Origin of the sequence: Flavobacterium succinicans LMG 10402 (assembly GCF_000611675.1) — a bacterium.
In the GTDB taxonomy this organism is placed as follows: domain Bacteria; phylum Bacteroidota; class Bacteroidia; order Flavobacteriales; family Flavobacteriaceae; genus Flavobacterium; species Flavobacterium succinicans.
The window spans coordinates 288,357-346,027 of the sequence record NZ_JATV01000004.1 but is presented as its reverse complement, the minus strand read 5'-3'; the positions used below and the strand labels follow the sequence as shown (position 1 = coordinate 346,027).

At 37.1% G+C, this 57,671-nt stretch carries 54 protein-coding genes (1 of these 54 only partly in view); 13 read left to right on the top strand and 41 right to left on the bottom strand.

Going from position 1 to position 57,671, the window contains the following annotated elements:
- Positions 1-168: 168 nt before the first annotated feature.
- The 3 genes from AO58_RS0105455 to AO58_RS0105445 form a co-directional block, all read right to left on the bottom strand.
- Positions 169-1,317 carry an ATP-binding protein gene (locus AO58_RS0105455; RefSeq protein WP_024980736.1) on the bottom strand — a complete coding sequence of 383 codons (1,149 nt, stop codon included), beginning with the start codon at positions 1,315-1,317 and terminating at the stop codon, positions 169-171.
- Positions 1,318-1,763: 446 nt separating this feature from the next.
- The gene (locus tag AO58_RS0105450) at positions 1,764-2,858 is read right to left on the bottom strand and encodes an HmuY family protein (RefSeq protein WP_024980735.1); all 1,095 of its coding nucleotides are present in this window, start codon (positions 2,856-2,858) and stop codon (positions 1,764-1,766) included.
- Between the two features lie 16 nt (positions 2,859-2,874).
- Positions 2,875-4,992 carry a TonB-dependent receptor plug domain-containing protein gene (locus AO58_RS0105445; protein ID WP_024980734.1) on the bottom strand — a complete coding sequence of 706 codons (2,118 nt, stop codon included), beginning with the start codon at positions 4,990-4,992 and terminating at the stop codon, positions 2,875-2,877.
- Between the two features lie 112 nt (positions 4,993-5,104).
- Between AO58_RS0105445 and AO58_RS0105440 the strand changes: the two genes are divergently transcribed.
- Together AO58_RS0105440 and AO58_RS0105435 are read left to right on the top strand one after the other, a co-directional pair.
- Complete coding sequence (locus tag AO58_RS0105440; RefSeq protein WP_024980733.1) at positions 5,105-6,019, top strand: DUF6607 family protein; 915 nt, start codon at positions 5,105-5,107, stop codon at positions 6,017-6,019.
- 12 nt (positions 6,020-6,031) lie between these two features.
- Positions 6,032-6,376, top strand: a complete 345-nt coding sequence (locus AO58_RS0105435) for a DUF6686 family protein (protein WP_024980732.1) — start codon at positions 6,032-6,034, stop codon at positions 6,374-6,376.
- A 57-nt stretch (positions 6,377-6,433) separates the two neighbouring features.
- On the opposite strand, the gene AO58_RS0105430 is transcribed toward AO58_RS0105435, so the two are convergent.
- The 9 genes from AO58_RS0105430 to AO58_RS16965 form a co-directional block, all read right to left on the bottom strand.
- Positions 6,434-6,934 (bottom strand): GNAT family N-acetyltransferase, encoded by a 501-nt coding sequence (locus AO58_RS0105430; RefSeq protein WP_024980731.1) that lies wholly within the window; start codon positions 6,932-6,934, stop codon positions 6,434-6,436.
- A 606-nt stretch (positions 6,935-7,540) separates the two neighbouring features.
- Positions 7,541-7,945 carry a hypothetical protein gene (locus AO58_RS17965; RefSeq protein ID WP_139225521.1) on the bottom strand — a complete coding sequence of 135 codons (405 nt, stop codon included), beginning with the start codon at positions 7,943-7,945 and terminating at the stop codon, positions 7,541-7,543.
- Positions 7,946-7,963: 18 nt separating this feature from the next.
- Positions 7,964-8,986: a hypothetical protein gene (locus AO58_RS0105415; RefSeq protein ID WP_024980729.1), complete on the bottom strand. Its 1,023-nt coding sequence runs from the start codon at positions 8,984-8,986 to the stop codon at positions 7,964-7,966.
- 223 nt (positions 8,987-9,209) lie between these two features.
- Positions 9,210-10,046, bottom strand: a complete 837-nt coding sequence (locus AO58_RS0105410; protein WP_024980728.1) for a hypothetical protein — start codon at positions 10,044-10,046, stop codon at positions 9,210-9,212.
- Positions 10,047-10,481: 435 nt separating this feature from the next.
- Complete coding sequence (locus AO58_RS0105405; protein WP_024980727.1) at positions 10,482-12,740, bottom strand: TonB-dependent receptor; 2,259 nt, start codon at positions 12,738-12,740, stop codon at positions 10,482-10,484.
- 140 nt (positions 12,741-12,880) lie between these two features.
- Complete coding sequence (locus tag AO58_RS0105400) at positions 12,881-14,092, bottom strand: hypothetical protein (RefSeq protein WP_024980726.1); 1,212 nt, start codon at positions 14,090-14,092, stop codon at positions 12,881-12,883.
- A 33-nt stretch (positions 14,093-14,125) separates the two neighbouring features.
- Positions 14,126-14,713 carry a hypothetical protein gene (locus AO58_RS0105395; protein ID WP_024980725.1) on the bottom strand — a complete coding sequence of 196 codons (588 nt, stop codon included), beginning with the start codon at positions 14,711-14,713 and terminating at the stop codon, positions 14,126-14,128.
- Positions 14,714-15,961, bottom strand: a complete 1,248-nt coding sequence (locus tag AO58_RS0105390) for a GTP-binding protein (protein WP_024980724.1) — start codon at positions 15,959-15,961, stop codon at positions 14,714-14,716. It abuts the gene before it with no gap.
- Between the two features lie 199 nt (positions 15,962-16,160).
- Positions 16,161-16,379, bottom strand: a complete 219-nt coding sequence (locus AO58_RS16965; RefSeq protein ID WP_244530670.1) for a 6-pyruvoyl trahydropterin synthase family protein — start codon at positions 16,377-16,379, stop codon at positions 16,161-16,163.
- A gap of 310 nt (positions 16,380-16,689) precedes the next feature.
- Between AO58_RS16965 and AO58_RS0105380 the strand changes: the two genes are divergently transcribed.
- A complete protein-coding gene (locus AO58_RS0105380; protein ID WP_081764646.1) occupies positions 16,690-17,742 on the top strand; it encodes a DUF1852 domain-containing protein in 1,053 nt (350 codons plus the stop codon).
- Between the two features lie 32 nt (positions 17,743-17,774).
- Positions 17,775-18,806 (top strand): methionine synthase, encoded by a 1,032-nt coding sequence (locus AO58_RS0105375; RefSeq protein ID WP_024980722.1) that lies wholly within the window; start codon positions 17,775-17,777, stop codon positions 18,804-18,806.
- A 105-nt stretch (positions 18,807-18,911) separates the two neighbouring features.
- Here AO58_RS0105375 and AO58_RS0105370 read toward each other — a convergent pair whose 3' ends face one another.
- Positions 18,912-19,904: a bile acid:sodium symporter family protein gene (locus AO58_RS0105370; RefSeq protein ID WP_024980721.1), complete on the bottom strand. Its 993-nt coding sequence runs from the start codon at positions 19,902-19,904 to the stop codon at positions 18,912-18,914.
- Between the two features lie 167 nt (positions 19,905-20,071).
- Here AO58_RS0105370 and AO58_RS0105365 point away from each other — a divergent pair, with 167 nt between their 5' ends.
- On the top strand, positions 20,072-20,524 hold the full coding sequence (locus AO58_RS0105365) for an Lrp/AsnC family transcriptional regulator (protein WP_024980720.1): 453 nt from the start codon (positions 20,072-20,074) through the stop codon (positions 20,522-20,524).
- A 251-nt stretch (positions 20,525-20,775) separates the two neighbouring features.
- Here the strand turns inward: AO58_RS0105365 and AO58_RS0105360 are convergent, their stop codons facing one another.
- On the bottom strand, positions 20,776-21,249 hold the full coding sequence (locus AO58_RS0105360; RefSeq protein ID WP_024980719.1) for a hypothetical protein: 474 nt from the start codon (positions 21,247-21,249) through the stop codon (positions 20,776-20,778).
- A gap of 83 nt (positions 21,250-21,332) precedes the next feature.
- Entirely contained in the window at positions 21,333-21,683 is a 351-nt protein-coding gene (locus AO58_RS0105355; protein WP_024980718.1) for a MerC domain-containing protein, read from the bottom strand.
- Positions 21,684-21,761: 78 nt separating this feature from the next.
- On the opposite strand from AO58_RS0105355, the gene AO58_RS0105350 reads away from it, so the two are divergent.
- From AO58_RS0105350 to AO58_RS0105340, 3 genes are all read left to right on the top strand, one after another.
- A complete protein-coding gene (locus AO58_RS0105350) occupies positions 21,762-22,151 on the top strand; it encodes a Fur family transcriptional regulator (protein WP_024980717.1) in 390 nt (129 codons plus the stop codon).
- A gap of 83 nt (positions 22,152-22,234) precedes the next feature.
- The gene (locus AO58_RS0105345; RefSeq protein WP_024980716.1) at positions 22,235-24,115 is read left to right on the top strand and encodes an Nramp family divalent metal transporter; all 1,881 of its coding nucleotides are present in this window, start codon (positions 22,235-22,237) and stop codon (positions 24,113-24,115) included.
- A 63-nt stretch (positions 24,116-24,178) separates the two neighbouring features.
- On the top strand, positions 24,179-24,832 hold the full coding sequence (locus AO58_RS0105340) for a metal-dependent transcriptional regulator (RefSeq protein WP_024980715.1): 654 nt from the start codon (positions 24,179-24,181) through the stop codon (positions 24,830-24,832).
- Here the strand turns inward: AO58_RS0105340 and AO58_RS17730 are convergent.
- The 4 genes from AO58_RS17730 to AO58_RS0105320 form a co-directional block, all read right to left on the bottom strand.
- Entirely contained in the window at positions 24,829-24,951 is a 123-nt protein-coding gene (locus tag AO58_RS17730; protein WP_074917517.1) for a FeoB-associated Cys-rich membrane protein, read from the bottom strand. The two genes, AO58_RS0105340 and AO58_RS17730, sit on opposite strands and share 4 nt — an antisense overlap.
- 7 nt (positions 24,952-24,958) lie before the next feature.
- A complete protein-coding gene (feoB, locus tag AO58_RS0105330) occupies positions 24,959-27,061 on the bottom strand; it encodes a ferrous iron transport protein B (RefSeq protein WP_024980714.1) in 2,103 nt (700 codons plus the stop codon).
- Between the two features lie 5 nt (positions 27,062-27,066).
- Positions 27,067-27,297, bottom strand: coding sequence for a FeoA family protein (locus AO58_RS0105325; RefSeq protein ID WP_024980713.1), 231 nt, complete (start codon positions 27,295-27,297; stop codon positions 27,067-27,069).
- Between the two features lie 465 nt (positions 27,298-27,762).
- Positions 27,763-28,428 (bottom strand): SCO family protein, encoded by a 666-nt coding sequence (locus tag AO58_RS0105320; protein ID WP_024980712.1) that lies wholly within the window; start codon positions 28,426-28,428, stop codon positions 27,763-27,765.
- A gap of 474 nt (positions 28,429-28,902) precedes the next feature.
- On the opposite strand from AO58_RS0105320, the gene AO58_RS0105315 reads away from it, so the two are divergent.
- From AO58_RS0105315 to AO58_RS0105305, 3 genes are all read left to right on the top strand, one after another.
- The gene (locus AO58_RS0105315) at positions 28,903-30,966 is read left to right on the top strand and encodes a M13 family metallopeptidase (RefSeq protein WP_024980711.1); all 2,064 of its coding nucleotides are present in this window, start codon (positions 28,903-28,905) and stop codon (positions 30,964-30,966) included.
- A 308-nt stretch (positions 30,967-31,274) separates the two neighbouring features.
- The gene (locus AO58_RS0105310) at positions 31,275-31,586 is read left to right on the top strand and encodes a DUF202 domain-containing protein (RefSeq protein WP_024980710.1); all 312 of its coding nucleotides are present in this window, start codon (positions 31,275-31,277) and stop codon (positions 31,584-31,586) included.
- Between the two features lie 309 nt (positions 31,587-31,895).
- Positions 31,896-32,537: a hypothetical protein gene (locus AO58_RS0105305; RefSeq protein ID WP_139225520.1), complete on the top strand. Its 642-nt coding sequence runs from the start codon at positions 31,896-31,898 to the stop codon at positions 32,535-32,537.
- A 165-nt stretch (positions 32,538-32,702) separates the two neighbouring features.
- Here AO58_RS0105305 and AO58_RS0105300 read toward each other — a convergent pair whose 3' ends face one another.
- The 18 genes from AO58_RS0105300 to AO58_RS0105215 all read right to left on the bottom strand — a co-directional run bounded on the left by AO58_RS0105300 (position 32,703) and on the right by AO58_RS0105215 (position 53,658).
- Positions 32,703-34,247, bottom strand: coding sequence for a hypothetical protein (locus AO58_RS0105300; protein WP_024980708.1), 1,545 nt, complete (start codon positions 34,245-34,247; stop codon positions 32,703-32,705).
- Positions 34,248-34,557: 310 nt separating this feature from the next.
- Positions 34,558-35,295, bottom strand: coding sequence for a hypothetical protein (locus AO58_RS0105295; protein WP_024980707.1), 738 nt, complete (start codon positions 35,293-35,295; stop codon positions 34,558-34,560).
- A 193-nt stretch (positions 35,296-35,488) separates the two neighbouring features.
- Positions 35,489-35,794 (bottom strand): YbjQ family protein, encoded by a 306-nt coding sequence (locus tag AO58_RS0105290; RefSeq protein ID WP_024980706.1) that lies wholly within the window; start codon positions 35,792-35,794, stop codon positions 35,489-35,491.
- 203 nt (positions 35,795-35,997) lie between these two features.
- Positions 35,998-36,510: a hypothetical protein gene (locus AO58_RS0105285; protein WP_024980705.1), complete on the bottom strand. Its 513-nt coding sequence runs from the start codon at positions 36,508-36,510 to the stop codon at positions 35,998-36,000.
- Between the two features lie 467 nt (positions 36,511-36,977).
- Positions 36,978-38,924, bottom strand: a complete 1,947-nt coding sequence (locus AO58_RS0105280; RefSeq protein WP_024980704.1) for a S9 family peptidase — start codon at positions 38,922-38,924, stop codon at positions 36,978-36,980.
- Between the two features lie 6 nt (positions 38,925-38,930).
- Entirely contained in the window at positions 38,931-39,872 is a 942-nt protein-coding gene (locus AO58_RS0105275; RefSeq protein WP_024980703.1) for a DMT family transporter, read from the bottom strand.
- 4 nt (positions 39,873-39,876) lie between these two features.
- The gene (locus AO58_RS0105270) at positions 39,877-40,677 is read right to left on the bottom strand and encodes an SDR family oxidoreductase (protein ID WP_024980702.1); all 801 of its coding nucleotides are present in this window, start codon (positions 40,675-40,677) and stop codon (positions 39,877-39,879) included.
- Positions 40,678-40,724: 47 nt separating this feature from the next.
- Positions 40,725-42,539, bottom strand: a complete 1,815-nt coding sequence (locus tag AO58_RS0105265; protein ID WP_024980701.1) for an amidohydrolase — start codon at positions 42,537-42,539, stop codon at positions 40,725-40,727.
- A gap of 168 nt (positions 42,540-42,707) precedes the next feature.
- A complete protein-coding gene (locus tag AO58_RS0105260; protein WP_024980700.1) occupies positions 42,708-43,961 on the bottom strand; it encodes a BamA/TamA family outer membrane protein in 1,254 nt (417 codons plus the stop codon).
- Positions 43,962-44,038: 77 nt separating this feature from the next.
- The gene (locus AO58_RS16960) at positions 44,039-44,527 is read right to left on the bottom strand and encodes a hypothetical protein (protein ID WP_024980699.1); all 489 of its coding nucleotides are present in this window, start codon (positions 44,525-44,527) and stop codon (positions 44,039-44,041) included.
- Positions 44,528-44,616: 89 nt separating this feature from the next.
- Positions 44,617-46,353 carry an amidohydrolase gene (locus AO58_RS0105250; protein WP_035717385.1) on the bottom strand — a complete coding sequence of 579 codons (1,737 nt, stop codon included), beginning with the start codon at positions 46,351-46,353 and terminating at the stop codon, positions 44,617-44,619.
- Positions 46,354-46,391: 38 nt separating this feature from the next.
- Positions 46,392-47,141 carry a transporter gene (locus AO58_RS0105240; RefSeq protein ID WP_051536611.1) on the bottom strand — a complete coding sequence of 250 codons (750 nt, stop codon included), beginning with the start codon at positions 47,139-47,141 and terminating at the stop codon, positions 46,392-46,394.
- Between the two features lie 360 nt (positions 47,142-47,501).
- Positions 47,502-49,886 (bottom strand): M28 family peptidase, encoded by a 2,385-nt coding sequence (locus tag AO58_RS0105235; protein ID WP_024980696.1) that lies wholly within the window; start codon positions 49,884-49,886, stop codon positions 47,502-47,504.
- A gap of 20 nt (positions 49,887-49,906) precedes the next feature.
- Positions 49,907-50,254, bottom strand: coding sequence for a hypothetical protein (locus AO58_RS0105230; RefSeq protein ID WP_024980695.1), 348 nt, complete (start codon positions 50,252-50,254; stop codon positions 49,907-49,909).
- 347 nt (positions 50,255-50,601) lie between these two features.
- On the bottom strand, positions 50,602-50,766 hold the full coding sequence (locus AO58_RS17960) for a hypothetical protein (protein ID WP_155959409.1): 165 nt from the start codon (positions 50,764-50,766) through the stop codon (positions 50,602-50,604).
- A gap of 168 nt (positions 50,767-50,934) precedes the next feature.
- Positions 50,935-52,473, bottom strand: a complete 1,539-nt coding sequence (locus AO58_RS0105225) for a carbon-nitrogen hydrolase family protein (protein ID WP_024980694.1) — start codon at positions 52,471-52,473, stop codon at positions 50,935-50,937.
- Positions 52,474-52,572: 99 nt separating this feature from the next.
- Positions 52,573-53,028: a hypothetical protein gene (locus AO58_RS0105220; protein WP_024980693.1), complete on the bottom strand. Its 456-nt coding sequence runs from the start codon at positions 53,026-53,028 to the stop codon at positions 52,573-52,575.
- A gap of 117 nt (positions 53,029-53,145) precedes the next feature.
- Positions 53,146-53,658, bottom strand: a complete 513-nt coding sequence (locus AO58_RS0105215; RefSeq protein WP_024980692.1) for a hypothetical protein — start codon at positions 53,656-53,658, stop codon at positions 53,146-53,148.
- A gap of 212 nt (positions 53,659-53,870) precedes the next feature.
- Here AO58_RS0105215 and AO58_RS0105210 point away from each other — a divergent pair, with 212 nt between their 5' ends.
- Together AO58_RS0105210 and AO58_RS0105205 are read left to right on the top strand one after the other, a co-directional pair.
- Positions 53,871-54,203, top strand: coding sequence for a single-stranded DNA-binding protein (locus tag AO58_RS0105210; protein ID WP_024980691.1), 333 nt, complete (start codon positions 53,871-53,873; stop codon positions 54,201-54,203).
- An 11-nt stretch (positions 54,204-54,214) separates the two neighbouring features.
- Positions 54,215-54,670 (top strand): HRDC domain-containing protein, encoded by a 456-nt coding sequence (locus AO58_RS0105205; protein ID WP_024980690.1) that lies wholly within the window; start codon positions 54,215-54,217, stop codon positions 54,668-54,670.
- A 641-nt stretch (positions 54,671-55,311) separates the two neighbouring features.
- Here AO58_RS0105205 and AO58_RS0105195 read toward each other — a convergent pair.
- From AO58_RS0105195 to dinB, 4 genes are all read right to left on the bottom strand, one after another.
- Entirely contained in the window at positions 55,312-56,211 is a 900-nt protein-coding gene (locus AO58_RS0105195) for a histone deacetylase family protein (RefSeq protein WP_024980688.1), read from the bottom strand.
- Positions 56,212-56,253: 42 nt separating this feature from the next.
- Positions 56,254-56,448, bottom strand: a complete 195-nt coding sequence (locus tag AO58_RS0105190; protein ID WP_024980687.1) for a hypothetical protein — start codon at positions 56,446-56,448, stop codon at positions 56,254-56,256.
- Between the two features lie 76 nt (positions 56,449-56,524).
- Entirely contained in the window at positions 56,525-57,040 is a 516-nt protein-coding gene (locus AO58_RS0105185; RefSeq protein WP_024980686.1) for a PAS domain-containing protein, read from the bottom strand.
- Between the two features lie 90 nt (positions 57,041-57,130).
- A protein-coding gene (gene dinB / locus AO58_RS0105180) for a DNA polymerase IV (RefSeq protein WP_024980685.1) crosses the window boundary here: on the bottom strand, positions 57,131-57,671 show its 3' end. The gene runs 542 nt beyond the window's last position; the window shows 541 of its 1,083 coding nt (coding positions 543-1,083); the start codon falls outside the window, past its right edge — the gene reads right to left on this strand; its stop codon occupies positions 57,131-57,133.

Sequence of the window (57,671 nt, the reverse complement as noted above, 5' to 3'; positions counted from 1 at the left end):
ATGAGTTAATTTTTTTTTAAGTTACCCTCTAGCGTACTTCTACTACAGCGGGTTTCGGGATAAAGTATGATTTATTTTTCGATTATTACTAAACTGCCAAATACAAACCAATTTTCCCATTAAGCTAATTGCCCAAATCCGTTGTAGCGTGTGTTGGCAGTAGTATTTTTATTTTTTTAAATGCAATTCTCTTTTAAAAATTGTCTTATGATTTTTACTGTCATTTATTGTGTCAGTTAATATTTTAATTGCTTCTTTCGAGAAAACGACTTTTCTCTTATCTTTTATTGTGTCAATATTTTCAATCCAAATAAATTCGGAATATTTTTCATTAAGAATATCTTCTTTTGGATTTTCAACACTAAAATTATCAGTATTTGTCCATTCCAAATATCTTAACGCTAACTTTAAAAGTGGATTTGAAAAGTTGTATTTGGCTTCTTTCCTAATTTCTGTATCTAACGTTGATAGACTAATGTAATCTTTATGACTTAAGGTTTTAATTTCTCCAATTATTCTATAAAGAGGTTTGCCTTCAGTATCAGATATTTTTCCTATTTCACCTGCTGATATTGCATTTAATATAACATTGAATGCGCCCGTTTCAGATTTATCAATATCAATTTCGCTACTTGATAAGTTTTTTTCCTTTTGATTATATCCATAAAGTTTATTGGTCTTTGGATTTATCATCAAAATTTCTTTAGGATTTATATCAAAAATTTCAGGTAGTAATTTTGACCATATTTCCATAAACTCCTTGTTCTTTTCATTTGCTTTGATTTGCAAAAAACGATTTAATTTTTGAGAATTTTCGTTTGCTATTTCGTTTTTACCTGGAATTCTATGTATTATATCTCCTTTCTTTATTTTATAATTTGGAAAGTCATTTAGAGGAATTGTTACATCATTATTTTTCTCGATAAGTAAATAATAAAATTTTCTTGAAGCAATGCGAAATTCTTGTGTATCGATACTAATATTACATTTGGTAATCGAATCGATTTTTTGATTTACTTTATTCAAGTCAATTTTTTTCAATAAGTCAATATCTTTTTCTGCTAAACCTGTGTCATCAATTTTACCAGTCAATTTATCCTCGGTAAAGCCAATTAGTATTATACCTCCTTTATTATTTGTAAACGACAGAATATCTTTTGCAAAGTTTCTTAAGAAAATTTCAATTGAGTCAGTTTGACCAAAATGATTTAGTTCTTTTTTGTAGTCAATAAAATCGTTTTCTTTTTTATAAATACCCAAATTTTTGATGTCATCAATAATGAGATTTACTTGAGAATTTAATAGGTTTAAAGTCATTTATGTGGTTTTTCGGTCAATATTACTGCCAACTAGTAGATAGGCCTGACAAGAGTCAGACTTTACTTTCCCAAATATATACAATTTTCATTACAAACCTTTTCCTAGTTTATGGTTTTGTTGTCATTATCTTGTCGTTTTGGATGGCTGAGGAATTATTGGGAAGTCATTCGACAAAAACACACCCCCAGCCCCTCTCAAGAGGGGAGCAGCGCCCATAAAATTTGGAATTTTCCCTTCGACTGTGCTCAGGGTGACACTTTTGGAATTTGGTATTTAAAAATTGAAATTCTCTAATGCTAACGTTCTAATCCTTGATGAGAGCGGAAATCCTTTGGCTCGGGAGGACTTATCCAAAACACAAAAGGCTGCCGAAGCAACCTTTTGACTAACAACTACACAATAAAAAAAACGTAACTACAATTTTAGACACTTATAGCTTGTGTTTACTCTAATTTTTTAAATTCAAAAGTGGGATTACCACGAACACCCGCCTCATTGCTTATGGATAGAAAACGTATTTTGTAATAAGTACCAGCGGCATCTTTCACTACATAAAAACGATCGGTTCTTACACTTGGCAATGATGTTGGCCCACCACCACTTCTCCAGTTGGCTCCAATACTTCTTTGATCGGTTTTGGAAGGTTTAAAATTAGCATCCACTACTTTTGCACGCGTAAAATCCGCATAAGTACCACCATCGGCCACTAGCACTTGGTAAGCTTGCGTACCTGCCATTCTATTGGTTACAATAAAATCAGAATAGCCATAGGTTACCTCTCCCGCTCCTGTGGGCAAATAGTTGGTGAAAGGGGTGAAATTCAAATCCCATTTGGTTTTTTGAGGCTCTACAGTCACCGTTTTTCCTTCTTTTAAACTAAAGAAAGCGAAATTAACCGTGTCGTCTTTGGCAATGGTTTTTTCTGTAAATGTTGAAGCGTTTAAATCTGCATATTGAATTTTGTAGCCGTTTCCATTTCTCAGAATTCTGATTTTTTTCCAGCCTCTCGCTTCGCCATCCAAACTTACAGATCCAACAGCAGGCGCAGTTGTAGCGATCGCAAATCCTAGATTGACCAAATAGACTTTATTATCCGCATCTGTGGCTGAAATTTCGGCAATAGCCGTACCCAATCCCGCTCCCGCTCCTTCCAAAACACCGGTTGGGTTGTCTACAAAACCATTACTCGCCAAAACAGTACCGCCACCAACAGCTACCGCCGCATCCATCGTTTGAGGCAAAGTAATATCGTTAGTTTCTAATTTTTTGACCGCCATTTTGACCGCGCCATTCAATACTACACGGAAAGAAGTTCCAGAGTAAAATCCAAAATCCCAAGAGCTTCTATTGATAGCTTCGGCTTTATTGGCGCTCAAATCCACATATACTTGATTGGGTTGATGATGTCCGCCCACGGCAGGCTGCATGACTGCACCTAAAGAAGGGATTTCTGGTGTTGGAACAGGAGCCACGTCATCGCTTGAGCAAGACGATAAGGCTAAAAGAGCAAATGATACGATAAGCAATTGTTTTTTCATGGTACTTTGAATTATATTAAAGATTAAGGTTATAGGTTACTTTTAGAAAAAAAGAGCGGCCATAAGCCAGCATGATCTGATTGGAAGCGGCATGGCCTGTACCATCAGCAGTTCGCGTTTGATTGATATTGGTAATATTCAAAATGTTTCTGGCTCCGAAGGTCGTCTCAAGGGTAGCATTGAAAAATTTCCTTTGAACGGTGGCGTCCAACCAATGACTTTCGCCAATGTCTGAAATAACATATTCTGAGGAAGTTGCTATAAACTGTTGGGTTTTGCCATTGTATTTGTAATACGCCGAAAAAACCGTTTGCCATTGCGGAAGGGTATAAGAAAGACTGGTGTTCCAACTAAAAGAATACAAAAAGCGATCATCCGCACGAAACGCATTATTATCCAATTGTTGATCAATCCCTACTAAAGCCGCTCCAAAAGTCCCTACAAAATTGTTGCTTTTGAATTGATTGGTTGTGGCTACATTCCACATTTTATAGGTGTTAATGTTGATGTATTCGTATTCTGGATTTCCAGTTGTGGGGTTGTATTGTGCCAAAGCCATATCGATTCTATCTTTCACCTGAAGAAAACTCCCTGTCAAAGTACTCGCCAACTGAGCCGTGTTGTGAATGGTGAAGTTTTTCTTCCAACTCATTTCAAACGAAGTACTCGTTTCGGGAATTAAGTTTTCATTCCCCGTAAAATGATGTCCGTCAAATATTTGTTTCACATAAAGTTCTTCAAACGATGGTGTTCGGAAAGATTGACCTACCGATGCACGCCATTCTACCTCATTTTTCAACAAATATCGCACACCCAAGGAAGCGGCATATTGGTTCTCAAAAAGAGATTGTATAGAATATCGAAATCCGGGACGAAGGGAAAAACTAGGCGTACATTTGAGTTCCGAACCCACAAAAAAGTCATAGTTATTCAATCGTTTTGAAATCGGAACCAGTAGATTATTACTTTCTTGAATCAATGCAAAACCTAAATTTTGCGAAATTTCATACCCTAATTGAAGGTCTAGTTTTTGACTTTTAAAAAAATTACTCCACGTTCCGGTTGAATAAAGTACTTCTGTAGCTTGGTCTTTTTGAGAGGTTACGCCTTGTTCGGTTAGATTGTACAACAAATAGCGGAAGCTTTCTACATCACGCTGTTGTTTTTGATAAGAAAGCGAAACGGTATAATTCATTCTATCCGCTCCATTTCCTGAAACTGATAAATGATGAAAGTTGCGATGGGTCAAAAAACGTTGGTCCAAAGCATAGCGATAGGCGCCCAATTCTGGGTTATAGGCCGATTGAACCGAGGAGTTATAAAAATCGATTTGTTCGTTTAGGAATTGGAATTTATAAAAAAACCGAAATTGATTTTTTTGATAGCCCAAGGTAGTCGAAGTGGTCAGTTGTTCTTTTGGCAGCCAACGATAACCGCGAGTGCCATCGTTTTCAAAATAAAACTTTCCTTTTTTATCATTCAAAAAACCCTGAAAATCATTGCGATTGATGGCCGCATTAAAAAACCATCCTCCTTTTGGCGCGAATGAAAAAGATAATCCCTGAATGTGTCGGCCTTTATCCATCCACGCATATTCGTTTTGTACCGTTTCTTCTTGCAGTGTGGCTCTCAAATTCCATTTGGTTTTAGCCGCTTTTTTAGTGATAATATTCAATACGCCACTCACCGCATTGGCGCCATGTGTTACGCCCATGGATCCTTCAATAATCTCAATTTGTTGCACATCATCGAGGTTAATTTGAGATAAATCCGCATTGTTACCCAACCCGGATTCACCGACCAAAGGAATATTGTCTACCAAAATTTTAAAATATTGTCCATCTAAACCAAATAGCGAAACCGTAGAACGTCCATCAGTCCCACTAGGTCTTAATGTAATGTTTAAATATTGGTTCAAGACATCTGCCAAAGTATTTGCAGCTAAGTTTTGAATGTCTTTAGCACTAATAACCCGTACATTGAAAACCGATTTTTTTAAAGATTGCGGTTCCATTTGCCCCGTAACCACTATTTCTTGCAAAGCATTTACTTGCAATGAATCGCTTGGTTTTTGCTGCGCAGATGCAACATAAAGCGCTGTTAAAAGGACAAGTAGCGTCAGATGGTTTTTCATTATTTAGAATAGTTCTTAATTATTTTGAGGCAAATATATAATTATTTTTATTTATTCTAAATAAATATTATAGATTTGCGGTAATTAATTTTTAACCTTTTTTAATACAAAAATGAAAACAAAATCAATTCTAGCTTGGAGTGTATTGGCACTTACCGTAAACCTCAGCTTTGGACAAACCGCCAAACAAAAAGAAGACATCAAAGCCATACAATCGATGTGTGGATGTTATGAAGTACAATTTAATTTTACCGAAACTTTCGAGTATCCCAAAGACACGACCACTTACAAACCCTCTAAAACCAAACATGAAACAGCTTTGGAATGGGTAGAATTAGTAGAAAACACGCCCAACAAATTGGTGTTGCAACACCTGTTAATTACAGGCGATAAAGAAGAAGATATCGTAAAACACTGGAGACAAGATTGGCTGTATGAAAACACCGATTTATTGACTTTTGATAAAGAATTAACTTGGAAATACAAAAAACTGACTCCCGCTGCTGTCAAAGGACAGTGGACTCAAAAAGTATATCAAGTAGATGATAGTCCGCGTTATGAAGGTACCGCAAGTTGGGCCACAGTAGACGGAATTACTTCTTGGAAAAACGTGACCGATGCCCCGTTGCCAAGACGCGAACATACGATTCGTAACGATTACAATGTTTTAAAAAGAAGAAACATTCACGAAATAACAGCTAAAGGATGGATTCACGAACAAGACAACGACAAAGTGATCCGTACCGATGGTGCTGCTGATGTACTTTTGGCACAAGAAAAAGGAATGGATATTTATACCAAAGTGCCTAACGAAAGATGCCAGTTGGCTCAAAAGTATTGGACCAAAAACAAAGGATTATGGGAAAAAGTTCGCAATGAATGGGCTAAAGTATATGGCAAAAACAAAGACCTTACTTTAGAAAAAAAGGTGAATAAAAAATCATTATTTAGTGTGTTATTCGACTTAAAACCCGATGCTACACAAGAAGAAATCTCAAAAATCATTACCGCCTTTGTAAAATCTTAATTCTGGAAGCGTATGTGCACTCTACAAATTTTGAATAGAACCAACAACGGATTGCTGTTTTTTTGTCAACACAGCGCGTTGTATAATTTGTCATTTAATAATTTAACCTTCAATTTTGATACGACCGAATTTGATCGTTTTAGGGTGTACCTCAACTCCATCGACAGTGATTATTGGGAAAAAGAATATGAAAACTCGATTTATGAAAAGAAAATTCCGATTCCAACCTTGCAAAACAACTTCATTATTTTGCTCAATCGCTATGAATTAGAAGAACTCAAAATTTTAGTCGATTTTAGCCATCGGGCTCGTTTGTTAGCTCCTGAGGAAATCAACTATAAAATGATTTATAATTAAAACCAAAAAGTCCAGCAACAACAGATGATTGCTGGACTTTCTATATCTAGTTTTACGCTATTTCAATAACTTCTCAAAGGCCTTTCTAGGAGCGCCACGAACCACAATTTCGCCACAATAGGTGTAACCTAATTTTTTGAGAATTTTCAACATCGGAAAGTTATCGAAATTAGTATCTACTTTAATGCTAAACACATTTTTCGAGATACTCAACGCTTCAATTTTCTCAAATAAAAGCGTGGCAATTCCTTTTCCTTTGTACTCAGGTGCTGTGGCTACACGATGCACAACCACATAATCCGAATGACTCAACCACTCGCCTTGCAGGTCGTTGTAGGTCGGTTCCTCGCCAAAAATGATGGCCGCATAAGCCACAACCACCTCATTTTCGACTAATACATAGGAGTATCCTTTCGCAAAATCATCGACCACCGTTTTCGAATTCGGATAACCATCTTGCCATTGTGTGCTACCGTCTTCTTTGCGTTGTGCAATCGCCGCTTGTAAAATATCCCAAACCGCCTCTAAATCTGCGAAACTAGCTGTTTTTAAAATCATACCTTACTCATTTGAGCCGTAAAAATAACTTTTATCCCGAAAAAACGAATGCTTTTTTGCATTAGTTTCAGGAGCACCACCAACGTGCTCACCACACGAGTTGTCCTGCTGTACGCTGTATCTTACTTGGCGAACCCCGCCAAGCAAGGATGCCGCTCCCATCAGGGCTAAACAAGAACATTTAGTTTTCAGATCATAAAAAAAAATTGTGGTTAAGTGATTGCTCGAAAATCAATTGCCTCTCGCTTTAGCGAGGGAATACAATTATGAAGATGCAGAGGCTTTAGCCAAAACTACTATAGATTTTGGCTAAAGCCTAATGTGAAACTCATTGTAAAGAATGTGCTAAAGCCCATTCCAATTGAATTTTTACAAAGAAATAGTTTGCTTCACCTACTATCTCAGCAATAAAGTAATGATTTTTTAATTGATTGCACGAAAATCAATTGCCTCTCGCTTTAGCGAGAGGATACAATTATGAAGATGTAGAGGCTTTAGCCGAAACTAACATTAATTTTTGCTAAATCCCCAAACTGAACTAACATTTGCGAATGGGCTAAAGCCCATTCGTATTGAATTATTTGAAAAACAGGAATCGAACAAGATTTATAAATCCTTAACTCCAACTTGCTTCATTATTTTGCGCGATTCTTTAAATTCTTGTGTTGTTTTCACCTCAACCAAATCGCGTTTTTTTCCATTATTTAGTACAATGGCCAAGCGTTTTTTTCCAAAAAAGGAATATTCCTTTAGCCCTTTGATTGCACTCACTGGAATTTTTTCTGAAGTCGTATTCTTCACTGTCAAATTATACAGTACCACAATCGACACCAACCCCAGAAAAGGCCAAACCAATTGCATAAAACCGATACTGTTTATACTAAAAGTCGAAACATTTAGAACCGCGTTGAGTAAATTCAAAATCATCAAAAGTTTCAGTAAAAAATGGTGATTTTTCAATCCATCTTGAATAACTAGGGTTTGCTCTTGAGTGTTGTAGTGTAATCTCATTGTTGTTGTGGTTAGTATTTATTTTGTTGTCCATTTTACAAACTCGTTCATTACTTCTTTCCAATGCTCTTTGTCGTAATTGGTCGTTCCGTCTTCATTAACTTCAAAAAAGTTATGTTCTAAATTTGGGTATCTTTTGTAAGTCAGGTTTGTTTTTGAATGTTGGATGTAAAACAAAGGTACTAAATCACATAATTCAGCTCCACCATCATTAGTGCCATAAGCCAAATACGTCGGTATTTTAATTTGTAACCAATCATTAATGAATGGTTTTGAAAAGGATTTCCAAGCTAACAAATAGGGGTCTTTATTTACTTTATTGGAATCGTAAGAATCTCTAAGCATTTGATAGGTACTTTCTGTTCTTTCATCAGCTTCGACCCAAGTCATTTCTTTTTTATCCACCTTTTTTCGATACTCTCTAATTCTTTGGTCAATTCTTCCAAATGGGTTTGCTCCAAACAAGCCTAGATGGGTAACCGTTTTAGTATTCAATGTCAATGCTGTAGCCACTTTTGAACCTTGAGAATGTCCCGCAACTATTAATTTTGAATTATCTACCCATTTCTTTTTCTTTAAAAACTTCAATACTAGCTTTGCTCTTTTCTCGTAATTCTCTAAATAATCAGATTTCAAGTACTCTTGGTCAAATTCATCAGGTTTGTTTGAATTGGGAATGTAACAATAGGATTCGTTTAATTTTTTTTCATTAACGACCACAGGTGTTTTTGGCATAGAAATCACAACTAAATGATAGTGCTTTTTGATTTCATCTATGTCAAAATTTGTAATTCCTCCACCAAACATCCACATATCTTCTTTTTCGGGTTGTATAAATAAAGGTATCGGCAAAGAACCTTGACAAAATAAGAATATTGGTTTTTTCTCGTTAGTTTTAGTATCAACTAAAATAAAATCAATAGTATCCTTTTTTTGTTTGAGAGTAAAATGAATCGCTTCGCTATTAATTATACTTGAATTTTGTCCAAAACTTAATTGAACTAAAAATAGTAAGAATAGTGTCTTTAGTAATTTTTTCATATTGTAAATGCTAACGCCAGTCTACCAAAAAGCTACTGTTTGTTATCTCTCAAAAGTAGTCAAAACCGTGAAATATATGAAAGAAAAATTGTATATTCTAAAATGAGGATACTCTTGTAAATCTTCTCTCGATGACGTGAACAAAAAGTAGCTCAATAGGCTTCACAATACTTGCACTAGTCCAATGATTTTATATGTTATCTCATCAGGAACTTTATGCTGTTTATTTCTGGCTGGGTTTAAGTCTTATTTCAGTATCCTTGACATAGGCTATTAAATTCTTATAAGCATCAAATATTTTCAACTCTTTCATATTACCATCATCATCGTCTTTTTGAATACTCATACCTCCAGCAACTATTCTGATTTTTATCCCATAATTATGTCCAATATGATTTGAATAAAAGTAAGTATATGTTTTATTACCCTTTTTTATTATTTTTATTTCCCTTAGAAATACATTAGAATGAGTATGTGTAGATATTGTAGTTATAAATTCATTTCTTTTATAAACATTATCGTATTTGTCAAATCTTATTAATCTACCAGTTTTGTCATATTCTTTGTTTTCAGTTATGTTACCTTTACTATCATATTCTGACTCCGTACATAAATAATATTTGTTAGTATTTTTCTCTTTGTTGTAGAGTTTCGTACATTTTCCAAACTCATTATATACCCGTTTTTGTTGGTTTAACGTATCCCCTTTTAGTACTTGATAATTTTCTATTCTATTTTTTTTCTCATCATATACATAAACTAATTTTCCTATTGTATCTCCTTTTTTATCAATGTCTACTGAAATAAATAATCTATCTGTATCAACCTCAATAACGGAATGAGTTAAGCCTCTTTTTGATTTACTGTCTGATATGGCATTTAAGATATTATCTTCTGTAGTAATAATCTTTTTTAAACTATCAAGATATGTAGTGTGAATTTTTTTATTAATAGTGTCTTTCTTGCTTATTTCATAGGCAGTAGTAGTCCTTTTGTAAAATGGCTTAGATTGACTAATTGCCAAAAATGGAATTAAAATAAATAAAAATTTAATCTTCATTTAGATGATTATGTGGTTAATAACATACAACTAGTTCATATTTCAAACAAACTTTTACCAATAGGCATTTTTTTGTCTAGATAAGTAAAAGTTCGTTTCGTTTTATGGGTTCTCAAATATATACAATTTTAACTACAAATCTTTTTATTACTGTTTGAGTTTGTTGTTTATAGTTTGATGAATTGGCTTCAAAGTCACGTGATTGGAATTTAAAAAACACACCCCCAGCCCCTATAACTCCATATTTTATTTATTCATTGGAGTCGTTGAATCTTCGATTTCAATAGGGGAGCAGCGCCCATAAAATTTGGAATTTGGCATTTAAAAATTGAAATTTCCTCGTGCTAACGTTCCTAGCCCTGATGGGAGCGGCATCCTGTGGCTCCGGGGTTCAGAGCCACAGATATAGTGGACAGCAGGATTAGCTCCTAAACATTAATCCAAATGCCATCGCAAGCCTACAAAAGCGCGGATGCCTTGATTGGGTCCGTAGGCGTAGGTCGGGTCGAAGGTCAGCGCATAGGGATTGTCGGGTGTAGGTTGTGCAACACCGTTGCTATCGAAGGTGACTTGCTTGTCGAAAGGGTCATTCGCACGTGCAATTAAGAAAGGATTTCCGCGATTGGGTGTCCAATTCAGGAGGTTTTTGACTCCGCCAAACAACTCCAAGTTGTGGAATTTCTTGTAGGTGATTTGGATGTTTTGAATGCTGTACGGCAAGGAAAACTCGCGGCGCGGATCGAGGGGCGACAACAAGGGCAAACGCATACTACCAGTATAACTTCCGGTATAATCCAAACTCAGGAACCAGTTGGGGATTTCGTAGCTCAAAGCCCAAGACAAACTGACTTTTTCGGTAAACAAAGGCACAAAACGACGGCCTTCTTGCTCGGTCAACGGATTGAAATAACTACCGCCCAAAGTCCCTTTCACCCCAAACGGACTGACCCAATCCAAGGAAATACTGCTGCCGAAAATTCTAGAAAAACCATCGAGATTGGCATAAATGATTTGGTTGGGATTCGTATCATAGTCGGCAATGATCCGGTTTTTGAAATGGGTGTACCAAGTCGAAGCTTCGAGGGTGATAACTCCAGCTGTGTTGGTATCGAATTTCTTGAGGTAATTAAGGTTGGCGGTATACGAAGTTTCGGGGTCTAGATTGCCTTTGAGGACGACTTCCCGAGCTCCCGAAAGCGCTTGATGGTCTTCGGTAAACAAATTCACTACTCGGAATCCCGTTCCTAAATTGAGTCGTAAAATATCGGTAGCGGTGGGTTTCCATTTCAGGGCGAGACGAGGCGTGACAATCGAACCGTGCGCTGGGTGGTAATCGTAACGCGCGCCTAACAGCAAACCCGTTTGCTTAGAAAGTCGGATGTCGTCTTGGAGAAATCCGCTGTAAATAGCGGTTTGGGAGGAAGTGGCCGTAGCGGGCGTGTTGTCGTTATACCAAGTAAAGCGCGCACCCGCACCGAACAAAAGCGAATGATTTTTGAGCTCTTTATCCCAAAGGTATTGCCCAAACGCAATTTTTTGGTTCGCCAAAAAAACGGAAGTACCATAGACCGAGTTTTGGTCGTGGCCCACCATCGAAAATTGCAGGCTCATTTTTTCATCTAATGGCAATTGGTACTTGCCTAAGATTTCGTAGCGTGACGTATAAATACTTTCGCCATAGACTTGATCGCCTCCGCGGAAGTTGGAATTCCACTGCATTTCGCCACCCCAACGGTCTTCATACAGATAACGGGCGACGAGGCTCATTTCTTTTTTGGAACGGCGTTCAAAATTCCAGCGGCTAAAAAAGGAAACTCTTTTCTGCAAAGCAATATCCGTAAAATTATCGCCGTTGTTATCGACTAGATGGTCATTATAAAACGCGCTGAGTCCAAAAAGGGCATTGGCATTTTTACCAATATTGGTACGATAACCCAAATCGAGACTGTTTTCTAACCAAGAAGTGGTCATCAAATCGGCAGTAAATTGAGGAGCGTTTTGTGGTTTTTTGGTAATAATATTGATGAGTCCGCCTACCGCCTCGCTCCCATACAAACTCGAAGCGGCGCCTTTGATGATTTCGATTTTGTCAATCATCGCATTCGGAATTCCAGACAAACCATACACCGTTCCCAAAGCACTCACTATGGGCATTCCATCGATAGTCACCATTGTGTAAGGGCCGTCCAACCCATTGATGCGAATATCGCCCGTGTTGCAAACATTGCAATTGTTTTGTGGACGCAAACCGTTGACGTTTTGCAAGCCTTCAAAAACTGAAGCGGTAGGATTCTGTTTCAAAAAAGTAGTCGAAATGATTTCTACTGGCACGGGATTTTCCAAACGGCGAACGGCTTTCATAGTACCCGAAACCACTACTTCGTCGAGCAGTTGTTCGTTGGTCACCACATTAATTTTTAGTAAATGCTTAAAATCCGCACCGCTGATGGACTGCGTATGTGTTTTGATTCCGATAGCAGCAACGCGAAGCGTGTAGCGTTGTAGCGGCAATTGAGGAATTTCAAAAAAGCCCAAACTATCCGTTTGAGTTCCAAAAGCAGTGCCTACGATTTCAACTTGTGCTTGTGGTACGGGTTGATTTTCGGAGGTGACTTGTCCGCGAAGGGTAGCTTTTTCTTGTGCCAAAGCAACAGTTAACGAAAAGAAAAACAAGTAGCTATATAATAATTTCATTAGAGTAAATAATATTTTAGACAAATCTAAAAAATAATTTTATAATATCTTAAAAAAAACGGCTCAATAAAATTGAGCCGTCTGCTTACCCAAAAATTAACCAAACATTCAGGATTTACAACAAAGAATAAATTATACTTTTAGTGATCTCCACTATTCTCAAAACCTACAATGGATAGACGATAAGGCGTATTGGAGACTTTTACTTTTTTGGTAGTTGCACTGTTTTTTGTACTAAAGATTTGCAGTTCCCCTGTGGTAGGAGCTGTGATGTAAACGAAGCGTTGTGTAAACTCCATTTGAGGTTTTTGACTGGAAGCTTTATTTGTAGCTGGAATTAGATTTCTCTCGGAAATAGCAACCGCCAAAGTAGCAAGATCATAAGCAATAAAATTACCCGAGTGCAACAAGATGCCAAGCTTCTTAGTATCGTAGCTCACTTTACACTGCATAATATCTGTACTCTCAAAAATAGGTTTTACTGTTTTATTCAATACATTGATGAGATAAGCTCCTTTTGCAGCTGTGTAGCCTACAAAATTTCCTTTGGTTGCCGTTTCTAAAATTGTTCCAAACCAAGCTGTTCCAAAACCATCAGGATGAGGAACAAGAAATTGTTGCCCTTTACTATCTACTACAAGAATCCCACTTGCAGAACCAAAAACAGCATAATCACCATCTGACGCATTTCCATGAATTCCTTTAGTAGCAATGCTTGATGCAAAAAGCTCTTTTCCTGTTTTATCTATAACTTTAACACGTTCTGGCAACACTCCTGGAATAGAATTGTCTTTCTCAGTGATAGCGTAGCTTCCATTGGAGAAAACGGCCATTGCCCCATGATGTGCTTTTAGACCTGCATTAATAATTTTCATTTTGGCACCGTTAGTATGAATTTCTGATTCACTCCCTACGGCCAATGTGCCATCTCCATCATTAAAAGTTAAGATTTCGCCATAGTTGCTTTTGAAATGGGTCGGTTTTGAAGCAACTCCTGTTAATGCTCCAAACTTTGGAGTTCCTTTGACATCAACATGATTGCCATGAAACTCAAGACCAGTATCAAAAGTTTCTGTGAAGTCATTTTCTCTGTGAATGATACCCGCAAAACGACCCGACTCGGTTGTGTACAATGCCGACTTAGGAAATTTAGCTTCAAAAGAAGTAGTGGTATTTAAAAAAGGATTGACCAAAGTCAAAGCTTTGCTAGTTTCATCAGAAACTAGAATACGTAAATGTTTGTATTCTGTTAAGGTTTCATCTATGTTATCAGAGCTATCGTCGTCTGAACAAGATTGAGCAAAAAAGGACAAGGCTACAACAAATAAAAAGCGAAATACATTAATTTTCATTACAATTGATTATTTAAAATAGGTTAAGGTTGATTATTCGACAGTTATATTAAAATCGACTTGAGCGTCTGTGGCTCCTCCAGCATTGGTTATATCGCCATTGGCTACATTGGGAGCACCTTTATTGGGACCATGTTTCAGTGTAACCCGAAGTACACCAGTTGCTGACCCTGTTGTTTTAAAAACAGAATGCAGACCCAGCGGCTTTCCTTTTGTATCAAGATTTGATTGAGTAGTTGCATAAGTCAACGGATTCAAATTGCCAGTGGTTTGGTAAAACATTTGGTGCTCCAGCGCTTCTTGCACAATCTCGCGCGTGATGTCTATGGCGGGATTGACCAACTCATTTTTAAATGTTATTACTCCATTATAGGTTTTTGCCTTTTCAAAAGCACTGCTCACGGTTACAATTGGTGCGTTAGCCCCTTCTCCATCTAAATCTTTGAATTCTAAAACCACATTCTTTCCGCCATTTTCAGGAGTAAAAACTAAGCGTACTGTTGTTATAAATTCAACTTCATTTACGGGCACAATTGGATCATCAGTAGTACAGCCTACCAAAAGAACACTACTTAAAAAAGCAAATGCTTGTCTCAAAAAACGTTTTGTATTCTTATTCATTTAATTCAGATTTTCGTTAAAAATAGCTGTAGGCGAACTACTTGTTGCAGTTCTTGGAATTGGAAAAGGGTCGTTACTAGAGAAAAAACCATCTTGCAAGTCCATAAGTTCATTTGAAGTACACAAACAACTGTCTAATTCTATACGAATTTCAGTTTCGTTCAGACCTATTCCAATAAAAACCAATTCATTCAGACGGTCTCCGTAAGCTCGAGTCCATCGTTCTTCAATAACCTCTTGAAATTCGACAAAATTTGAAAACGTCATGCGCTCGCTCAAAGGCATACTCGCCCACCAAACTCCGGCACCTTCGGCTTTAAGAGAACCACCCGCTTGACTCCAATTGATGGCTTGATCCGGTCGCGAAGCCATCCAAAACAAACCTTTACTCCGAATAATGCTTTGCGGAAAACGATTGCTCATCCATTCCCAAAAACGATACGGATGAAAGGGACGTGGGTCTCTAAAAACGAAAGATGAAATCCCGTATTCCTCGGTCTCTGGCGTGTGAATGCCTTCTAATTCTTGCATCCAACCGGCTGATGTTTCGGCTTCTTCAAAATTGAACAAACCGGTATGCAGAATTTCATTGGGCGCTATTTTCCCCATAGTCGATGTTATGATTCTTGCCACGGGATTCAACTTTTGAATGGAGGCTTTCAAAATTTCGAGTTGTTTTGGAGTAACCAAATCAGTTTTATTCAACACTATCACGTTAGCAAATTCGACTTGATCTACCAGTAAATTCACGATTGTTCGTGTATCATTTTCGATATTGGTAGCTTTGATATCTTCCAGGGTTTGGGCAGAGCCAAAGTCTTTAAAAAAGTTAAACGCATCAACCACAGTTACCATAGTATCAATATAACTGAAGCGAGACAAATCAATATTTTCATCCTCATTCACAAACGTAAACGTCTGCGCTACTGGAATGGGTTCACTAATTCCTGTACTTTCGATTAATAAATAATCAAAACGATTTTCTTTGGCTAATTTTTCTACTTCGAGCATCAAATCCTCACGAAGCGTACAACAAATGCAACCGTTGCTCATTTCAACGAGTTTCTCTTCTGTTCGAGAAAGTGTCATTTCGTCTTTTATCAAACGAGCATCTACATTCACCTCACTCATGTCATTTACAATCACAGCAACTTTTAGTCCGTCTTTGTTATGCAAAATATGGTTAAGCAAAGTGGTTTTACCTGCGCCAAGAAAACCTGATAATACCGTAACCGGGAGTTTTTTCATTTTTTTTGTTATTGCAATTATGTTGCAAATATAAAATATTAATCATATATCGCAACATTATTGCGTTAATTATTTGACGCTTTAAAAAAAAGATCCCTCAACAACTTCTACATAATTTATATAGGCTTCAAAAGGAGTAATAGACAATTGAAGTTCTTTGGTAATTAAAGGTTATAAAATTCTATAAATTACCCATGCACTATTTTCTGTAGAAACTATAGTTTTTTTTTAAATTCTGAACTATCAATGTTAGGTTCTTATGGTCAAAATGAGCTTCATTTTCTTCTCTAATTATATTACCTAAAACTTTCAAATCCATAACAAAGCCTGTTTCAGGATTAATTTCTCCTGTTATTTTTACAATAAGCCTAAAGTTATGTCCGTGATATGACATTATTACAAATCCCAAATCCCTCATTGTTTTTTTGATCCGTCCAGTTTAGCTTGTGTCCCTGTTGTAGGCATTAAAATGAGTTTCACTGCAAAGTGGAGTTGTTACTATTCTAAAATAGTTTTTTGTGGAAAAACTGAGATAACTCCAAATCAATCACATCTAAGCGCTCTAAAGAATAATTATCTATTTTTTTTATGATTACATCCGCAAAAAAGATTAATTATCTTCATAATTAAACAAAAAAAGAACAATTACCTTATTTAAAATATTAATTAAAATTATTAATCTTTTATTTTAAACTTTGTAAGGTAAAAAAACCAAACACTCTCATTAAATGAATACATACAAAAGAGAAGAAACACTATTAAACGAAAAGCAAGATATTGAAAACACGCAGAATACAATCAAGAATGATTTTGCATTTACATTGCAGCGCACTTGTTTAGATGAAAACTATAACCCATCAAGTAAAACGCGTCTGACAACCAATTTTGCAAACTTGGCTAGAGGAGCTAATCGCCAACAAAACTTACGTAACGCCATAAACATGATTAACAATCGATTCAATGCCTTGGCTTATTTGGATAACCCAAAAGCAGATCGTTACCTTGTAGAACTTGAAATCATCACAGTAACGATGCATATTGATGATAAGAATATAATTGACAAGATGCCGATGATTGAAGTTTTAAAAACAAATATTTTTGACCACAAAACTAACCAGCGTATCGAAGGTATTGCCGGAAATAATTTCTCTTCTTATGTTCGTGATTATGATTTTAGTGTTTTATTAATTGAGTACAATAAAAACAAATCTAATTTTTGTATTCCTGAAAATTTTGGTGATTTGCACGGTAAACTTTATAAGTGTTTTGTAAATTCAGCCACTTATAAAGAGCACTTTAAGATGTCACCGATCATTTGTTTAAGTGTATCGAGCAACAAAAGATATACTCGCACTGCGTATCAGCATCCGGTTCTGGGTTTTGAGTATCTACAGGATCAGTATTCACTCACTGATGAATATTTCTCAAAAATGGGCTTAAACGTTCGTTTTTTTATGCCTCCGAATAGTGTGGCACCCATGGCTTTTTATCATTCCGGAGATCTACTTGCTGATTATACGGATCTTGGACTCATCAGCTCCATCAGCACGATGGAGACTTTCCAGAAAATTTATCGCCCTGAAATTTACAATGCAAATTCAGTGGCTGGAAAAATCTATCAACCTAGTCTTAAACACGAAGATTATTCACTGACTCGCGTGGTTTATGACCGCGAAGAGCGCAGCCAATTGGCAGCTGAACAGGGTAAATATGCTGAAGAGCATTTCATTACCCCTTACAAAAGTCTTCTGGAACAATGGTCTGCCAATTTCGCTCTTTAATTAATATAACAACACATTAAAATTATTTTACTATGAATAAATTAGTATTACCCACCTCAATTGTTGGAAGTTTACCCAAACCTGCCTGGCTTGCACCACCTGAAAAACTTTGGTCACCTTGGAAATTAGATGGCGATCAGCTGCTTGAAGGAAAACAAGATGCTTTGCGCATTTCTTTGCAAGAACAACAATTGGCCGGGGTTGATATAATTAGTGATGGTGAACAAACACGTCAGCATTTTGTGACGACTTTTATCGAGCATTTAAGCGGTGTAGATTTCGAAAATCGTAAGATTGTAAAAATTCGGGATCGTTATGATGCAAGTGTTCCTGTTGTTGTAGGTGAAGTGGCTCGTCAGCAATCAGTTTTTGTTGAGGATGCAAAATTTTTACGTAAACAGACTAATAAGCCTATAAAATGGGCATTGCCAGGTCCGATGACCATGGTAGATACCTTATACGATGACCATTACAAAAGCCGAGAAAAATTAGCCTGGGAATTTGCAAAAGCGCTCAATGAAGAAGCAAGAGAACTTCAAGATGCAGGGGTAGATATTATTCAGTTTGATGAACCTGCATTTAATGTATTCTTTGATGAAGTAAACGATTGGGGAATGGCAGTATTGGAAAGAGCCATTGAAGGTTTAAAGTGCGAAACTGCTATACATATTTGTTACGGTTACGGAATACAAGCCAATACTGATTGGAAAAAGACATTGGGTTCAGAGTGGCGTCAATACGAAGGAATTTTTCCGAAAATTCAAAAATCTAAAATTGATATTGTGTCATTAGAATGTCATAACTCAAATGTACCTTATAATTTAATGGAACTTGTTCGTGGCAAAAAAGTAATGGTAGGTGCAATTGATGTGGCAAGCAACACTATCGAAACGCCCGAAGAAGTAGCGGCTACTTTGCGAAAAGCGATGGAGTTTGTAAATATCGAAAATCTTTACCCTTCTACAAACTGTGGTATGGCTCCGTTAGCTCGAAACGTAGCTAGAGGTAAGTTAAATGCTTTAAGCGCAGGAGCAGCAATTATACGCAAAGAATTGGCTATTTAGTCCCAATGTATTAATTAGAAAATGGAGCTTAGTCCATAGCGTTTACGAAGTGACTATACGGACTATAACCCTAGAAAACACTTACTTCAATGACATAAACAAAAATTATACTTCTTTTCGTCGAGCCATACCTTGAGCAATGATACTAGCGGCAATCAATTGCATAGCGTGATAAATCATAAGCGGCAACAATACGATGCCGGTAATGGTACTGTGCTGAAAGAGTACTTTTGACATAACGGTGCCGTGTACCAATGACTTTTTAGATCCGCAAAATAAGACCGTAATACGATCTTCATCTGAAAAACCAAGCAAACGACTGACTAGTCCCACACAAAGGAATACGGCAAAAAACAAAACCATCATTCCTGTGGCGAGTACAACAAGTTCAAGGGCAGTGAAACCTTCGAAAAGATGTTCGGAAAATGACTTACAAAACGACGTATAAATGATGGTAAGGATGACTGCCTGATCGAAATATTTGAGCTGTTTCTTATATTTTTCGGCAATGGTACCAAAACGCGAGTTGAGGCAGATGCCAACAATGACAGGCAACAAGACTTGAAAAATCAATTTAAAAAAAACATCAGTAACATCAAAATCGCCTGTTGCAGAAGCTATGAACAGCCCAACCCAAAGCGGAGTAACGACTACTCCAATCAAACTGGAAATGCTCGCATTAAAAATGGCTGCGGGAATGTTTCCTTTGGCGATAGAAACCATAACCACGGAAGAGGAAACTGTGGACGGTAAAGCTGCCAGAAAAAATACACCTAACCAAAGCAACTCGAAGTCAGTGTCGATAAACAACGGACGAAATGCCAAAACAATGAGCGGAAAAAACAAAAAGGTTGTCAACTGAACGACAATGTGCATTTTCCAGTTAGCCAGTCCGGCTTTTAGTTTCTCAACACTCAGTCGCAAACCATAAAACAAGAAAATAAACGATACGCCTACATTGGCAATATCCTCCAGCGAAACAGGTTCTTTAATCATGCCTAGCTTTGGCAAAAAATAAGCCAGCAGGATCATGGTTCCTATCATTAACAGGAAACCGTCGAAACCTGCTTTACGTAATACTTCTAATAATTTCTTCAATGTGTTCTTATTTTTTATTTTTAGATTTTTATACTACAAAAATAAGTTTTGTAGATCATTAAATCTTCAACTTAATCAAAAAACGGTTTCTGTATTGTTTTTTATTACATTTGAAGATTATTATTCTTTTTTATAAATTAATTCAACCTTTTTAGGTAAAATATTCTATGGAGCAAATAGACGATATTGATCTTAAGTTACTAAATATACTTCACGATAATTCTAAATACACGGTAAAAGAACTGGCAAAAATGGTAAATCTTTCGGCATCGCCAGTTTTTGAGCGTATTAAAAGGTTAGAAAACAACGGTTATATTAAGAAATATATAGCCCTGCTGGATGCAGAAAAACTAAACAGGGGATTCATCGTTTTTTGTAACATCAAACTTAAACAACACGATCGTACTATTGGGAATCAGTTTGTTAGTGATATTATGAAAATAGAAGAAGTTGTAGAATGCTACAATATATCAGGTGATTACGATTTTTTAATGAAAGTTTATGCCAAAGACATGAAGCATTATCAGGATTTTGTGTTTAATAAATTGGGATCAGTTGAAAGCATTGGAAGTACCCAAAGTACCTTTGTTATGTCGGAGATAAAAAATATCTACGGATAAGCTAAAGGAAAGCTTATTGGTAAAACTAATCAGGTAGCTATCGAAAAATGTTTTTTTACTAATTATAGCGAAGAGCCTTTATTTTTTTAGTCCCTAACTTCCACAAAATTCCTATCGGTTTCAAAAAGGGTAATTGCTAATTGATTATCTTGTTGGAAGTAACGGTTTTAAAATTATAGTATAACACCCAAGCAAAATCTTCGGTAAAAGCTATTTGGAAAAGGGACTAAATATCTGTGCTAGAAAAAGGACTAAATATCCTCGAAAACCGCCACCGTTAATCCGGATTCTTGATCATAATCAATCTCCAAAGCTCCCGCTTCGAAAGTAATACTGACATAATCTCCAGTCATGGGTGTATCTTCTCGCTCAGCTTTTATAGCCAGCAAAGGGGTTTTGATATTTTCGACCCATAAAGGCGCGCCAGAAACATCCACTCTTTTTAAAGATAAGGTACCGTTAAATTGTTCCGCTAATTGTTGTTGTTCCTTTTCAAAATCATAATCAGTCACAATGGAAAATCCAGTATCTTCCTCATTGATTTTGAAAAACAATTTTTGATGGTTCTCAAAATGCAATTCAACGGTATCAATAAATATAAATTGATTGTCGGGCTGTACCAAATTAACCCACAAATGATAAAAGACAGCCGTTACTGTTTTTTGTTTATTAGTTTCTTGAAGTAAAGAAAGTTCTTCTGGAGAAAAAAAATAGGTAGTACTCATAACAATAATAGCATTTTAAACAGCTTAAATAATCCATTGAAAATGCAAAAGTAGGCTTTCAATTGCTTTAAATAACGTAAAAGTTATTTTTTTTGATGATATAAAAAATGTAAAACATGACCAACAATAATCCCAAGTCCTCCGATGGGAACCAAATAGGTTTCTTGATGTAAGGCAAAATCTAAAAGCATCCCATTAAATACCAAGAACAAGGAAAACAGCAATGTCATTTTGATATAAAATGGCCCTGTACCTTTCAAAATAGAAAAGATCAAAACAGCCGCTATCCCAAAAAAGAAAACATCAATCCATGGGTTATGCGTAATTCCTAAAGGCAATACCGATAGCAATGGAAATACAATGCAATGTACCAAACAGATACTAGCACTCGAAATTCCCAAAACGTCTTGAACAATCAAAGTTTGCTTCTTCATTTTTTTTGTATTTTTGTGAATGGCAAAGATAGCCTCTTTTTTATTTATTGCAACAATGTTGCGTTATTTAATTTTTTTATGAAAACTACCCGTAACACAGCGGCCAAAACAGCCATTGCTTCCCTTTTATCCGAATCAAAAGTAGCGCTATCACATATTGAAATACAACATCTGTTGAACGGTCTTTGTGATCGCGTCACTATTTATCGCGTTTTAGATCGCTTAGTTAACGAGGACAGTATTCACAAAATCGCAACTCCTGAAGGCACTGTGAAATATGCTAGTTGCCATCATACCCACACTCACGACAACCATCCGCATCAGCATAACCACGTGCACTTTCATTGTGAAAAATGCCAATCGGTAACTTGCTTAGATGCTGTCATTCCCCAATTTGAAATTCCTACAACCTATGTGGTGAAAGAAACTAATTTCACCGTAACCGGAATTTGTCCAAAATGCCAATAAGCTTCTTATTATTTAGACAAGTCTAAAAAAATATTTAAAGTGAACTTTTTTTGTATATATTTGGGTTTTAAAACACTATACAATTGAGTCATTCCTTAGAAGAAGTCAACCAATCGGTGACTACGCAAAATAAAAAATCAAAATTTAGAAAAATCCTTGCTTTTCTAGGCCCAGCTTATCTCGTAAGTGTAGGCTATATGGATCCAGGCAACTGGGCAACTGATATTGCTGGCGGAAGTCAATTTGGCTATTCACTATTGTGGGTATTACTGATGAGTAATCTTATGGCCTTGCTATTGCAAAGTTTAAGTGCTCGTTTAGGGATTGTCACCCAACGTGATTTGGCACAAGCCTCACGCGAAACCTATTCGCCTTTTGTGAATTACATTTTATATTTTTTGGCCGAAATTGCCATTGCTGCTTGTGATTTGGCCGAAGTACTCGGAATGGCGATTGGAATTAATTTACTCTTTGACATTCCGTTGATTGAAGGCGTTTTGATTACAGTTTTGGATACCTTTTTACTCCTGTTCTTAATCAACAAAGGCATCCGAAAAATGGAAGCTTTTATCATAGTTTTGGTAGCCATCATAGGATTTTCATTCGTCTTTGAAATGTTTTTTGCGCAACCCGAACTCGATAAAGTAGTTTTGGGATTGATTCCCTCTCTTCCTACTGAAGCGGCACTTTACATTGCCATTGGAATTATTGGAGCCACGGTAATGCCTCACAATTTGTACTTGCATTCGTCTTTGGTGCAAACCCGAAAATTTGATCGCAGTCCGAAAGGCATTCGACAAGCCTTAAAATACAACCTCATTGATTCAACGATTGCACTGAATTTGGCTTTTTTTGTAAATGCCGCTATTTTGATTTTGGCCGCCGCCACCTTCTACAAAAACGGGCTATTTGAAGTAGCCGAAATTCAAGATGCTCATAAATTTTTGGCACCAATTTTAGGCACTAAATGGGCTTCTATCCTATTTGCCGTGGCTTTGATTGCTGCGGGACAGAGTTCAACAATCACGGGAACTTTAGCGGGTCAAATCGTGATGGAAGGCTATTTGAATTTACGCATTCAGCCTTGGGTTCGCCGCATTATTACCAGAATAATAGCCATAGTTCCAGCAGTTATTGTAATCTTGATTTATGGCGAAAGTGTCACAGGAAAACTACTTATTTTCAGTCAAGTGATTTTGAGTTTACAATTGGGATTTGCCATTATTCCATTGATTCATTTTGTAAGCGATAAAAACAAAATGAATGGTTTTCATATCAACACGCTGACTAAAATAGCCGCTTGGACGATAGCTTTGATTATTGTTTCGCTCAACGCTAAATTGGTTTTTGACGAGATTCAAGGTTGGTTGTCAGAATCTCAAAACCCAATGGTGTTGTGGTTCACAGTAGTTCCTCTTGCTATCGGATTTTTGGTTTTACTGCTCTACATCGTGGTGCGACCCTTTTTATCGCAACGCAAAGTTCATATTCAAAATCATTCTCCTCATAATTTACAATTACAATTCAACGCCACTCAAGCGCAGCATCCAGAAAAAATTGCGATTGCCGTCGACTTTTCTTTTGCTGACGAAACGGCCCTGAATTATGCTTTTAATTTAGGAGGAAAAGAAGCCGAATATACTTTGATTCATGTGGTAGAAACCGTTGGGGCCATGATGTACGGCAAACAAACCGACGATCACGAAACCACGATCGATGAAAAGTTATTACTAGAATATAAAACCATGTTTCAAGAAAAAGGCTTTCAGATGAAAACCTTACTCGGTTTTGGAAAACCCAACAAAGTCATTCCGAAATTGGTCAACAAAGGTCACTTCGACCTGCTGATTATGGGTACGCACGGCCATACTGGATTTAAAGATTTACTATTGGGAACCACAATTGATCATTTACGCCACAAGATTTCGATTCCGCTAGTCTTGATTAACAATCCTAAAAAATAATACTAACACTTAAAAACCCTATCAGAGTTTTGAACTCTGATAGGGTTGATTAAATATTATATGATGACCCACTCCGAAGAAAATTACCTAAAAGCCATTTATCATTTGACGGTGCAGCTTGAAGCCGAAGTACCTACGAACGCCATTGCCGAAATGATGGAAACCAAAGCTTCTTCGGTAACTGATATGTTGAAGAAATTAGCGGATAAAGCACTAATCAATTACATCAAATACCAAGGGGTTTCTTTAACTGAAAAAGGAAGGCATTCTGCTAAAATGATTGTACGCAAACACCGTCTCTGGGAAGTATTTTTAGTTGAAAAATTGGCTTTTACTTGGGACGAAGTACACGACATCGCCGAGCAATTAGAACACATCAAATCCGAACAACTTATCAATAAACTCGATGATTTTTTGGGTAACCCAACCGAAGACCCTCACGGCGATCCCATTCCAGACGCACAAGGAAAAATCACTAAAACAGAAAAACTATTACTCTCAGAATTGGCCGAAAGCGAAACTGCTATTTGTGTGGGAGTAAAAGATTCCTCCGCCGATTTTCTGCAATACTTGAACAAACAAAAAATTGCTCTAGGAGCGGTTATCAAAGTATTGGGAAGAGAAAATTTTGATGCTTCCTTACATTTAATTATCAACGACACGCCACTTACCGTATCGTCAAAAATCGCTGGAAACTTGTACGTAAAGCGGATTTAACCACACCCACAATTCCCATCTCCACAGTTTTTTTTGGACTTCTTTTTCCAGAAAAACTTTCGAACAAGGAAACCAATGGCAATAGCCAATAAGGAAAAAGCTATGATTTCTTGTACCATATCTCTTTTATTTAAGTAATTGATACGCTACTAAAGCCACCGTATAAGCAAAAGCACTCATAAAAATGAGTTGCCCCAAAGGCCATCTCCAACTGTTGGTTTCTTTGCGAGTAACGGCGAGCGTGCTGACGCATTGCATAGCAAAAGCATAAAAAAGAAGTAAGGAAATCCCAGAGGCGAAATTGAAGACTTTTTCACCCGTCAAAGGATTGATTTCGGATTGCATTTTCTTCTTGATGGTATCTTCATTTTCTGAATCACCTACACTATAAATGGTCGCTAAGGTACCAACGAAAACCTCACGTGCGGCAAACGAACTGATAATCGCAATTCCCACTTTCCAGTCATAACCCAAAGGTTTCAAAACAGGCTCAATAGATTTACCCATCAATCCAATATAAGAATTCTCCAATTTTTGCGAAGCCACTTCGTTCTCCAAATCTGTTTCAGAAAGGGGTTGATTGATGTGTTTCTTTACTACAATTTGCTCTGCATTACTGAAGTTTTCACCTGGGCCATAGGAAGCCAAAAACCATAAAATAATAGAAATCGCTAAAATGATTTTTCCAGCGCCAAAGACAAAAGCTTTGGTTTTTTCGACTACATTAATGGCTACGTTTTTAAACAAAGGCAATTTGTAGTTGGGCATTTCCACAATGAAATAGGACTTCCCTTTAATCTTCAATATTTTATTTAAAACATAAGCCGAAAAAATTGCCATTCCAAAGCCCAACAAATACAATAACATTAGGGTTAATCCTTGCAAATTTAATATACCTAACACCCTTTGATCTGGAATCACCAATCCAATAATGATAGCGTATACTGGCAAACGCGCCGAACAAGTCGTAAACGGAGTCACTAAAATGGTTATTAAACGTTCTTTCCAATTTTCGATATTACGAGTCGCCATAATCGCAGGAATAGCACAAGCCGTTCCCGAAATCAAAGGCACGACACTCTTGCCCGACAACCCAAATTTACTCATAATTTTATCCATCAAAAACACCACACGACTCATGTATCCGCTTTCCTCAAGTATAGAAATGAACAAAAACAAAAAGGCAATCTGAGGAATAAAAATTAAAATACCGCCAATTCCTGGAATAATTCCTTGCGAAATCAAATTGGTCAACATTCCTGCAGGTAAGACTTCGGCAGACCAAGCGCTCAAACTAGCAAAGGAGCTGTCGATAAAATCCATTGGCACTTCTGACCACACAAAAATGGATTGAAAAATGCCAAAAAGAATACAGAAGAAAATCACATAGCCCCAGAATTTATGCGTCAACACACGATCCAATTGAGCTCTAAAATCCTTAGCAATAGATTGATCGATGGTCATTCCCACTTTCAACACATCATTGATGAATTGGTAGCGCTTAATGGTTTCTTTTTGCTGCAATCGTTTCAAATCCGAATGCGATTTGGTGAACGTGCTCTGAATTTCTTTTCGTTCTAAATTCAAAAAGTTCACATCTTGAGTAATCACCAACCATAACTTATACAGCAATTGATTTGGAAACGCCTTGCGAAGATTTTCAAAATATTCCGAATCAATAACAGAAGCATTCAAGCAAGGTTCATTAGAAATGGATTTATACGAAACGATTAAATTTTTCAATTCCTCAATTCCAAATCCTTTTCGGGAACTCACCAAAGCAATTTTGGTTTTTAGCTTTTCTTCTAAAAAAGGAATATCCAAACTGATGCCTTTGTATTCCATTCGATCGGCCATATTTATGACCAAAATAGTCGGTATTTCAAGGTCTTTGATTTGGGTAAAAAGCAACAAATTACGCTTTAAATTCTCTACTTCTGTCACCACTATGGCTACATCGGGATAGAGTTTATCGTTTTTGTTGAGCAGTAATTCAATCACCACATTTTCATCAATCGAGCTGGCATTCAAACTATAAGTGCCTGGTAAATCCAGAATATTGGCTTTGAAATTATAAGGCAACTTACAAAAACCTACCTTTTTTTCTACCGTAATTCCAGGATAATTCCCTACTTGTTGATTCAAACCCGTCAATTGATTAAAAACAGAGGTTTTCCCCACATTCGGGTTCCCTATCAAAGCGACATTGATGTTGTGATTGCTGGTCATTAGCTTTATTGGATTCGTTCCACTTCTATTTCCTGAGCCGTTGCTATTCGAATGGCAACGTGCGATCCGTTAATGTTTAGGTACAGCGGATCACCGAAGGGAGCGATTTGCAGCAACTCTACTTCATTACCAGGCAAACAGCCCATTTCGAGCAATTTTAATGGAATCGCATCAATATCAAAGTCTTTGATAATGGCTCTTTCCCCTTTTTTGAGTGAATGTATTGTTGTTGGCAAACCTTATTTAGATTGAATTAAGATTGCAAAAATACATATTATAATAGAAATTCAAATGATAATTATCACAATTGTAAAAGAAGTAGCCACGAATTCACGAAGTCTATCAATAAAACAATCAAAATAGAAATGAAATTTCACAAATAATACAGTTTTAAGTATTTGTGACTTGAAAAGGCATAGAAAAAAAACACAACTGAATTGGTGAAAATTCGTGTTCCCTTTTCTTTTACCAAATTAAATAAAAATTCGTGTTCATCTGTTTAAATCAGCGTCATCCGTGTTCTATTTCAGAACTGAAAATCACACTCATAACCACTGCTGAATTGGTGAAAATTAGTGGAAATTAGTGTTCCTTTTCACCAAACTTAAAAAAATCCGTTCCATTTCAGAACTGAAAATCACGCTCATAAACACAGCTGAATTCGTGAAAATTAGTGGAATTCGCGTTCCATTTTCGCCAAACTAATTAGCGCATAAAAAATTAATATCTTCTATCAATCGCGTCATATCTTCTTTTTTGGTTCCATCATAAAAACCACGAACGCGTCTTTTTTGGTCCACCAAAACAAAATTTTCGGTATGCACCATATCGTACAATTCTTCAGGTTTTCCCAACTTAACGGCCAAATACGATTTTCGAGCCATCGTATAAATTTCCTTTTTATCGCCTGTAACCAAGTTCCATTTGCTATCTATCACGCCGTGTTTTAGTGCGTATTCTTTTAAAACTGGCACACTGTCGGTCTCAGGAAAAACGGTGTGTGACAACAGCATTACTTTGGGATTATTTTTGATAGCCGCTTGCACTTCGGCCAAATTCTTGGTCATTTTGGGGCAAATAGAACCACAAGTCGTAAAGAAAAAATCGGCCACATACACTTTACCTTCGTAATCTTTTTGAGTAATCGTTTTCCCGTTTTGATTCACAAACGAAAAATCTGCAATCGTATGCGCCTTACTCACATATTGCACCGTACTGTCCACCAATTCAGGATTCACGTCGGCAGGATTGTAAATTGACAAAGTCTTTTGAGGCTTAAGCGCATTGTAAAACAAACCAATAGTAATCGCCGAAAACACCAATAAAACACCAAAAAATTTACGATACTTATAGAAGAAAGCTTTCATTTGTAGGTTTTTAAAATAAAATAGTAAGTCAACATTTGAATTTTTCGCAAAATTACAAAACAACGGTCTGCCTTGCACTACTCTTTTTAAAATAATTTGGGCGTGCCCCTTCGCCTCGTAGAAAAAACGAGGCTTCGGGTCGGGTCTCCGTTCCCGCTTTTTTTTATCCCGCAAAAAAACGGGATAAAAAAAGAGCTCCACTCCACCCCTCACGCAAAAAAAAATCACAAGACGTTAAACCTTTACTACACTATGAAGTCCAATAGGGTATTCTTGCCTTTAGCATAAAAATTTCAAGAGTCAAAATTCAAAAGAAGTCATTATTGTCATGCTAATTTTATATAAGCAAGAAAAAGGAATTTCATTGTGATGAATTCTCTTAATAATGTATTTTTTGTCGCAAAAAAAGCAATTTCGATGTAACTATTTTTTGCTTTTTGACACGAATGTATCGTAACTAATTCAAATTGTAATATGAATCCAAAACAATCCACAAGCTTATTTTTGGCTTTGCCTGCCGTACTAAGTTTTGGCTGGTGCCAAGCACAAAATACTCCTGCCGCCAAAGAGCCAGGAATCAACATCCAATATATGGATAAAACCATCAAACCTAGCGATGATTTTTTCCGATATGTAAACGGAACCTGGTTGAACACTACCGAAATCCCAAGCGACAAAACCCGTTGGGGAAGCTTTGATGAATTGCGACAACGCACCGATGCAGATGCTTTGGCGATTTTAAAAGAAGCTGCCAACAACCCAGCGTACAAATCGAATACCGACCAAGGTAAAGCCATCAATTTGTACAAAACAATGTTGGATACCGTAAGCCGAAACAAATTAGGTATTGCTCCCCTAAAGCCTTATTTGAAAAAAATCAACGCGGTTAACAATGCAAAAGACCTACAAGCTTTATTAATCGAAATGGAACCTACAGGAGGCATCGGTTTTTTTGGCGCTGGCGTTAGTGCTGACGCTAAAAACAGTAACGTAAACGTGATTTATTTAGGCCCAGGATCTGTAGGATTACCCGATCGTGATTACTACGTAGGCGAAGACAAAGATTCAAAAGAAAAAAGAGAGAAATATGTACTTCACGTGGCTAAAATGCTGCAATACTTAGGCGACAAACCTGAAGTAGCGAAAGCTAATGCGGAGAAAATTTTGGCTTTAGAAATCGAAATGTCTAAACCTCGTTTTGACCGTGTAGAAAGAAGAGACCGTCGTAAATCATACAACCCAATGACTGTTGCGGAAATACAAAAACTAACGCCATCTATCGATTGGACTACGTATTTCACTAAAATTGGTTTGCCTACGAATCAAACGATTATCGTGTCGCAACCAAAATATATGACGGCATTAGAAACGCTTTTTAAAGAAAATAAAGTAGACGACTGGAAAGCGTATATGCGTTGGTCTTTATTGAACAGAGCTTCAAGCCAATTATCGACAGAAATTGAAAAAGCTAACTTTGAATTTTATGGTAAAACCTTAACGGGTGCTGTAAAACAAAGACCTTTTGAAGAAAGAGCTTTACAAACCGTAACAGGATCTGTGGGTGAAGCTTTAGGAAAATTATACGTAGAGAAAAAATTCCCTGCCGAAGCTAAAGAAAAGGCAGCCAAAATGATTAAAAACATTTTCCGTGCTTACGAAAACCGCATCAACAACTTACCTTGGATGTCGGCTGAAACTAAAGTAAGTGCGATTGCCAAATTAAATAAACTAAGAGTTAAAATTGGTTATCCAGACAAATGGAAAGACTATTCCGCTTTGACCATCAAAAGTCCATCTGAAGGAGGAACATTTTTTGAGAACGTAAGAAACATTGCTATTTGGCGTAATAAAGAAAACTTTGCTGAATTGACAAAACCTGTAGACAAAGACCGTTGGGGTATGGCACCACAAACGGTGAATGCCTACTACAATCCATCGAACAACGAAATTGTATTCCCTGCGGCTATTTTACAACCACCTTTTTACAATTACCAAGCTGACGAAGCCGTAAATTATGGTGGAATTGGAGGCGTTATTGGTCACGAAATCTCTCACGGATTTGATGATTCAGGAGCGCGTTACAATGCCGACGGTAATTTAGTGGACTGGTGGACACCAGAAGATTTGAAAAAATTTGGTGCTTTAACCGGTGCTTTAGCAGCTCAATACAGCGCTTTGCAACCGCTTCCAGGAACTTTTGTAGATGGTAAATTTACTTTAGGTGAAAACATTGGAGATTTAGGAGGAGTAAATGCTGCTTACGATGGTTTGCAATTGTACTTAAAAGAAAACGGAAACCCAGGATTGATTGATGGGTACACACCAGAACAACGTTTCTTCATTTCTTGGTCTACCATTTGGCGTTCTAAAATGAGAGACGAAGCCTTGAAATCACAAGTAAAAACCGACCCACATTCTCCAGGTATGTACAGAGCCTATGTGCCTTTACAAAACGTAGATGCTTTCTATGATGCTTTCAACATTCAACCGAATGACGGTATGTATATCGCTCCAGATAAAAGAGTAAAAATCTGGTAAGACTTATTTTACCATAAATACTAAAAACCCATTCGCTGTTGTGAATGGGTTTTTTGTTTTTTGCCCGTGCTTTGCAAAACCTTACTCTTTTGCGTTTAATAAAAAAGTGTAAAATCAGGAGATCTAAGGGAAGGAACTTGCAGAGCTCGCAATTGCCTTAAGTATCAATAAAGGAAAAATCAAAGTGGAAAATTAAGTTATAGAAATAATTTACTTGTAAACAATCACACTTCAAATACCACAACAACAACACATTATGTACTAAATTTGTTTTAACTTTGTGGCACTAACCATTTATACAATAAAAAATGAACGTAGAAAAAGCAATCAATAAAGATTTGATTTTAAGAGAAAAATTGGCTTTACAAAGAACAATATTGGCAAATCAATCTACTTTTTTATCTTTCCTAAGAACATCAATGTATTTTCTTATTGCAGGTTTGAGTTTACGAAATTTACTCAAGATCGAACACAGTTTATATATTGAATTACTTCTCTTTACTGTTTCAATTATCATTTTAATTTTTGGTATTTATAATTTTTTAAAACACCAAAAATCCATAATTGATAGTGAAAAACATGTTGGCGACTACCAATTGAATTACTATTCAAAAAAGTAATTAAAACTGTTTAACGCTTTTCTTCATCTCCTGGGACTGATGATAACTAATAAAAATCTAGTGTAGCATATGCAACGAGATTAGCGAAGTTACAGCATTCTGAAAAAGATGTTGCTGTTTTATCAGTCATGACAACAACACGTTCTCGTTTAGCCCTGATGGGAGCGGCATCCTTGCTTGGCGGGGTTCGCCAAGCAAGATATAGCGTACAGCAGAACGACTATTGTGGTGTGCACAAAAATCATGCTTCTTAAAATTCCTTACATCATCTCCGCAAGTTGGGTGGCATATTCTCCGAAAAAATCTAAAATGAAAAATAAATTCCTACTGTTAAACTTAATATTTCTTATGCTTTTACATTCTTGCAAAGAACCAATTGTAAGTTTTGCAGAGCCACAACCAAAAGACATAAATGAACTAAATGCCTTTCCAAAAAAAATTATTGGAACATATTACAATACGGAAAACAGAACTGAATTAGTAATTTCTAAATATTCGATATTTAAGAAAATGATTGTAGAAGACACTTTGAAAATTAGTAAAATCAACAAAAATGAAATAATCAAAAATGACAGTTTATTCAATTTAGTAACTAAAGAAAAATATCGAATAAAAAGAATTAACGATACTTTATTCTCAAACTATATTCATCAAGACACAATTTTCGACTTAAACAAGAAAAATATTTTGAAAAAATTTAAAGGTTATTTTTTCTTAAACATTCATAATGAAAAAAGTGGATTTTGGTCTGTCGAAAAATTAAATTTAAGTAAAGGAGTATTGACAATTAACGGAATAGAAACTGAAAATGAATTAGATTTATTGCAGTCGATAACTGAAACAAAAAAAGATACTATAAAACCATTCACAGTAAAACCAACAAAAAAGCAGTTCAAAGAATTTATAAATAAAAATGGATTTACAAATGGCGATATATATCTTAAAAAATAAGAATACAATCGCCCAACAGTTACACGAGATTTGGGTTTTAGGTAAACTTTAAAGTTTGTTTTGTACCTCTGTGGTTATTGTTTTACCGAAAGTTTAAGGCACACTTTTTTCCAAACCTCGTGTTGCTGCGGGACGTTAAATCTCTTTATTGCTCATTTTCTGCCATTAATTCTCACAGAAAGCCGTTATTTTTTGCAAATGTTGTTCGGCTTGGTATTGATTAAAATTGTCCCATTTTGGAGGGAAATTTGTTTTCTGTCCACACATAGCATCCAAACAAACATTGTTGTCTTTGTAGGTATCGTGTAAAACGGCCAAGATTTTAAAGAAAAAATCCTCTAGCTTGATGATCGCATCAAACTCGGATTTTAGTGTGGTATAATTACTAGCTGTTGGATTTAAAATTTGTAACAAATCTAGCACTTCGTTCTTTTCGGCTTCGTTGATTTGAGTTAAATAACCATTTTTTAGGGTTTTAAACACCAAATTATTCCAAACCACGCTATCGTGTCCCCACTGAACATCTGGTAGATGTAAAGAGTGCTCACAAATTAGTATAATAGCAAAAAGCACATCGTTTAAATAGGCTTCGGGAAACTCATCAAAGCTTCTGAATTCAAAACCACTTTGGTACATTTTCTCCTGATTAAAATCGAGCCCTACTTCCGAAAGTAATTCATACTCCATAGTGGCTTCAATCTGGTCGCGCCACCAAATGTTGTCCTCTTTTTCAAAGCGTAGTAATTTTCTAAAATCGTCTACTTTGTAGGTTAGAATTTTACCTTTCGGCATGGCTTTATTGTACGTTCCAACGCCTATATAGCGAGACATGGCGTTGCGCATAGAGCCCAAGGTAAATTTTTGGTCCAAATTGTAGGTGTCACTTATGACTCCCATAATGTCGGGGCTTCCAAGAGTGGCTATAAAAAAGGGCTCAAACCATTGCAGCAAATAAATGGCATTGGCGTGTGTTGCCTCAAATTTTTCATAGTTGACAATTCGGCTATGTTCTGTTAATGACGGCAAGGTAATGTGGAAATGGTAGGTTCCGTTATTAAACAAAACTAGATTTTCTTGATTGGTCATGAACATATTGAGTCCGTTGTTGTACTCCGGAAAATTTAATTTGCCTTTGAGTACGCTGGATTCATTGATTTTATCGAGGAACAATTTTTTGGTCGCTTTCAGTTCTTTACACGAATCCGTAATGGTTCTATTTTCAAAATATTTGGTTACAAATTCGATAGAATCTCCATCAAAATGTACGGATCCCATTGTTTTGTTTCGTTGGGTGATCATACTTTGAATGTTGTAAGGTTGATCTTCAAGAAAAAGTTCCATGATGGATTGACCAAGATATTCTGGATTTTCGATCGGCTGAGGCTGCAATGCACCAACTTCTGTGGCAACAAGATTTGGTTTGTCTGCGGCTAGCGTTTTGTGTTGGTAATTTATATCGAGTTTTTCTAGCGAATGACTATTGATCATTCGGCTGACCACATAGTTTTTATTCGAACCAAACGCTTTTTTTAAAATTGGGGCTAAACTTTCAGGTTTATAGCATTTTCTGTAATCAATACTGTATTTTTCAAAACCAATTTTTTCCTGAATAAATGCACCAGATACGATTAAGGATTCTTCAAATTGCAGGTATGTTTCGTTTTCTAATCCTATTCCCCAATAAAATTTTCCGGCCTGGTTGTTGTTCATTAATGCTACTTCTATTTTTATGATTACTTTAACTTTTTGAGGTTTAGTTTTTTGTCTCTAAAAAAGTGTTTTGGAGTTGCATTTTAAATGAAAAAAAGAAGTTACCGAAGAGGACATTGTAAAAAATAAATTACAATAACTTCCTTTATAACAACAATTTAAAAGAACAAATTACCCAATGACGCGTTTTGAAAACGTTACTTTTCCCAAGCTGCAAAACTAGCCTATTGTTTTGTCATTTCATAGGGGTCACCCCCTTGGTAATCATAAATTTTTTAAGTTTTTATACAAAAACAAGCAATTTTCATGTTTACTCGTGATAGTAAAGCACATACGAGGAATATAACGCATTATTCCACCAGTCTTTTCTGATTAAAGAAAAATAGTTGTAATTTAACTTTCCTGCTTGCGATTGCAAAGGATATAGCACTTTGCCATTTTCACGGTATGCTTTGTGGGAAGTTGTTTCGGGCACCACCGGAACGATATGTCCTGATAGTCCTTTTTGTTTTCTTTTGGCACAAATGATCCCAACACCACCGTTAGCATTGACTTTATTTTGAAGTGCATCTACGGAATCCATTTTTTCCCATCCAAAATGTGATCCCCATTGCGAAAACCAATCGTGAATGGCGCTGGAGTAAATACGTTCTACCGTTTTTTCAAAAACAGCTTCTACTTTCTGTCCTTGTTTTATTTTTTCTAAAGCTTCATCTGTCCACCAAACCGTTGGGAGGTATACTTTACTGAAATTGCAAAAGTCATAGGCGTACACATTACAATAGGTATCTTCTACTGTTCTTTGATATCGTGCATTGTTGACTACATCTAGTTTATCTATAATTAGGGAAATACTTTCCTTTTTGCTGGCAACATTTGAGACATCTCTAAACGGAATACTATCATCCATGATTGGATGTTGCTTCATTTCGATGGTGTCTAAGCGAGATTGAGGATGAGGAAATAAATCAGCCTTATCCATTTGAATTATTGGTGTTGAATTTTCACAAAGCGACGCTAATGCTGCTGTTACAGATTTGTTTTCCATCTTGTCTTCTTAAAATTGATTGGCTTACTACCTCAAGAATTGATTTGATTGTACAACGTAGTATTTTAAACCAAAAAGTAAACATAAGAATTTTAAATTTCACTACCTGTAATGAAATAGACAAATAATAGAAAAATGGTAATGATTACCCACTAGGCAAAACTTAAGCTAACACCAAAGGGAATAAAATCATTTACCGCTTAACAATACTAACCGCAGTTCCAGTTACGGTAACAGCAATTAAGTACTCACTGCTTTTTACTTCAATATCCACAAGTATTCCTACTACAGCATTCGCGTTCATTTTTTCAGCATTTTGCCTAAGTTGTTCCAACGCCTGCTCTTTTACCTCTGCAATACTCTGACTTACTCCATCGTAATATTTTTGCATATTAAAAGTCATAGTCATTTTTTGGACATTTACGGCAGTTCCTGAGACAATACCCTTGTACTCCATAATTTTATAATCTTCTACAGAATTTGTGGTTGTTAAAAGCATCTTTTTATATTTAAAATTTAGTTACTCTGTTTGAGTACAGAATTACTATTTCGTTACAAGATGAGATGTAATAAATTGGTTTTAATTGTTGGAATTGAAATAAGCATTGATTACAAACAATTAATCTGGCATTAGGCATTCCCAAGAAGACCTACAAGGTTTTGAAAACCTTGCAGGAAAACAATTCAAAAAAATACACTCAATTAAAAAGTGATTTTTACCCCAATTTGGTTAGCGCTTGCTACTAATGTTGTGGTCGGTTGCGTTTCATAAGTACTCGCCGTACCATTGTTGTGTAAGCCCAATGCTTTTTTGATTCTTTTTGGATAACCAATTTTAATAGGGATTGAAGCTACAATCATCGCACCGCCAATGATAGCCGCAGTTAAATTAGAACGTTCAGATTTAATGTTTGGCGAATAATCCCCAGGATTATAAGTCGAAGTAGTGTTATCAGTAGTCATTGCAGTTGCAAGATTAACTGTTACCAATCCTAAACCACCATAAAACAAAACATTTCCCCATGTTTTTTTATTGCGCCCAGCGTTGTATTCTGATAAAGCTTCATTGTTTTTGGCTAGTAATTGTCTAACCTCATCAGAAGTTAATTTTTTGTTTTCAGAAGTAAATACGGTACCACCACTACCATAGTTAAGTTGTTGTGACATTCCAGCAATCGAAATCATCAAGAAGGCTAAAAGCATTGTTCTTTTCATAAATTATTGAATTACAATACAGTAATTAATTGTTTTTTTTAAGTTATATCCTCTTAAATTAACATTTGGTATTGGATTAAAAACACTTTCTAAAAGTAGGAATTATAAGTGAATATGTAAATAAATAAAAGAAGAAAAACTGTACAATTTTGTACCAATTCACCTAAATTAAATTCTTGAAAACTATCCTGCTAGGTATTTTTTTGACCTTATAGGAAAACAACTGGGAAATCATTTAAAAAAGAAGTTTACCATTAGTACTCCTCAGCTGATGAAAACCAAACGCTCTAGCCTAGCCCAGATGGGAGCGGCATCCTTGCTTGGCGGGGTTCGCCGAGCAAGATATAGCGTACAGCGGGACGACTCGTGTGGTGGGCAGGTATCGGGTGCTCCTCATGAAGAGACTATCTTTTAACGTTACCTTCTCCTAACAAAAAACCCACTCGCAGGGAATGGGTTTTGTGGGATTATTTTAAAAGATACTCTTGCATAAATCGGATGACGGCTAGTCTTTGGTAATCGACGTTGGCTTTTTTCTTGAAGCCGTGACCTTCGTCTTTGGCCTCGAGGTACCAAACCGTGTTGTCTTGTGCTTTGAGTTTGTCGCGCATTTGAAGGGCTTCGGTCACGGGAACGCGAGGGTCGTTGGTGCCCTGAATGATGAATAACGGTTTTTTGATTTTATCGGTATTGTTTAAAGGCGCCATTTTATCAAAAAAAGCGGCCATTTCTGGGATGCGTTCATCGCCATATTCTACTCTTCGGAGGTCGCGACGGTATTCCTCGGTGTTTTTGAGGAAGGTATTGAAGTTGGAAATCCCCACAATATCTACCGAGCATCGGATTTTGTCGGCATAGTGAAAGGCCGTGGCCAAGGTCATATAACCGCCATAACTTCCGCCCATAATCATAATGCGGTCTTTGTCGAGTTCGGGTTGTTGGGCAATCCAATCCAAAAGCGCCCCGATGTCTTTTACAGAATCCTCGCGTAACATTCCGTTGTCTTTGGCCAAATAGGTTTTACCAAAACCCGCAGAACCTCGCACGTTCGGGAAAATCATCGCCACGCCCATTTCGTTGGTGTAAAAATTGCTTGCGCCCAAGAAAGATGCTTGCGATTGTGCTTCTGGCCCACCGTGAATCTGAATCAGCACAGGTCTTTTTCCGGTGAATTTTGAAGCCGCTGGATAATAAAATCCTGAAATACCCAAGCCATCAAAACTTTTCCATTCGATAAACTTTGGCAACGCCATATCAGACGCTTGCATTTCGCCCAATTCGCTTGCGGTCCATTGCTCGATTTTGCCATTTTTTAGTGAAAGACGGTATACATCCGAAGCCGTTTGAGCTGTCGATTGCGTAAAGAACAAGCTTTGATTGTCCTTAGTAAACTCCGCTCCGCCAATCAATCCGGTTGGAATATTTTTGACTTCGCTATAGGATTGGTCTTTGGTAGTCATCAAATACATTTTGTTGCGACCCGCTTCATTGGTGATAAACACCAGTTGTTTTTTGTCTTCCGAAAAAGAAAAACTTTCTACATTCCAATTGATTTTGGAGGTCAAATAGTTCACTTTTTTGGTCTTCACATCCAAAACAGCCAAACGCTCAAATTCGTTGTCTTTATCGGTTAAAAACCAAATTTCGTTGGTCGAATTTCCAAATTTGGCACCACCTTGAATCACGCCTTTGCTGGCTCTGTCGGTTACTTCGGATAATTTGCCAGAAGCGACATCCAAAGACCAAATATGAGATTCATTGGCCGAAATGTATTCGCCAATCAACAGTTGTGAATTGTCTTTAGAAATATCCAAAATACCCCAACCGCCACCTTTTACTTGCAGCACCATTTTGGCTGCTGAAGGATTTTTGGGGTCCATATAATAAATATCACGGTCTCCGCCGTTGCGCTTGGTTGAGGAGAAATAAAACCCTTTTCCATCGGCTCTCCAAGTAATGCCTCCGTTTTGTGAACGGCCGCCATCGGTCAATAAAGTCGATTGCAGGGTTTTGAGGTCTAATTGGTACAATTGCCCAAACTCATTACCGCCCACATCTTTGGAATAAATCAGATACTCGCCTTTGGTAGGTTCGTAGCTCACGCCACTAACAGGTTCGTCGAAAAAAGTGATTTGGGTTCTCGCCCCCAAAGGTTGCACCACGCGATGCAATTGTGCTGTAGAACCAAAACGAGTCGTAATGATAATATCGTTTTTTACGGGATGAATTTCTGCCAAAGAGGCGCCACGAGCCTCGGAGTATTTTTTTACCTGAACGGCCAACTCTTTGGGAATGGCAGCAATGTTCTCGGTAATCAAATTTTCGTTAGGCAAAATACCTGTGTTTTTTTGCTGTGCTTGCACTAAAGTCAAGCCTAGAAACGTCGGAATTAAAATAAATGCATTGAACTTCATATTATTTTAGTTTTGGATTAGTATTCGTTTTCGATGGCGTTGCATAGCAAAATTAATAATATACAAACCAGTTAAAGTAACCGTACCGCCAATAATGATGGCCGCGGTGAGAATTTCGTCAAACAAAAAAGCCCCTAAAAGCACCGCCACAATAGGATTGATATAAGCATAGACGCTGCTCAATTCGGTGGGTAAATGTTGTAAGGCATAAATGAAAGCAATAAAAGTCAACACCGAACCAATACCTACCAAATACGCAATGGCCCACCAAGAAGCAGCAGGAATTTGCGTCAGCGGAATATTCGTGCCAGTAGCTCCAGTGAAAGCAAAAAGACATACGCTAGAAATCAACATTTGTAATCCTAAACTAAAATAGGGATTAAAACTAGCGGCTTTTTTCTTGGTGTACAAGGTACCAAAAGCCCAAGTAATGGTGGCTGCCACAGAAAGTACAATCCCAAATTGAAAATCGGGTCGGATGAAATCGGCCAAATGTTCATAGAAAATAACGCATACGCCCGCAAAGGCAATGACAATTCCAAAAACAGCCAATCGGGTGATGCGTTCTCCATTGAAAAAGCTAATCATCGCAATCCAAATGGGCACCATTGCGCCAATAATCGCACCCAAACCACTCGGAATGAATTTCACACCCCACGTACTTAGTCCGTTGCTCAGCGCAAAATTAAGCATACTCAAAATCAAAATGGATTTCCATTGTTTGCCTTTGGGCCAAGGTGTTTTTTTAACTAAAAAGAAGCCCACATACAAAGCACCACCCAAAAACTGACGAATGGCGGCCAACTGAAGTGCTGGCATATGTTTTACGCCTTCTTTGGAGGCCAACCAAGTCGTGCCCCAAGCGATACTCACCCAAGCTAAGGCCAACATAGGCAATCCCAAGGTAGTAAGTGGAGCTGTTACTGCATTTTTAATTTTTGTTCTCAAAAGATTACGGAGTTTCTACAAAAGTATAGTTTAAAATCGATTGTAGTTTATCACTACTAATCCTTTTTCCGGTTCCCAAAGAAGTTGGGTCAAAGGTAGGTGCTGCCAACTGCCATTCGCGAGCTTTTTGTTGATAATAGTTTTCGCGAGTGGGATGATACGGCGACACGGCATTGAAGGTTTCGTTCCAACAATCAAATGCTATAATTTTTTGAATGATTCCGATACAATCCGTTTGGTGAATGAAATTAATAGGCGCTTTGGCATTGGGTAAATTTTCTTTGCCTGCCAAAAACCGAACCGGATTGCGGTCGGGTCCTACGAGTCCCCCAAAACGAAGGATTGTGGTTTGAAAATGTGTATTCTTTTGCAACAAGTCTTCTACGATGACCAATTGACGTCCACCTTCACTATCGGGGTTCAAAGGTGTCGTTTCGGTAACCAAATCATTATCTTCACCGTAGACCGAAGTTGAGCTTACAAACAGTACTTTTTGAACATCGGACTGTTCGATAAACGGAATCAAGGTTTGCATTTTACCCACAAAATCCTCGCTATTGTTGCTTCTCAATTTGGGTGGAATATCTATAATCAAAATTTCGCTGCCTTCTAGAAACGAGGTGCTATCGCCTTCAATGGCGTTAGGTTGCAATGCCATCAAAAACGGAAATACGCCTAGCGTTTCTAAATCGCCTAGTTTTGAAGCAGAGGTTGTCGAACCTTTCACCGAAAAACCATTATTTAATAAGGCTTTCGCCAAAGGCAAACCGAGCCAACCGCAACCAAGAATACTAATTTGTGTCATTATAGCCATTTTAATTTCAGGAGCAACAAAAATAAGTAATAAACCTTCTATTGATGCAAAGGACACCTCAGATAAAAACATAAAAAAACGCTACTCCTAGCCGTATATAGTTTTGCAAGAGTAGCGTTTGTAATTGTAAAAATATATTTTGCCCATTTATCCTTTTTAAAAACTGTTTTTCCCTCTTTAATGGATTCCAATATTTGAATTTTATTTATATCCAATGATTTTATTTTTAATGGATTTTTATCCAATATCACAAAATCCGCCAATTTCCCTGCCGTTAAGGTTCCTTTTGTTTTTTCTTCAAAATATTGAATAGCAGCCCATTCGGTCAAGGTTTTTAGCCCTTCATACGGTGTAACTCTTTGATCTGGTCCTAAAATTTTCCCAGTTCTAGTTACACGGTTTACCGTTGCATCTAACACTCGCATTGAATTCGGGAAGGTTACCGGTGCGTCGTGATGCGAAGTAGTGATAAGTCCTGCATCAATAGCATCTCTCATTGGCGAAATATAATCGGCTCTTGGGTGTCCTAACACCGATTCGGCGTGCCAATCTCCCCAATAAAAGGTGTGCATTGGGAATAAGGATGGGATTACTTTTTGGCGAACCAATGCTGGAATTTGATCTTTACGCAAAGTTTGACCGTGGATTAGTACCGTTCTGTGATCGTCATAATTGTATTTTTTTTCAGCCAAATCAATCGCTTTTAAATATTGATCAATCGCTGCATCACCATTGGTATGACACAACAGTTGCCATTTGTTTTTAAAAGCAAGTGCTACATAATCATTGGCCTGTTGATTGGTCATTACGCCTTGTCCTCTATAGCTTGCTTTTTCACCTGCAGGCGGAACATGGTAAGGATGCGAAAGCCAAGCCGTTTTACCTTGTGGCGAACCGTCTAGCGTTAATTTTACACCACCAATTCGGTACTTGTTTTGATATTGATGAGCGGTGCTGTAATACGGGCTTTTCATAATTTCTTCAACACCCAAAGCCACATCAGGATAAGAAACTATATCCAAATAAAATTGCTTGCTTTTTGCACCAGCCTCCAACTGCGCCACTTGCTCAAGCGTAGCTCTACCTTCTTGCGCAGTCAAATAACCATTTTTAGCATACTCCAACAAGGCTTTATCAATAAACATAGTATTGGCTTCTGCATCTCCTTTCCCTAAAATTGGAAATAATACAGAGAAAAAAGCCCCTTCTTCTAGTACGCCATTGGGTGTACCATCAGCAGCTCTACGATATTTTCCACCAGCAGGATCTTTGGTGCTCTTGTTGATGCCCAGCATTTTCATCGCAAAGGAGTTCAGCACCCCTAAATGTCCTGACTGATGAATAATCAAAACCGGTTGGGTCGTACTGACTTTATCCAAATCAGTAGCTTTTGGATGATCTCCTTCTTTCAACTGAGAATCATCGTAACCGTTACCTAAAATCCAACCAAATTTTTTAATCATTGTTGTACCATCTGCGGTGTTTTTATAGTCGTTCAAAGTATTAACAATAGAATTAAAATCTGCACCTGGACCATCAGGTGGTGGCAAAATATTGGCAACTGCCGCAGTAAAACCCACATTGATAAAATGACTGTGCGCATCTAAGAAAGCCGGTAACATCGTTTTTCCTTTCAAGTCCCCCATCGTATGACCTTCGCCGGCTTGTTTCATGGCTTCGGCTTCCGTCCCTACAAATAGTATTTTGCCATCCTTTACTACTACTGCTTCTGCGTAAGTAGGTTGCTTTCCTTCCATAGTGATGATATCACCATTGTAATACACTACTGCAGCACTTGAATCCGCTGGCACAGCATCACTTTTTCCTTCATTTTTGCAACCTAGCAAAAGCATCGCTATAGCAAAAAAACTTACAATTTACTTTTTCATAAACTAAATATTTATTGTTCTTATTAAAACTAGGATTTACCTTCTACTAATTCTGGACACTTCCAAGTGCCATTAAATGGTTCCTTATCTTCTATTTAAAATTAAATGTTTATTATGCCGCCTAGATCTTCTTTAAAAGAATTCATTCAACCCCAAATAAATGCCAGACGAAGTATATTTTCCAACGGCATAATCCAAGCAAAGCGTAGTTCTTGATTTTGGATTTACCATGAAGCGAAGGCCTGCGCCACCCGCTGGGTCAATGTTATCAAACAATTTTATACCGGCATCTTTGTTGGTTGCTGTAGTGATGTTTCCGAAAATGGCGATCCCCCATTGGTCAGGATTTTTTTCGGTACCAAATAGTTTTTTTCTAAACTCAATTTCTGAATAAAACAATCCTTGTCCTCTTATTCGACCTTGAGTATAGCCTCGGCCAGAGCTGCTGTATTGATCGTAACCAATACCTGGTAAATTCATAAAAGGTAGACTACCAGAAGTTTGAAAACTTCCATAGGTCCAAATAGCAAGCATATTTCTATGGTCTTTCGTTAGGTCAAAATAATCTCTGTATTCCAACCATAACGAAGTGGAATTTTTATCACTGCCTAAAAAAGTAGGATTCACTCTAAAGGTTAATTGTGCATATCTTCCTTTGTACGTCGAATTGATATTGTCACGTGTATCATAAATACCATTCAATGAAATTCCAGAAAGTGTATTTTTATCATTCGAGAAACCATATTTTTCATTGTAGGCATAAAAGCTTGTGATTACTGGAGGTGTAGCAGATAAATCTAAAAGATTGTCTTTAAACTTACTTAAAATATCCAGATGATACCCTATACCAACATAGGTTCCATTTGCTATTTTTTTAGTTAAAGTTTGATAGGCTCTAAACCATTTGAACTCCAACATTTGCACATCATCTATTGGCGCTGAAAAAGCACCTTGGTTGTCGTACTCAAACCCATTGGATGCTACTTTATTGGAAGAAGGACCAGAACCTAAACCAAAAGAACCCTGTGAACTATTCAAATACCGCCAATCCAAATCCAATTTAAAATTATTGTCTTCAGAGAATGCAGTAGCTTTTGCCGTTATCAAGGTTTGACCTTTGGAAGTTAACGTTAGCCCCGCAAATAAAGAGGAAATATTGGTTGTTGGTGGGTCTCCCATATACCAACTAGTGGAAGTAGCCACACCATACATAAATCCAAACGAAGGATTGGAACTAAGTACTGGCAGCGGAGTGAAATAAACGGACCCTTTTTTGGGTGGTGCTTCTTTTTTGGCTTTTCTTTTTTCTTTTTTGGTTAATTCTTGGGCCTGCCCCGCAGAAAAAAACAATAAAAGAACCATTATAAAACTAAAGTTGGTTTTCATTATTTTAAATTTAAGTTAATTACTTTTTTGGTTGGTATTCAGTCTTCTATTTGAAGTCCTATGTTAGATTTCTATTTTTACTTTACTTTTTTTAACTGTACCTGACCCTCCCATTTTTTATCGACTAACACGAGTAAAAAAGGACGGCTCGTATAGGATTGCTTATCGCCTACCACTACTTTATATTCAAAAACTAGCGAATGATTTGCGTCTTTTTTAAGAGCGACGGGCTGAATGGTTGTGGCATTATCCGTTTTCGGAAGTACTATCGCAATGGCGAATTCTTTGGTAAAATCGACCGCTGTGGGTTTGCCGTTGTTGCCCATTGTAGTAGCTGCGCCAAAATAGGAATTGAAGGCTGCTTCGGTTTCAATTTTGGGATTTTCGATAGCTTCAACGGTGTTTTTTACAAAATAATTTTGAGCTATAGTGTAGGGAATCGTATCCTGTATCATGGTCGTTTTTATTTCTACTAGTGGCGTCTTAGTATCATCGATTTTTTTACTCTGACACCCAATGAAAAAAATAGAAACCCCTATTGCAATTGCAATCCGCTTTACATTCATGGCATTACCAATTTAGTTTGGCTTATCTATTTGAAATTGAAAAAAAATAAACTGAGCAAATTAGTATTTACCCAGTTTATTGTTGGCTCTTAATTAGCGTTATCAAATTGTTTACCTCGATAAACAGTCCCTAAAACTTTAATGTCTTTTATTTTGTTGGCATCAATTTTTAAAGGATTTTCGGCAAGAATGGTGAAATCAGCCATTTTTCCTACTTTAATAGAACCGATTTCATTCTCTAAATTCAAGGTTCTTGCTGACGTAATCGTAATTCCTTTTAAAGCCGTATAAGCATCAATGCGTTGGTCTTGTGAAAACTTACTTTTTTGGGAAGTGACTCTGTTTACCGCGGTCCAAGCCAAGGTTAAAGGTTCGATAGGTGCCATAGCAAAATCGGAGTGGAAAGAAACAGGTACGCCTCGGCTAGTTAATGATTTGATACGAACTAAATTTTCGCCTCTTTCTTTGCCCAATCCTTTTTCAGCATACTTATCCGCCAAAGCCCATAAATAGTATGGGTTAACAGAAGCCTCGATGCCCAATTCGCTTACTTGCGCTGCTTGCTTGTCTGAAAAATACCCCATGTGGTGTAAGGTCAAACGGTGGTCTTTTCTAGGGTTGGTTTTTACATTTTCAGCTACATAATCCAAGACCTGTTGAATGCCCTGGTCTCCATTGGCATGGACATGAATTTTATAACCGGCATCCCAGTAAAACTTGATTTGTGCTTTCAATAAATCCAAAGGTGTCATCCATTCTCCTTGATGTCCATCGGTATAACCGCCTTCCATTCGCATCAATTGAGAATAGATAGCCCCATCTGAGAACAATTTTGTTTGTTTGGGCAAAAACATAATATTGGACGTATTGTATTTTTCAGGCAATGCTTCCATATAGGCTTTCGCTTTTTCATTGCTATTGCCATTCATACCATAAAGTTGTGTTCCATTTCCAATCAAATACACAGAATACGGAGGATTCTTGTCCATTTCTTTTTTAAGCAAATTGTATTCTAAATTAAAATCAGAACTTGGAAAACCAGGTTCAGCTACTGTGGTAATTCCGTTTTTTTGAATCAATTGCGTCATTAATTCCAAACCTTTAGAATAGCGCTCAGGAACGATGAACCATTTTGCAATTTTTGGAACCAATCCTAACCAACCTCCTTCAAAAAAGTGTCCTTTTTTCCAATCCACTTGAGGATTTCCTTTGAAATCAGCTTCTTTGATTTTCATCACTTCTATGGCTTTGTCATTCAGAAATACTTCGTGAAAGGAACGATGCAATACGGCAATCGGTTTATCTTTTGAAATTTTGTTGAGCATGTCTCTACTTAAATCGCCGTGCCATAATTGGTGATAGCCCCAAACCCAATATACCTCATCGGCTTTGGCATTTTTTTGAACCGATTCCGTCAAGGCTTTGATATAGGCGTCGTGACCAATAACTCCCTTTTTGGTTTCTGTAGGCAATACCCAATCATAAGGAGCAATAATTTCGTTAGGTAAAATAGAAGCCGCAATAGACGGGTGCACGTGTGGTTCTACAAATCCAGGCATCAGGGTTTTGCCTTCTAAGTCAACCATATTGTGACCTTCACCTGCTTGTTTCATCGCTTCATCTTCCTTACCTACAAATAGTATTTTACCATCCTTTACTACCACCGCTTCGGCGTAAGTTGCCTTATCTCCTTCCATCGTAAGGATATCACCATTGTAATATACAGTAGCACCATTTTCAGTTGTTGCTGTAGTGCTTGTCTCATTTTTTTTGCAAGAAACCATCATTAGGATGCTCACAAAGAATGCTAAAATTGAGTTTTTCATTTGTGTAATTTTTGAGATTATTTTATATGTGAAGAAATTTATTTAGGGAACAACAATACCATAGAGGCTCTCAATCCAAATCGACTTTCAGCATAATCAGGAGCCGAGATATTGATTCTTGGCCCAACGGCAAAACTGATTTTTTGTTTGCCAAAGGCGGTGATTGCAGAGAAAACAGGTTCAAAATACAGCGTGGTCGTTTTATTTGACCAACTCTCAGTCCATTCCAATTGCGCCGTAACACCAGCGCCAGATTTCCAGTTAAATGAAACAAAGGGATTCACATACATTTGGTTCACATCAGTACGCTTTTCATCCCCCGACACACTCCAAATCTGATTAATTAACGCACCATACGTCCAACCGCCCATTTGCTTGAGTGCCACAACCGTTGGGCCTACGCCAAATTTTTTGGCCGTCAAAAAATCGTTGCTACCTGTGGGCAACAAGACAACAGGACCAGCGCCCCAAGTAAATCCATTTTTAGAGTTTTTTGGTGAAAAAAAAGCACTAGCCACCACATCGGACAATCCTGATTCGTGATTGCCCATTCCTGAAATATTGTATTGAGAAACAATGGGCACAATGACCCTTGTAATGAGGTTCAAGTCATTGGAAAGACTCATGGGAATTACAGGCTGAATGTTCAACGTATAGCGTGAACCTTTCAAATTTCCAATGCCATAATCAATATTGTTTTGCAGCGGCAGTGAAATTAAAGAAGCTATCGGATTGGCTAATTTTTTGGCTAATTCTTCTGTTTCATTTTGCGCAGAAAGAGTATTCATTAGCAAAAAACTAAATAGTAATAGAGTCGCTTTTTTCATATTTGTCTTATTAAAAAAATTATTACTAAAGTATTAAAAAATAATAGTATTAATTAGCTTTTTATAGCTTAATTCTTAATTTTTTTATTCGAAAAATTACAAAAATTCAATATTCAATTGCTTGAACTTAAAAGACAAGCATCAGGTAAAGACGTTTTACTTTTTGAAATAACTCTTTTGCTTTTACCTAATCGATTTTAAAGGTACTAAAAAACTAAAAATCAATTAATTAAAAAGAAAATAAATTACTAGAATTAGCAAACAAAAACACCCTATTCCAAAAATGAAATAGGGTGTTATTCAAAATTTTAGGTTAGAATTTTATCTTTTTGGCACTAGCAAACTATCTTTTGCCGTAGCCAAAGAATCAACAGCAGTAGGAACTACAAGCTCTTTAGGAATACTTTGTTGGCCTTTTTTAATTTTTTTACGAATGACTACCGCATCATTCAAGACAAAAGGTGTAGGCATCATCCAATTGTCTCTTGGTTTGATGTTGAACAATGGATTTTGTAGTAAATCCAAAGAAGATTCTAATAATTCCATATCAATTACCGCCGAAGCATTAATACTAAAATCCAACACCAAAGGCGCATTGTTGACCACGTAATAACTCAATAATTTCTTGCCTTTTCGTTCTAACATTGAACTGGTATCGCCTAGATTTCTCGCACCATTGGCTCTAAAATTGTAAAAAGTCATCGCCTCATTGGCAAAAATATCATAGCGGTTGACTTTTCGATTGGGTATAATTTTAATTTGAATGTGTCGCAAATTACCTGCAAGACTATCTTTTGTAAATACAACTAAAGGTTTCTTTACACCCACTACATCCGTTGTTGCGGCATAAGTAAATCCAGAATTGTATTTGCTAAACAAAGGCATATCGTTAAGTGGCTTAGCGCTCTTAGGGTTGGCTCCTAAGTAGGTTTTCGTCCAGTCATCTAGATTCACATCATACGTCACCCAAAACGCTTGGTCAGTATCTGCATTATACAAGTACACCAAACTATTGGATTTTGCTTTTCCTGCTTCATAATCCGAATTATAATGGCCTTTGGCAAAAAACAACAACGACAACACAAACAATCCCAAAGCCCAACTTCCTTTTCGATTGAATGCGCCAAAAACAGGCAACAACAATCCAAAAGTGAGAACGGTCAAAATTGCGCTTCCAAAAAGAATCTTTAAGCCCAACCCAACTGGGAACATTTGAATGAACGGCGCCAAAAGTAACACCGCAGGAATCCCACAAATTAAATTCAGTACCCAATTCGAACGTTGCGTTAGGACAAACGCCCCAAAAGCAATCAAACCAAAATAAACTGGGATAATCAAAAATCCAGCACCCGTTAGCGAGTTCGCAATAAATCCATTAATGACCATCCAAACTAACAATACCATCACATAATGGTTCATTGTCACTTTTTTGGCCGATAACCAATGGTACATCAAGAAACAAATCGACAAACTCAACACTACAAAAGCCGCTATATAATCGTGACCATTGTAGGTAAATCCGTTGAGCAAATCGTTGTATTGAGGATACGCCCAAAGCAATCCTTTCCAACCAAAATACGTCAATCCACCCGCAATTCCCAAAGCACCCAAAAACGGAATCAATCCTTTGAACAATTCTCTGAAAGTAAAAATGCGTTTGGCTTTGCCAATGAACAAGAAAAACACAAAAAACACTCCCGCAATAATTGTCATAGGTAGTACCCAAGAAAAAGGATAACTGATAAATGTAAACGGAATCGTAAAATACACCTCATCTTCGGCAGCTTGCACGGCGTCCAAATTAGCATTCGAAAAATACGTCAACAAAGGCACTAAATAACGGCCTTGATGCGCCAAAGTGTTTTTGGCCAAATGCTGCGCGTCATCCTGCTGAGTGTGGTAATTGTAATGGTCGTCGATAAACGCAAAATTCAATCCCTGAATGTTGCCTTTTTCTCTAAAAACGGTTAAGTCCGTGTCGTTAGGCAACATTTTGTAAATACTATACATCAACGAATTCGAAACAGGATAGGTCACGCCTGCTTTTGAAAATTCGTTCACCAAACCAGCATTCCCCTTGTTGGTTTCCATCAACATATAACTCGGTCCCGAAGAGCCACGCGCTTCAAAATTGAGTGCCAAACCTACTTCTTTTGCCCAAGGATGTTGGGTAACAAACAAAGCAGCTCCGTTTAGTCCCAATTCTTCTGCATCCGAAAAAACAATAATGATATCGTTTTTATGCGTTTTCTTAGTATGCAAAAAAGCACGAACGCCTTCAATAATCGTAGCTACACCCGAAGCATCATCACTTGCTCCGTGTGAAAAAGAATGCGGCGCACTATCGTAATGCGACAGCAGCAACAACGCTTTTTTAGAATTCGTTCCTTTGATGCGCCCAATAATATTTTTAGACTGTACCAGATTTCCCCAGTCGCTCATTGTGTAGCCTTCTTGTACCTGAGTTTTAATCCCCATCAAATTTAGCTCACGAACTAGCTGCATCGCCACTACATCGTGGTTGGCAGAACCTACATAATGCGGTTCTTTCGTAAGATTCTCAACGGTTTTAAAAGCACGTTTGGTCGAAAAATTGGCTAGATTTTGGTCCTCATAGTCGATGGTTTGCGGCATTTGTAAAAAATAGCCTGCTGCCAACACGAGCAAAAGGACAAAAACTGAAAGTAAAGAAACATATTTTTTCATAGCAATGGGGATGTGGTATTTTAAATATCTTTTTTGACTAGCATATAATAGTCATTTTCCAAAATCATATAACCTTGGTCATACAAGAAATAGTAGGTATTTCCTGTTTTAGTGTGCAAGATAGAAGTAAAAAATTCAAAATCAAAACCCTTGCTCATCAACTTGGCACGGGTAGTTTTGGATTTACCTTCTACATTTAATTCTGACAAAATTCGGTAATTTTTGCGCAACTTATTGTTAATGTTACGCATATAATTGGTGCTATCTTTATTGATTTTGTTGTTATACGCATTTCGGCAGCTATCACTACAAAATTTCTTGTCCTCGCGACCTACAATTTTTTCTCCACATTCTAGGCAGGTTTTCATTCGTATACGATTTAAGTTATAATTCTATCTATTTGGAGCCCAGCAAAAGGCTTTATTTATTAGCATTGGTTCCTGCTGTCCTTCCTATCTTTTTTGCCCCGAGAAAAATCGGGTCAAAAAAGGATATTCCCTCCCATCAGGGCTAAAGAGGAAACAGGGTTTTGTGTTTGTTTTGGTTTCTTAATTTATACCTACTATTTTATTGCGAAATTTGAATAGGAATAGGCTTTAGCCCATTCTTTACATTTCGTTTTGTATTGGGCTTTAGCCAAAATCATAGTACATTTTGGCTAAAGCCTATCTATAATTTACAATCATATCATCTCGCTAAAGCGAGACGCAATTGATTATTCATAATCATTCATCAATCGTTTCTTGCTACTAACCCTACCTACTAGGTTTGAAAAAAACCTTGCAGGAAATCCAGTGACAAAAACTTGTTCTAGCACTACTCGACCTGAGAGGTTTTCAAAACCTTGTAGGTCTACTTCACAGAAAATCAAACTTCTCATTCCAAAAATCCCCCTTGTTACTCTTTAACCCCGATAGGAGCGGCATCCTTTTTTTCTAGACCTGACAGGTTTTTGAAACCTGTCAGGTTTAGGAAAAAAGATATAGCGGATAGCGGGACGATGTTTCCTGAAAAGCCTTTTGTGCCTGTTCCTATATAATCCCCTTCACTATTTTTCTCCGTTTTTTATCTTTTTTATTTCGTACAAATCGGTTCTTCGGTCTTTGAGGATACGGACACTGCCGTGTTCGTGCAGCTCTTTGAGCAAATCCAAATCGACGTCGACAATCAGTGTCATCTCGGTGTTGGGCGTGGCTTCGGCTTTGATGCCGTTGCTCGGAAACGCAAAATCCGAGGGCGTAAACACCGCCGATTGCGCATACTGAATATCCATATTGTTGACCTTGGGCAAATTCCCCACACATCCCGCTATGGCGACAAAACACTCGTTTTCGATGGCTCGGGCTTGGGAACAATGTTTGACTCGGGTGTAGGCGTTTTGCGTATCGGTCAGGAAGGGCACAAACAAGATGTTCATCCCTTCGTCGGCCATTAATCGGGAGAGTTCTGGGAATTCGACATCGTAGCAAATCATCACGCCTATTTTCCCGCAATCGGTATCAAAGGTTTTGATTTCGGAGCCCCCTTTCATTCCCCAATGCTGCACCTCGTTGGGCGTAACGTGAATTTTGGCATACATTTCAGAAGTCCCGTCGCGCTTGCACAAGAAACCAACATTATACAAATTCCCGCCTTCTAAATACGGCATACTTCCGGTGATGATATTGATGTTGTACGAAATGGCAAACTCCTGAAACCGCTTGCGAATTGGGTCTGAATATTTGGCTAATTCGCGTATGGCTTCGGCCTCGGTGAGGTGATTGTAGTCGGCCATCAAAGGCGCGGTGAACAGTTCTGGGAACAACGCAAAATCGCAACCATAACCCGAAACCACATCGATAAAAAATTCGGATTGTTCAAACAAGGCGTCGAGATTGGAGAGCGAGCGCATTTGCCACTGAATAAGCCCTAGCCGAATCACCGATTTTTCGGTGTTGATGAGCTTGGGACTTTCGTCATAATAAATGTTGTTCCATTCGAGCAAAACGGCAAATTCTTTCGAATCTTCGTCGCCTACTAAATAATTTTTGATGACGCGCAACACGTGAAAATCGTTGCTCAACTGAAACGACAATACGGGGTCGTGCAGTTGTTTGCTTTTGATTTTGTCGATGTATTTTTTTGGCGACATTTTATCGGCATACTGCCCGTAATTGGGAATTCGTCCCGCAAAAACAATGGATTTGAGGTTGAGTTGTTCGCACAATTCTTTGCGAGCGTCATACAAACGGCGTCCCAATCGCAAGCCGCGATAATTGGGATGAATAAACACATCGATGCCATACAAAATCTCCCCAAACGGATTGTGGGTCGAAAACGAATAATTGCCCACGACCTCCAAATAATTATGGCGTTTGTCGACCAATTTTTCGTCTACAATCAACGACAAGGCCGAACCCACCACTTTTCCATCGGCCAAAATCACCAACTGTCCTTCGGGAAAAATAGCCAATAATCGCTCGATATCCTCGGAACGCCAATAGGAATCGGCCATTTCGGGATAGGATTCCACCATCGAGTTCTTGAGTTGTTTATAATCCTCAAACGCCAAATTGCGCAATTCTACTTTTTTGATTTTGGTTTGCATTTGTAGTGGGGTTTTAGGGGGTTAGTGAATTGGTTTTTATGACACGGAGTTTAATTTTGAAAAGGTTACTTTATTCATTCTATTTTGAGATGAATCTATTTATTCTTTTACTTTAACTTTAGAATTTAGAATTGAAAAAATTGCTTTTGTTTCCTTAGATATTTTTGACCAGTTAGCTACGGAAGAATGATGAAACTCTAAAGCTTTATTATTGCAAACTAAACGCAAAGTGAAATTCTGTCCTGCAAAGCAAGTTTTCGTAGAAATAGTGTATTCTTGTAAAGTGATTAGTTGATACGCATTTGAAAACATTTTTTTCTTTTCGGCGGGAGTCAATTTAAAAGATTTACGTTCAACTTTTGGCTTATAATTAATGATGCTCTCGGTTACTACCTCTAAATAATCACCCTCATAATCAATTATGTATTTATTCTCATCAATACTAATCTCTAATTGTTCTCGGCAAAAGTCTTCATCAATAACAATCTTACTTGTATCATTTTTACAAGAAATTAAGATTAAGATTAAAAAGAGTTGTAAAAATATTAGTTTCAATTTTATATAGTTTTTTGATAATTACTTCTGATTTGTAAAATCATATCAAATTAAAATTCAATAAATTAAATTTACTTTCATAAAGCAATACTATCTAATTGCTTTGGCAATCTATGTCTAATCAGTTTCGTCAGCTTGTTTAAAAATAAATTTTGTTACAGATTTACTATTTGTAAAAAGCAGATAACCTATCAGTGATTTCAAAAAATAAGCAACAATCCATTTTGAATTTTCGAACTCTATAAACAAAACATCTTGTCTGAAAAATTCGAAAAGAGTTGAACAAAACATTGGTATGCTTCCAGCCAACATTAATCCTCCAATTACAGCAATTGAAATATTTAGTATTGTTGATGCTTTTATATTCAAATCAATCTTTTCCTCAAGGTTCTTTTCAAGTTTCAGTTTCTCTATTAACCATTCTGGTTTAAAAACAAAAAGTCGTGTAATCAACAAATAGATTAATAAGATAAAAAATAAAAATAAAAACATCTCAAGAAGGTTTTCATCCCTCTCATCAAGTGTAACTTGAAGAGTTGAAAAAAATTGAGGAACCACCGTTAATAGTGAAAAAAATAGTGACAATCCTAAAATCTTTATCAGTATTATCCAGAATGTTTTTACTTTCATATTGTTTTATTTATAATGTAATTCTCCCAAATATACTCAAAAATTTCCATTTACAAACGGTTACAAACAATTACAACCGAAAGTAAATGGGATGCAACCGACTAATTATCAATCGGCACCGCATCTTTGCCCTGTCGAAATGAAACAACGACCTTGTTGCTCATCCGACACGAACATTTTAATTATATGCCTAACTTTTAAATTTACACGCCATGAATGCAATGAAAAACAGAGTACAATTAATCGGTCACGTAGGAAACGAACCTGAAATCAAAACCTTCGACGGAGGTAAAAAAGTAGCCAATCTTACTATCGCTACCAACGACACTTACCGCAACGACAAAGGAGACAAAGTAGAACAAACCGAATGGCACAAAGTAAGTGCCTGGGGAAAAACAGCCGACATCATTGAGAAATACGTGACCAAAGGCAAGGAAGTAGCCATCGAAGGCAAACTCACTCACCGCAGTTACGAAGACAAGAACGGGGAGAAACGCTACATCACTGAAGTGATAGTGAATGAAATCCTTTTGATGGGCAAATAAAATCCGGAGCTATGAATGTACAGGTATTTTCCGTTCGGGTAGATGCTCCTCATTTGGCGCACGACCAGCAACAACTTAATGATTTTATCGCCTCGGTAGAATTGGTACAATCCGATACTCATTTCATCGAATCCGATGCGAGTTATTGGTCGGTTTTGTTGCACTATAAAGAAAAAATCAATCTTGCGTCTCAGGAGAAAGCGTCACTCACCGACCTAACCCAAGACCAAATCGATAGGTTTGAACACTTGAAAAAATGGCGCAACGAAAAAGCCAAAACGAATGGCGTGAAACCTTTTGTAGTCTGTCACAACAGCCATCTGATTCAAATAGCGGTGCAACATCCACAAGCCCTATCCGATTTTCAATGGATTAAGGGATTTGGAGAAAAACGAACGCAACAGTATGCGGATGAAATCATTCAGCTATTAGAAAACATACATCTAAACCAGGAAGAATTAATTTAAAATATATAAGCCATTTGAGTTTTCTATAAGCACGGAATTTTTCAAAACCATAGAAGGCATTTAAGGACATAAAAGGCTGAACAAAAGCTTGAGTGTTCTTGATGCCTTTTATGGTTTAATATTATGTGTTTTTTGAACTTTGTGGTTAATTATTGGCCACGGATGTCGCGGATAAAACGGATGCAACGGATTTTTAATGGAACTTAAATGTCCTTATTTGATTTATTACTATGCGAATCTTGCGCTTGCTTTGTGAACTTTGTGGTTAATTATTGGCCACGGATGCCGCGGATAAAACGGATGTAACGGATTTTTAATGGAACTTAAATGTTCTTAAACACTTTATATGATTTATTCCTTTGCGAACCTTGCGCTTTCCTTGTGACCTTTGCGGTTAAACTTTAGACAAAGATTTCACACAATTTAAAGAATTAATTATTTAAAACTTTGCGCCTTTGCGTCCTTGCGGTTAATTTTTTTACCACAAAGCAACACGAAGAAGCCACTAAGACTCACAAAGCAAAAGTAGTGCAATTGTTGTATGCTATACCAAAACTTATATGCTCTTATTTGCCTTATATGATTCAAAAAAGCTTTAATCAAAACTTCAATGCCTTATATGTTTTAAAATTCTCAGCAAATTAATACAACCCTCTCGCTACTCGATACGTATTAGCATGAGCCTCAATTATGGTTTTAATCGCAGGAGAATAACCGCCACCCATACTCACTTGTACAGGAATACCCAAAGATTTACAAAGGCCTAAAACATAGCTATCTCGAGCTTTACATCCTTCTAAAGTACACCCTAATTTCCCTAATTTGTCCGTACCCAAAATATCCACACCCGCTAAGTAAAAAACAAAATCGGGACGATGGAGGCTGAGTAATTCTGGAAGTGTTTCTTGTAGAATGGCCAAATAAGTTGAATCATCTGTCTTGTCTGGCAAAGGGATATCGTAATCTGAAATTTCTTTTCGAAAAGGATAATTGCTTTGACCATGCATTGAAAAAGTAATGACTTCCGTATTATCTCGAAAGATTTCTGCTGTGCCATTGCCTTGATGTACATCGAGATCTACAATGAGGATTTTATGGCACTTCTTCTGATTGATGAGATACTGAGCTGCAATCGCTTGATCGTTGAGTAAGCAAAAAGCCTCTCCACGATTCGAGAATGCGTGATGAGTTCCACCAGCAATGTTAAAAGCAATACCGTGTTCCAGGGCGTGATTACAACCTACAACTGTGCCTTGTGCAATACGCAACTCTCGCTCGACCAACGCTGCAGAAAGTGGAAATCCGATACTACGAATGGCTTTGGCATCAAAAGTCAATTCGGTTAGAGCCTTAACATAAGTTGGTGTATGCACAGCATGAACTAAAGATAAATCAATAGGTTCAGGGGAATAAAAATCAGTAGGTTCTGCTGTACCTTCGTGGAGTAACTGCTTAGGAAGCAGTTCGTATTTGAGCATCGGAAAACGATGTCCTTCTGGTAGTGGATGTTTATAAATGGGATGGTTGGCAATAAAAAACATAAAACACTCAGTTGAGTGTGCAATGTAGTAGCAATTTTAGAATTACGCTACTTTTTTAATCAAATCAAACATAGGACAACGGCCGCAACGTTTGTTTTCGCCTTTCTCGTATTTTCCGCAACATTTTGACTTGCAGTTTTCGGCAACTTTGATTTTAGCCAAAAGCGCTTTCTTCTTTTGGTCTTTCTTTTCTTTTTTGCCTTTTTTCTTGTCCTTTTCTTTGTCTTTCTTACTCATGTTGGTGTGGTAGACTAAAATTCACCGACAAAGATACTTTGTTTTTATTAATTCTAAATAAATTTTAACGAAAAAATTAAAAGGCTTTTTCTAAAGCAATAAAATGAGTCAATTTTCCTTTGGCATCAAAAATTGGATAACTTTTGATTAAGCAGTCATAGGTTTTACCATTTTTTTTATAATTGATTACTTTTGACTCAAAGGGGAGACGATTATTGATTTTTTCACGTATTTCTCTAGAGGTTTTCATGTTTGTTTTCGCTCCATGAAACATTTTGGGACTATTTCCAAGTACTTCCTTTTCGGTATAACCATTCATTTTCAAAAGATTGTTGGAAGCAAAAACTATCTCTAATTTGTCATTAGTCAGAATAACAACATCTTCTAAAAGTGAGTCTCTCAACATTTCCGTAGCAACTACCTCTGTATTTTTGGGTAAAATACGTTGTAATCGATTAAAATCAGTAAAAGAATTTTTAACGGTTTCTATAAACTCTCCATGAAAACTCATTGAAACCATCGAAGTTACTTTTAAATCTAAAGTACTAAAGTACCTAGCTTTTGCGTTTTCGTAGTGTTTAATATGTACCATAATAACTGTATTAGACTCCAAAAATAGTTGATTTTTAAAACGTATGGCTACAAATTAGTGCATTTAACTCTTGTTGAGGCTTGTACAATATTAAAAATCAAACTGTAATTGTATAGATACGGCCTTTTTCTGTTCCGTATTAAGGTTACTTAACGCAATACCAAGCAGTCGAACAGAATCTTTTAAACGCTCTTGATACAAAAGTTCCTTACTAATATCTAAAATCAAATTTTGATCTGAAACAAAATAAGGTAACGTTTTACTTCTGGTCTGTTGCGAAAAATCACTGTATTTTATTTTTAAGGTCACAGTCTTACCAGATATATTGGACTTCCGCAGTCGTTTCTCTAATTGTAAGGCAATACTTTTCAATTTCTCTACCATAAAAATTTCAGAGGATAGATTCACATCAAACGTATGCTCTGCTGCAACAGATTTGGTTACACGAGAGGATTGCACTGGACTATCATGAATACCCCGAACGACATTAAAATAATAACTACCTGATTTACCAAAATGATCTTCTAAAAAAGGGAGCGTTTTATTTTTTAAATCTAAACCTGTAAATATTCCTAATTGATACATTTTGTCGGTAGTTACTTTACCTACTCCATAAAATTTATGAATCGGT

Bases quoted from the DNA above. Each gene is read 5' to 3' on its own strand.
- AO58_RS0105305 (WP_139225520.1), top strand. From the start codon at position 31,896: ATGAAAAATAAATTCCTACTGTTAAACTTAATATTTCTTATGCTTTTA.
- AO58_RS0105265 (WP_024980701.1), bottom strand. From the start codon at position 42,539: ATGCTTTTGCTAGGTTGCAAAAATGAAGGAAAAAGTGATGCTGTGCCA.
- AO58_RS0105445 (WP_024980734.1), bottom strand. From the start codon at position 4,992: ATGAAAAACCATCTGACGCTACTTGTCCTTTTAACAGCGCTTTATGTT.
- AO58_RS0105295 (WP_024980707.1), bottom strand. From the start codon at position 35,295: ATGGAAAACAAATCTGTAACAGCAGCATTAGCGTCGCTTTGTGAAAAT.
- AO58_RS0105280 (WP_024980704.1), bottom strand. From the start codon at position 38,924: ATGAAGTTCAATGCATTTATTTTAATTCCGACGTTTCTAGGCTTGACT.
- AO58_RS17730 (WP_074917517.1), bottom strand. From the start codon at position 24,951: ATGGTACAAGAAATCATAGCTTTTTCCTTATTGGCTATTGCCATTGGT.
- AO58_RS0105190 (WP_024980687.1), bottom strand. From the start codon at position 56,448: ATGAGTAAGAAAGACAAAGAAAAGGACAAGAAAAAAGGCAAAAAAGAA.
- AO58_RS0105230 (WP_024980695.1), bottom strand. From the start codon at position 50,254: ATGAAAACCTGCCTAGAATGTGGAGAAAAAATTGTAGGTCGCGAGGAC.
- AO58_RS0105185 (WP_024980686.1), bottom strand. From the start codon at position 57,040: ATGGTACATATTAAACACTACGAAAACGCAAAAGCTAGGTACTTTAGT.
- AO58_RS0105365 (WP_024980720.1), top strand. From the start codon at position 20,072: ATGGAGCAAATAGACGATATTGATCTTAAGTTACTAAATATACTTCAC.
- AO58_RS0105355 (WP_024980718.1), bottom strand. From the start codon at position 21,683: ATGAAGAAGCAAACTTTGATTGTTCAAGACGTTTTGGGAATTTCGAGT.
- AO58_RS0105455 (WP_024980736.1), bottom strand. From the start codon at position 1,317: ATGACTTTAAACCTATTAAATTCTCAAGTAAATCTCATTATTGATGAC.
- AO58_RS0105405 (WP_024980727.1), bottom strand. From the start codon at position 12,740: ATGAAATTATTATATAGCTACTTGTTTTTCTTTTCGTTAACTGTTGCT.
- AO58_RS0105210 (WP_024980691.1), top strand. From the start codon at position 53,871: ATGAATGCAATGAAAAACAGAGTACAATTAATCGGTCACGTAGGAAAC.
- AO58_RS0105410 (WP_024980728.1), bottom strand. From the start codon at position 10,046: ATGAAGATTAAATTTTTATTTATTTTAATTCCATTTTTGGCAATTAGT.
- AO58_RS0105215 (WP_024980692.1), bottom strand. From the start codon at position 53,658: ATGAAAGTAAAAACATTCTGGATAATACTGATAAAGATTTTAGGATTG.
- AO58_RS17965 (WP_139225521.1), bottom strand. From the start codon at position 7,945: ATGAGATTACACTACAACACTCAAGAGCAAACCCTAGTTATTCAAGAT.
- AO58_RS0105260 (WP_024980700.1), bottom strand. From the start codon at position 43,961: ATGAAAACCAACTTTAGTTTTATAATGGTTCTTTTATTGTTTTTTTCT.
- AO58_RS0105415 (WP_024980729.1), bottom strand. From the start codon at position 8,986: ATGAAAAAATTACTAAAGACACTATTCTTACTATTTTTAGTTCAATTA.
- AO58_RS0105250 (WP_035717385.1), bottom strand. From the start codon at position 46,353: ATGAAAAACTCAATTTTAGCATTCTTTGTGAGCATCCTAATGATGGTT.
- AO58_RS16960 (WP_024980699.1), bottom strand. From the start codon at position 44,527: ATGAATGTAAAGCGGATTGCAATTGCAATAGGGGTTTCTATTTTTTTC.
- AO58_RS0105400 (WP_024980726.1), bottom strand. From the start codon at position 14,092: ATGAAAATTAATGTATTTCGCTTTTTATTTGTTGTAGCCTTGTCCTTT.
- AO58_RS17960 (WP_155959409.1), bottom strand. From the start codon at position 50,766: ATGAGAAGTTTGATTTTCTGTGAAGTAGACCTACAAGGTTTTGAAAAC.
- AO58_RS0105450 (WP_024980735.1), bottom strand. From the start codon at position 2,858: ATGAAAAAACAATTGCTTATCGTATCATTTGCTCTTTTAGCCTTATCG.
- AO58_RS0105440 (WP_024980733.1), top strand. From the start codon at position 5,105: ATGAAAACAAAATCAATTCTAGCTTGGAGTGTATTGGCACTTACCGTA.
- AO58_RS0105300 (WP_024980708.1), bottom strand. From the start codon at position 34,247: ATGAACAACAACCAGGCCGGAAAATTTTATTGGGGAATAGGATTAGAA.
- AO58_RS0105350 (WP_024980717.1), top strand. From the start codon at position 21,762: ATGAAAACTACCCGTAACACAGCGGCCAAAACAGCCATTGCTTCCCTT.
- AO58_RS0105380 (WP_081764646.1), top strand. From the start codon at position 16,690: ATGAATACATACAAAAGAGAAGAAACACTATTAAACGAAAAGCAAGAT.
- AO58_RS0105340 (WP_024980715.1), top strand. From the start codon at position 24,179: ATGACCCACTCCGAAGAAAATTACCTAAAAGCCATTTATCATTTGACG.
- AO58_RS0105320 (WP_024980712.1), bottom strand. From the start codon at position 28,428: ATGAAAGCTTTCTTCTATAAGTATCGTAAATTTTTTGGTGTTTTATTG.
- AO58_RS0105435 (WP_024980732.1), top strand. From the start codon at position 6,032: ATGTGCACTCTACAAATTTTGAATAGAACCAACAACGGATTGCTGTTT.
- AO58_RS0105195 (WP_024980688.1), bottom strand. From the start codon at position 56,211: ATGTTTTTTATTGCCAACCATCCCATTTATAAACATCCACTACCAGAA.
- AO58_RS0105430 (WP_024980731.1), bottom strand. From the start codon at position 6,934: ATGATTTTAAAAACAGCTAGTTTCGCAGATTTAGAGGCGGTTTGGGAT.
- AO58_RS0105390 (WP_024980724.1), bottom strand. From the start codon at position 15,961: ATGAAAAAACTCCCGGTTACGGTATTATCAGGTTTTCTTGGCGCAGGT.
- AO58_RS0105285 (WP_024980705.1), bottom strand. From the start codon at position 36,510: ATGAAAAGAACAATGCTTTTAGCCTTCTTGATGATTTCGATTGCTGGA.
- AO58_RS0105270 (WP_024980702.1), bottom strand. From the start codon at position 40,677: ATGACACAAATTAGTATTCTTGGTTGCGGTTGGCTCGGTTTGCCTTTG.
- AO58_RS0105395 (WP_024980725.1), bottom strand. From the start codon at position 14,713: ATGAATAAGAATACAAAACGTTTTTTGAGACAAGCATTTGCTTTTTTA.
- AO58_RS0105205 (WP_024980690.1), top strand. From the start codon at position 54,215: ATGAATGTACAGGTATTTTCCGTTCGGGTAGATGCTCCTCATTTGGCG.
- AO58_RS0105290 (WP_024980706.1), bottom strand. From the start codon at position 35,794: ATGCTTTTAACAACCACAAATTCTGTAGAAGATTATAAAATTATGGAG.
- AO58_RS0105315 (WP_024980711.1), top strand. From the start codon at position 28,903: ATGAATCCAAAACAATCCACAAGCTTATTTTTGGCTTTGCCTGCCGTA.
- feoB (WP_024980714.1), bottom strand. From the start codon at position 27,061: ATGACCAGCAATCACAACATCAATGTCGCTTTGATAGGGAACCCGAAT.
- AO58_RS0105310 (WP_024980710.1), top strand. From the start codon at position 31,275: ATGAACGTAGAAAAAGCAATCAATAAAGATTTGATTTTAAGAGAAAAA.
- AO58_RS0105375 (WP_024980722.1), top strand. From the start codon at position 17,775: ATGAATAAATTAGTATTACCCACCTCAATTGTTGGAAGTTTACCCAAA.
- AO58_RS0105225 (WP_024980694.1), bottom strand. From the start codon at position 52,473: ATGCAAACCAAAATCAAAAAAGTAGAATTGCGCAATTTGGCGTTTGAG.
- AO58_RS0105235 (WP_024980696.1), bottom strand. From the start codon at position 49,886: ATGAAAAAATATGTTTCTTTACTTTCAGTTTTTGTCCTTTTGCTCGTG.
- AO58_RS16965 (WP_244530670.1), bottom strand. From the start codon at position 16,379: ATGAGGGATTTGGGATTTGTAATAATGTCATATCACGGACATAACTTT.
- AO58_RS0105360 (WP_024980719.1), bottom strand. From the start codon at position 21,249: ATGAGTACTACCTATTTTTTTTCTCCAGAAGAACTTTCTTTACTTCAA.
- AO58_RS0105240 (WP_051536611.1), bottom strand. From the start codon at position 47,141: ATGAATACTCTTTCTGCGCAAAATGAAACAGAAGAATTAGCCAAAAAA.